This is a genomic window from Kocuria sp. WN036 (assembly GCF_002287015.1).
GTDB lineage: Bacteria > Actinomycetota > Actinomycetes > Actinomycetales > Micrococcaceae > Kocuria > Kocuria rosea.
In genome coordinates this window covers 1-40,728 of record NZ_NSKF01000029.1, presented here as the reverse complement: position 1 = coordinate 40,728, position 40,728 = coordinate 1, and the positions used below count along the sequence as shown (strand labels likewise).

Annotated in this window: 44 protein-coding genes; 22 read left to right on the top strand and 22 right to left on the bottom strand. The window is 74.2% G+C overall.

Annotation, left to right across the window (positions count from 1 at the left end):
- Positions 1–255 (top strand): O-methyltransferase (locus CK505_RS15315; protein ID WP_369680092.1); only part of this gene is annotated, 255 nt, incomplete at its 5' end.
- 53 nt (positions 256–308) lie between these two features.
- On the opposite strand, the gene CK505_RS15310 is transcribed toward CK505_RS15315, so the two are convergent.
- The 3 genes from CK505_RS15310 to CK505_RS15300 form a co-directional block, all read right to left on the bottom strand.
- Positions 309–476 (bottom strand): DUF3117 domain-containing protein, encoded by a 168-nt coding sequence (locus CK505_RS15310; RefSeq protein WP_017833415.1) that lies wholly within the window; start codon positions 474–476, stop codon positions 309–311.
- Positions 477–598: 122 nt separating this feature from the next.
- Entirely contained in the window at positions 599–1,822 is a 1,224-nt protein-coding gene (locus CK505_RS15305; RefSeq protein WP_095651619.1) for a hypothetical protein, read from the bottom strand.
- Positions 1,819–2,127, bottom strand: a complete 309-nt coding sequence (locus CK505_RS15300) for a DivIVA domain-containing protein (protein ID WP_035927412.1) — start codon at positions 2,125–2,127, stop codon at positions 1,819–1,821. Before CK505_RS15300 ends, CK505_RS15305 begins: the two co-directional genes overlap by 4 nt.
- A 188-nt stretch (positions 2,128–2,315) precedes the next feature.
- Here CK505_RS15300 and CK505_RS15295 point away from each other — a divergent pair, with 188 nt between their 5' ends.
- From CK505_RS15295 to CK505_RS15280, 4 genes are all read left to right on the top strand, one after another.
- Complete coding sequence (locus CK505_RS15295; protein WP_031282997.1) at positions 2,316–3,044, top strand: amino acid ABC transporter ATP-binding protein; 729 nt, start codon at positions 2,316–2,318, stop codon at positions 3,042–3,044.
- Positions 3,045–3,097: 53 nt separating this feature from the next.
- Complete coding sequence (locus CK505_RS15290; protein ID WP_017833411.1) at positions 3,098–3,952, top strand: glutamate ABC transporter substrate-binding protein; 855 nt, start codon at positions 3,098–3,100, stop codon at positions 3,950–3,952.
- Between the two features lie 134 nt (positions 3,953–4,086).
- A complete protein-coding gene (locus CK505_RS15285) occupies positions 4,087–4,773 on the top strand; it encodes an amino acid ABC transporter permease (protein WP_017833410.1) in 687 nt (228 codons plus the stop codon).
- On the top strand, positions 4,773–5,645 hold the full coding sequence (locus CK505_RS15280) for an amino acid ABC transporter permease (RefSeq protein ID WP_017833409.1): 873 nt from the start codon (positions 4,773–4,775) through the stop codon (positions 5,643–5,645). The genes CK505_RS15285 and CK505_RS15280 overlap by 1 nt, the downstream gene beginning before the upstream one ends.
- 6 nt (positions 5,646–5,651) lie before the next feature.
- On the opposite strand, the gene dapE is transcribed toward CK505_RS15280, so the two are convergent.
- Complete coding sequence (gene dapE / locus CK505_RS15275; RefSeq protein ID WP_095651618.1) at positions 5,652–6,761, bottom strand: succinyl-diaminopimelate desuccinylase; 1,110 nt, start codon at positions 6,759–6,761, stop codon at positions 5,652–5,654.
- 51 nt (positions 6,762–6,812) lie between these two features.
- Between dapE and dapD the strand changes: the two genes are divergently transcribed.
- The 3 genes from dapD (at position 6,813) to galE (ending at position 9,894) form a co-directional block, all read left to right on the top strand.
- Positions 6,813–7,778 (top strand): 2,3,4,5-tetrahydropyridine-2,6-dicarboxylate N-succinyltransferase, encoded by a 966-nt coding sequence (dapD, locus tag CK505_RS15270; protein WP_031282996.1) that lies wholly within the window; start codon positions 6,813–6,815, stop codon positions 7,776–7,778.
- 134 nt (positions 7,779–7,912) lie between these two features.
- On the top strand, positions 7,913–8,836 hold the full coding sequence (locus CK505_RS15265) for a hypothetical protein (RefSeq protein ID WP_017833406.1): 924 nt from the start codon (positions 7,913–7,915) through the stop codon (positions 8,834–8,836).
- A 35-nt stretch (positions 8,837–8,871) separates the two neighbouring features.
- On the top strand, positions 8,872–9,894 hold the full coding sequence (gene galE / locus CK505_RS15260; protein WP_095651617.1) for a UDP-glucose 4-epimerase GalE: 1,023 nt from the start codon (positions 8,872–8,874) through the stop codon (positions 9,892–9,894).
- 20 nt (positions 9,895–9,914) lie between these two features.
- Here galE and CK505_RS15255 read toward each other — a convergent pair whose 3' ends face one another.
- The 4 genes from CK505_RS15255 to fdxA form a co-directional block, all read right to left on the bottom strand.
- Positions 9,915–10,280 (bottom strand): hypothetical protein, encoded by a 366-nt coding sequence (locus CK505_RS15255; RefSeq protein WP_095651616.1) that lies wholly within the window; start codon positions 10,278–10,280, stop codon positions 9,915–9,917.
- 100 nt (positions 10,281–10,380) lie between these two features.
- A complete protein-coding gene (locus CK505_RS15250; protein ID WP_017833403.1) occupies positions 10,381–11,679 on the bottom strand; it encodes a citrate synthase in 1,299 nt (432 codons plus the stop codon).
- 164 nt (positions 11,680–11,843) lie between these two features.
- Complete coding sequence (gene dapC / locus CK505_RS15245; RefSeq protein ID WP_017833402.1) at positions 11,844–12,989, bottom strand: succinyldiaminopimelate transaminase; 1,146 nt, start codon at positions 12,987–12,989, stop codon at positions 11,844–11,846.
- Complete coding sequence (fdxA, locus tag CK505_RS18700) at positions 12,986–13,318, bottom strand: ferredoxin (protein WP_017833401.1); 333 nt, start codon at positions 13,316–13,318, stop codon at positions 12,986–12,988. The genes dapC and fdxA overlap by 4 nt, the downstream gene beginning before the upstream one ends.
- 71 nt (positions 13,319–13,389) lie before the next feature.
- Between fdxA and CK505_RS15235 the strand changes: the two genes are divergently transcribed.
- Complete coding sequence (locus tag CK505_RS15235; protein ID WP_229588650.1) at positions 13,390–13,680, top strand: hypothetical protein; 291 nt, start codon at positions 13,390–13,392, stop codon at positions 13,678–13,680.
- Positions 13,681–13,715: 35 nt separating this feature from the next.
- Here the strand turns inward: CK505_RS15235 and CK505_RS15230 are convergent, their stop codons facing one another.
- From CK505_RS15230 to CK505_RS15210, 5 genes are all read right to left on the bottom strand, one after another.
- Complete coding sequence (locus CK505_RS15230; RefSeq protein WP_255250975.1) at positions 13,716–15,071, bottom strand: PIG-L family deacetylase; 1,356 nt, start codon at positions 15,069–15,071, stop codon at positions 13,716–13,718.
- 37 nt (positions 15,072–15,108) lie between these two features.
- Positions 15,109–17,022 carry a translational GTPase TypA gene (gene typA, locus CK505_RS15225; RefSeq protein ID WP_017833398.1) on the bottom strand — a complete coding sequence of 638 codons (1,914 nt, stop codon included), beginning with the start codon at positions 17,020–17,022 and terminating at the stop codon, positions 15,109–15,111.
- A gap of 240 nt (positions 17,023–17,262) precedes the next feature.
- Positions 17,263–17,961: a maleylpyruvate isomerase family mycothiol-dependent enzyme gene (locus CK505_RS15220; protein ID WP_095651615.1), complete on the bottom strand. Its 699-nt coding sequence runs from the start codon at positions 17,959–17,961 to the stop codon at positions 17,263–17,265.
- Positions 17,962–18,036: 75 nt separating this feature from the next.
- On the bottom strand, positions 18,037–19,143 hold the full coding sequence (locus CK505_RS15215; protein ID WP_095651614.1) for a winged helix DNA-binding domain-containing protein: 1,107 nt from the start codon (positions 19,141–19,143) through the stop codon (positions 18,037–18,039).
- Positions 19,140–20,531 carry an MFS transporter gene (locus CK505_RS15210; RefSeq protein WP_095651613.1) on the bottom strand — a complete coding sequence of 464 codons (1,392 nt, stop codon included), beginning with the start codon at positions 20,529–20,531 and terminating at the stop codon, positions 19,140–19,142. The genes CK505_RS15215 and CK505_RS15210 overlap by 4 nt, the downstream gene beginning before the upstream one ends.
- 124 nt (positions 20,532–20,655) lie before the next feature.
- On the opposite strand from CK505_RS15210, the gene CK505_RS15205 reads away from it, so the two are divergent.
- Positions 20,656–22,239 (top strand): cation:proton antiporter family protein, encoded by a 1,584-nt coding sequence (locus CK505_RS15205; protein WP_095651612.1) that lies wholly within the window; start codon positions 20,656–20,658, stop codon positions 22,237–22,239.
- Between the two features lie 30 nt (positions 22,240–22,269).
- Here the strand turns inward: CK505_RS15205 and CK505_RS19040 are convergent, their stop codons facing one another.
- Together CK505_RS19040 and CK505_RS15200 are read right to left on the bottom strand one after the other, a co-directional pair.
- The gene (locus CK505_RS19040) at positions 22,270–23,181 is read right to left on the bottom strand and encodes an HAD-IC family P-type ATPase (RefSeq protein WP_303621210.1); all 912 of its coding nucleotides are present in this window, start codon (positions 23,179–23,181) and stop codon (positions 22,270–22,272) included.
- Complete coding sequence (locus CK505_RS15200; RefSeq protein WP_303621209.1) at positions 23,115–25,064, bottom strand: HAD-IC family P-type ATPase; 1,950 nt, start codon at positions 25,062–25,064, stop codon at positions 23,115–23,117. The genes CK505_RS19040 and CK505_RS15200 overlap by 67 nt, the downstream gene beginning before the upstream one ends.
- Positions 25,065–25,141: 77 nt before the next feature.
- Here CK505_RS15200 and CK505_RS15195 point away from each other — a divergent pair, with 77 nt between their 5' ends.
- Positions 25,142–25,894, top strand: coding sequence for a YoaK family protein (locus CK505_RS15195; protein WP_017833390.1), 753 nt, complete (start codon positions 25,142–25,144; stop codon positions 25,892–25,894).
- A gap of 22 nt (positions 25,895–25,916) precedes the next feature.
- Here CK505_RS15195 and CK505_RS15190 read toward each other — a convergent pair whose 3' ends face one another.
- Positions 25,917–26,804 (bottom strand): aminoglycoside phosphotransferase family protein, encoded by an 888-nt coding sequence (locus CK505_RS15190; RefSeq protein WP_176475379.1) that lies wholly within the window; start codon positions 26,802–26,804, stop codon positions 25,917–25,919.
- Positions 26,805–26,893: 89 nt separating this feature from the next.
- Here CK505_RS15190 and zupT point away from each other — a divergent pair, with 89 nt between their 5' ends.
- Complete coding sequence (zupT, locus tag CK505_RS15185; RefSeq protein WP_035927447.1) at positions 26,894–27,679, top strand: zinc transporter ZupT; 786 nt, start codon at positions 26,894–26,896, stop codon at positions 27,677–27,679.
- Between the two features lie 31 nt (positions 27,680–27,710).
- Here zupT and CK505_RS15180 read toward each other — a convergent pair whose 3' ends face one another.
- Positions 27,711–28,319 (bottom strand): mismatch-specific DNA-glycosylase, encoded by a 609-nt coding sequence (locus CK505_RS15180; RefSeq protein WP_095651610.1) that lies wholly within the window; start codon positions 28,317–28,319, stop codon positions 27,711–27,713.
- A gap of 78 nt (positions 28,320–28,397) precedes the next feature.
- Between CK505_RS15180 and CK505_RS15175 the strand changes: the two genes are divergently transcribed.
- From CK505_RS15175 to arfB, 5 genes are all read left to right on the top strand, one after another.
- Positions 28,398–29,066 (top strand): alpha/beta family hydrolase, encoded by a 669-nt coding sequence (locus tag CK505_RS15175; RefSeq protein ID WP_255250974.1) that lies wholly within the window; start codon positions 28,398–28,400, stop codon positions 29,064–29,066.
- Positions 29,067–29,158: 92 nt separating this feature from the next.
- Positions 29,159–29,602, top strand: a complete 444-nt coding sequence (locus CK505_RS15170) for a lipopolysaccharide assembly LapA domain-containing protein (RefSeq protein WP_095651608.1) — start codon at positions 29,159–29,161, stop codon at positions 29,600–29,602.
- Positions 29,603–29,733: 131 nt separating this feature from the next.
- The gene (locus tag CK505_RS15165; RefSeq protein ID WP_035927458.1) at positions 29,734–30,027 is read left to right on the top strand and encodes a hypothetical protein; all 294 of its coding nucleotides are present in this window, start codon (positions 29,734–29,736) and stop codon (positions 30,025–30,027) included.
- A gap of 194 nt (positions 30,028–30,221) precedes the next feature.
- Positions 30,222–30,653, top strand: coding sequence for a hypothetical protein (locus CK505_RS15160; protein ID WP_035927462.1), 432 nt, complete (start codon positions 30,222–30,224; stop codon positions 30,651–30,653).
- Between the two features lie 140 nt (positions 30,654–30,793).
- Complete coding sequence (gene arfB, locus CK505_RS15155; protein ID WP_035927467.1) at positions 30,794–31,234, top strand: alternative ribosome rescue aminoacyl-tRNA hydrolase ArfB; 441 nt, start codon at positions 30,794–30,796, stop codon at positions 31,232–31,234.
- Between the two features lie 29 nt (positions 31,235–31,263).
- On the opposite strand, the gene ychF is transcribed toward arfB, so the two are convergent.
- A complete protein-coding gene (gene ychF / locus CK505_RS15150; protein WP_095651607.1) occupies positions 31,264–32,349 on the bottom strand; it encodes a redox-regulated ATPase YchF in 1,086 nt (361 codons plus the stop codon).
- 126 nt (positions 32,350–32,475) lie between these two features.
- On the opposite strand from ychF, the gene CK505_RS15145 reads away from it, so the two are divergent.
- From CK505_RS15145 to CK505_RS15135, 3 genes are all read left to right on the top strand, one after another.
- Positions 32,476–33,417, top strand: coding sequence for an ABC transporter ATP-binding protein (locus CK505_RS15145; RefSeq protein ID WP_095651606.1), 942 nt, complete (start codon positions 32,476–32,478; stop codon positions 33,415–33,417).
- A 76-nt stretch (positions 33,418–33,493) separates the two neighbouring features.
- Positions 33,494–34,255: an ABC transporter permease gene (locus tag CK505_RS15140; protein ID WP_095651605.1), complete on the top strand. Its 762-nt coding sequence runs from the start codon at positions 33,494–33,496 to the stop codon at positions 34,253–34,255.
- Between the two features lie 77 nt (positions 34,256–34,332).
- The gene (locus tag CK505_RS15135; RefSeq protein ID WP_255250973.1) at positions 34,333–35,667 is read left to right on the top strand and encodes a DNA recombination protein RmuC; all 1,335 of its coding nucleotides are present in this window, start codon (positions 34,333–34,335) and stop codon (positions 35,665–35,667) included.
- A gap of 21 nt (positions 35,668–35,688) precedes the next feature.
- On the opposite strand, the gene CK505_RS15130 is transcribed toward CK505_RS15135, so the two are convergent.
- Both CK505_RS15130 and CK505_RS15125 read right to left on the bottom strand, forming a co-directional pair.
- Complete coding sequence (locus CK505_RS15130) at positions 35,689–36,771, bottom strand: 4-hydroxy-3-methylbut-2-enyl diphosphate reductase (protein WP_017833377.1); 1,083 nt, start codon at positions 36,769–36,771, stop codon at positions 35,689–35,691.
- Between the two features lie 10 nt (positions 36,772–36,781).
- Positions 36,782–37,750 (bottom strand): hypothetical protein, encoded by a 969-nt coding sequence (locus CK505_RS15125; RefSeq protein WP_095651603.1) that lies wholly within the window; start codon positions 37,748–37,750, stop codon positions 36,782–36,784.
- Between the two features lie 65 nt (positions 37,751–37,815).
- Here CK505_RS15125 and xseA point away from each other — a divergent pair, with 65 nt between their 5' ends.
- Entirely contained in the window at positions 37,816–39,117 is a 1,302-nt protein-coding gene (gene xseA, locus CK505_RS15120; protein WP_095651602.1) for an exodeoxyribonuclease VII large subunit, read from the top strand.
- Positions 39,118–39,176: 59 nt separating this feature from the next.
- Positions 39,177–39,452 (top strand): exodeoxyribonuclease VII small subunit, encoded by a 276-nt coding sequence (locus tag CK505_RS15115; RefSeq protein WP_035927490.1) that lies wholly within the window; start codon positions 39,177–39,179, stop codon positions 39,450–39,452.
- A gap of 26 nt (positions 39,453–39,478) precedes the next feature.
- Here the strand turns inward: CK505_RS15115 and CK505_RS15110 are convergent, their stop codons facing one another.
- Both CK505_RS15110 and CK505_RS15105 read right to left on the bottom strand, forming a co-directional pair.
- Entirely contained in the window at positions 39,479–40,348 is an 870-nt protein-coding gene (locus tag CK505_RS15110; RefSeq protein ID WP_095651601.1) for a PPK2 family polyphosphate kinase, read from the bottom strand.
- A gap of 49 nt (positions 40,349–40,397) precedes the next feature.
- Positions 40,398–40,728: aminotransferase class I/II-fold pyridoxal phosphate-dependent enzyme (locus CK505_RS15105; RefSeq protein WP_141246831.1), on the bottom strand; the 331-nt coding region annotated here is incomplete at its 5' end.

Here is a 40,728-nt window from a genome sequence, read left to right as displayed (position 1 = left end):
TACGACCTCGTGTTCCTCGACGCCGACCCCGAGGGGACCCTCGACTACGCCGAGGAGGCCGTCCGGCTGCTGCGCCCGGGCGGGATGCTCGTGGTCAACGACGCCCTGTCCCAGGACAAGGTGGCGCAGCCGGCCAACCGCGAGGAGAACACCCGGACGATGCGGGCCGTGCACCGGCTGTTCCGGGAGGACGAGCGCTTCAGCACCGCCCTGTTGACGACCGGCTCCGGGCTGCTGCTGGCCGTCCGCCGCTGACCGGACGGGTCCGGACGGCGGGGGGCCCGGCACCACGCCGTCCGCGCCGGTGGTCACTCGGTGACGCCGGCCAGGCACTCCTTGAGCTCCGCGGCCTCGGCCGGCTTCAGCTCGACCACCAGCCGTCCGCCGCCCTCGAGCGGCACCCGCATGATCAGGCTCCGCCCCTCCTTGGTGACCTCCATCGGTCCGTCACCGGTTCTCGGCTTCATGGCCGCCATGTGGGAACTCCTCTTCCTCGATTGGTGTGGCTCCCATCCTATCCGAGCCGCAACCGTGGACCCGGACCACCCCGGCGCCCGGGGGTCCGCGTCGGCGTGCCCGGCGCGGGGTGCGGACGGGATCAGGGCGGGTAGTCCCCGCCCCCGGGCAGCTGCTTCCAGTGCCACAGCCAGCCGACCCAGACGAGCTGGAGCAGCGCGCCGAACACCACGCAGGCCACCCGGTAGGCGCGCGAGTCCGAGACCGCGGCCAGCGGCAGGGCGAGGGGGAACAGAGGCAGCAGCAGCCGGAAGGTGCTGCTCTGGGGGTGCAGGAAGAGGAGCAGGTACACGGCGTAGCTCGCCAGCCACACACGCGTGAGCAGGTCCAGCCGCTCCCGCACCACGCGGGTGCCCAGCAGCACCGTCCCGCCCGCGACCAGCAGCACGGGCGCGGCGAGCCCGAGCACGGGGCCGAACAGCCCGGCGGCGGCGTCGAACCAGGGCACCACCGGCTCCAGCCCTCCCCCGCCCCGCCACGCCGTCTCGGTGTCGGTGTACGCGGTCGGCTCGCCCGTGACGGTCCACGCGATCGCCGGCCAGGCGAGGGCCGCGCCGCACGCCAGGACCGCGAGGCCGAACAGCCCGTCGACGGCTTCCGCCGCGCGGCGCAGCTCCCCGGCCCGGTGCCGGCGCACGGAGCGCACGAGCCACGTGATCCCCAGGGCCGCCGCGAAGGGGACCCCCGCCGGGCGCGTCAGGCACATCAGGAGCACCACGGGGGCGGCCGCCAGGTAGTTCCCCCGGGCCACCAGCAGCAGGGCGCCCGCGAGCAGCAGCAGGTGCAGCGACTCGGCGTAGGGGACCTGCAGCACCGGGGCGACCGGGCTGAACGCGACGAACGCGACACCCCACAGGGCGGTGGCCGGAGGGGCGAGCCGGAGGAACAGCCGGTGGACGAGCAGGACGGCGCCCAGGCTCGCGGCCAGGGACACGGCCGACGCGGCCGCGTCCCACCCCGCGCCGGTGACCGTCGAGACCGCCCGCACGACCATCGGGAAGACCGGGTAGAACGCCCAGGCGTTCTCCTGCACCTGCCCGGCCGCGTCCCGGGGCAGGGACGCGGGATAGCCCTCCCGGGCGATGCGCTCGTACCAGTCCGAGTCCCAGGTCCCGGTGAACTCGAGGTAGCCCAGGGCGCCGTCCCCCCACGGACCGGGGCCCTGCTGCCGGCCCACCGTGGTGAACACGGCCCAGGCCCAGAGCCGGGAGGCCGCCCAGACCAGCAGGGCCTGTGCCCACCAGGGAGCCCGGGTCCACCGGAGGGCCACGGCCGTCCGGAGGGCCACGGCCGTCCGGCCGCTCACGCCCCCGGCACCGGGCGGGACGGCGGGTCCTCCGGCGGCGGCAGCCGGTCCGCGAGGTGGGCCAGCACGGCGTGGACCTCCGCGGGGTCGTAGCCGCGGCGCCGGACGGAGAACGCGATCCGCTCCACGTCCTCCGCCGTCGGGTGCTCGGGCAGCACGAGCGGCGCCCCGGGGGCGCGCGCCACGGCGATCCCGTCCCGGGCGGGCACGACCCGCTCGGCGAGGCGGTCGCGGCCGAGGACCACGACGCCCACGACCGTGAGCAGCAGCACGAGCCCGGACAGCACCACGAGGATCTCGGTCATGCCCTCCAGGCTATGCGCCGCCGGGCGGGACGGGGCGCCGCAACATTTCTACGGACGGGTAAGCAATTAACACGATTGCAACGTGTTCGGCATCACACGGAACGAATCTGGGATATCTTTCCGGTATGTCACACGCCACTCCGCCGGCCGCCGCTCCGGCCTCCTCCACCGCGGGGACGGCCGAGGCCCTGGTCCGCATGACGCACGTCAACAAGCACTTCGGGGACCTGCACGTGCTCCGGGACATCAACCTGGAGGTGAAGCGCGGCGAGGTGGTGGTCGTGATCGGCCCCTCCGGCTCCGGCAAGTCCACCCTGTGCCGGGCCATCAACCGGCTCGAGAGCATCGACGACGGCGAGATCCTGATCGACGGGAAGCGGCTGCCCGAGGAGGGCAAGGCCCTCGCGAAGCTGCGCGCCGACGTCGGCATGGTCTTCCAGTCCTTCAACCTCTTCGCCCACAAGTCGGTCCTGCAGAACGTGACCCTGGGGCCCGTCAAGGTGCGGGGCAGGTCGGCGGCCGAGGCGAAGAAGCAGGCCATGGAGCTGCTGACCCGGGTGGGGGTCGACAACCAGGCCGAGAAGCTGCCCGCGCAGCTCTCCGGCGGCCAGCAGCAGCGCGTCGCCATCGCCCGCGCCCTGGCCATGGAGCCGAAGGTGATGCTCTTCGACGAGCCCACCTCCGCGCTGGACCCCGAGATGATCAACGAGGTCCTCGACACCATGGTCGCCCTCGCGAAGCAGGGCATGACGATGATCGTGGTCACCCACGAGATGGGCTTCGCCCGCAAGGCCGCCGACCGCGTGGTGTTCATGGCCGACGGCATGATCGTCGAGGAGAACACCCCCGAGGAGTTCTTCACGAACCCCCGCTCCGAGCGCGCCCAGGACTTCCTCGGCAAGATCCTCGGCCACTGACCGTCCCCCGACCCTCCGACCCACGCCACCACCTCCACAGCAAGGAGCACACCATGCGCAGCAGCAAGCCCCTCGGACTGGCCGCGATGGCCGCGGCCGCGGCCCTGACCCTCACCGCGTGCGGAGGTGGCGACGACGGCGGGTCCGGTGCAGGCGGCGAGGGCGGCGGCTCGGGCGAGTCCGTGCGGATCGGCATCAAGTTCGACCAGCCCGGCCTCGGCTACCGCGACGGCAGCGAGTACACCGGCTTCGACGTCGACGTCGCGAAGTACGTCGCCACCGAGCTCGGCTACTCCGAGGACCAGATAGAGTGGGTCGAGTCCCCCTCCGCCAACCGCGAGAACATGCTCTCCAACGACCAGGTGGACATGATCTTCGCGACCTACTCGATCACCGAGGAGCGCGACCAGACCGTGGACTTCGCCGGCCCCTACTTCGTGGCCGGCCAGGACCTGCTGGTGCGCACCGACGACTCCTCGATCGCCGGCCCCGACGACCTCGAGGGCAAGAACCTGTGCTCGGTGACCGGATCGACCTCCGCGCAGAAGGTCAAGGACGACCAGCCCGGCGCCAACCTCGTCGAGCAGCCCGGCTACGCCGACTGCCTCACGGCGCTCGAGTCCGGCCAGGTGGACGCCGTGACCACCGACGACATCATCCTCGCCGGCCTCGCCTCGACCGACGCCAACCAGGGCAAGTTCAAGGTGGTCGGCAACACCTTCTCCGAGGAGCGCTACGGCGTGGGCCTGCCGGACGGCTCCGACCAGTGCGAGGCCGTCAACGAGGCCATCACCAAGATGATCGACGAGGGCGCCTGGGAGGAGGCCGTCACGGCCAACACCGAGGGCGCCGACTACACCTACAACGCCGAGCTCAACCCGCCGGAGCCCGAGCCCTGCGGCGAGTGACCCCGGACGCGTGAGCACCCCGTGGCCGGCCGGCGACCGGCCGGCCACGGGACCGCGACCGCGCAGCACGCCGACCGATCCGCGACGAAGGGGCCTTCCGTGACCCAGGACCTGCCCGATCCCCGGGAGCTCCCGTGAACGACTATCTGACCGACTTCGCCAGTCTGTTCGCCCAGTACGACGTGCCGGGCGCGTTCTGGGTCAACCTGCAGCTGACCTTCTGGGCCGCGATCGGCTCGGCGGTCCTCGGCGCCCTGATCGCCCTGATGCGCATCTCCCCCATCGCGTCCCTGCGGCTGCTCGGCACCACGTACGTGAACCTGTTCCGCAACACGCCGCTGACGATCATCCTCGTGTTCCTGGTCCTGGGCGTGTGGAGCCAGCTCGGCATCAACCTCTCCTCGGACTTCAACCGGAACTTCTTCCTCTACGCCGTGATCGGCCTGAGCCTCTACCACGCGGCCTTCGTCTGCGAGGCCATCCGCTCCGGCGTCAACACGGTGCCGGCCGGGCAGGCCGAGGCGGCCCGGGCCATCGGGCTGAGCTTCCTGCCCGCGGCCCGGCTGATCGTCTTCCCGCAGGCGCTGCGCGGGGCGATCACCCCGCTCGGCAACACCCTGATCGCCCTGACGAAGAACACGACGGTGGCCGCGGCCGCGTCGGTCACCGAGATCTCCTCCCTCATGAAGACCATGATCGAGTTCCGCCCGGACGTGATCATCGCGATCTTCCTGGTGGTGGCGCTCGGCTTCGTCCTGATCGTCGTCCCGGTGGGCCTGCTGACCACCTGGGCCTCCCGGAAGCTGGCGGTGAAGCGCTGATGGCCAAGACCCAGAACGTCCTCTTCGACGTGCAGGGGCCGCGTGCCCGCCGGCTCACGCTGCTCTTCAACGTGGCGGGAGTCCTGCTGATCGCCGCGCTCGCCTGGGTGGTCCTCGGCGCGCTCGCCGAGCAGGGCCAGCTGGACGCCGACCGGTGGACCCCGCTGCTCACCGCCCGGGCCTGGGAGAACTTCCTGCTCCCGGGGCTGTGGGAGACCCTGCGGGCCGCGCTGCTGGCGGTGGCCCTCTCGATCGCCTTCGGCCTGGTCTTCGGTCTCGGCCGGCTCTCCCAGCTGGCCCCGGTGCGCTTCGTCTGCACCGTGGTGGTCGAGTTCTTCCGGGCCGTGCCCGTGCTGGTGATGATGATCTTCTTCTACCTGGGCATCGGCCGCGCCGGCCTGGTCGAGCCCGCCAACGTGCCGTTCTGGGCCGTGGTGCTGGGCCTGATGTTCTACAACGGGTCGGTCATCGCCGAGCTCATCCGCTCCGGCGTGCACCAGCTGCCCAAGGGCCAGCGCGAGGCGGGCCTGGTCATCGGGCTCACGCCCTCCCGGTCCCTGCGGATGATCGAGCTCCCCCAGGCCCTCACCGCGATGCTGCCCTCGATGGTCAGCCAGTTCGTGGTGATCCTCAAGGACACCGCGCTGGGCTACATCATCACCTACCCGGAGCTGCTCGCGAGCGCTCGGCGCCTGGGCTCCGGGGACGGCAACATCCTGCAGACGCTGTTCGTGGTGGCGCTGGTCTTCGTGCTCATCAACTACCTGCTGACCCTGCTGGCCGCGTGGCTGTCGCGGTTCCTCAGCTTCCGCACCGCGGGCCGGACCAAGCCGGCCGAGGGGCCCATGGCCGCCGAGGAGACGACCGTCTGACGCCGCTCAGGCCGTGAGCCACGCGGCCAGGGCCCGGCAGCACTCCCGGACCGCGTCGGCACTCACGTGCTCGTCGTCCGTGTGGGCCAGCAGGGCGTCGCCGGGGCCGAAGTTCACGGCGGGCACGCCCATCTGCGAGAAGCGGGCCACGTCCGTCCAGCCGTACTTGGGCTTGGGCTCCTGGCCCACCGCGGCCACGAACGCGGCGGCCGCGGGACGGTCCAGGCCGGGGCGCGCCGCCGGGGAGAGGTCCGTGAGCTCGATCTCGTAGCCGGCGAACACCTCCCGCACGTGCGCCACGGCGTCCTCGGAGCTCTTGTCCGGGGCGAAGCGGTAGTTGATCTCCACGTGGGCGGTGTCCGGGACCACGTTGCCGGCCACGCCGCCGCCGATCCGGATCGCGTTGAGCCCCTCGCGGTACTCGAGCCCCTCCACCGCCACGGTCCGCGGCTCGTAGGCCGCCAGACGGGCGAGGACGTCGGCCTGCTTGTGGATCGCGTTCTCCCCGATCCAGGACCGCCCCGAGTGGGCGGCACGGCCGGTGGTGGTGATGCGGAAGCGCATCGTGCCGTTGCACCCGCCCTCCACGGTCCCGTCGGTGGGCTCGAGCAGCACCGCGAAGTCCGCCTCGAGCAGCTCGGGGGCGTGGCGCTGGAGCCGGCCCAGCCCGCTCGCGTCGGCGTCGACCTCCTCGTGGTCGTAGAAGACGTAGGTGATGTCCCGGTTCGGCGCCGTCAGGGCCGCGGCCAGGACGAGCTGGACGGCCACGCCGCCCTTCATGTCGGTGGCACCCCGGCCGTAGAGCACCCGGTCGCCGTCGGCCCGCGTCCACGTGGCGGGCACGGTCCCCCGGGCGCCGGGCGTGGTCGGCAGGGGCACGGTGTCGAGGTGGCCGGCGAGCACCACCCGCTCGGCGCGGCCGAGGTCGGTGCGCGCCACCACGGCGTCCCCGTCCCGGTGCACGGTGAGGTGCGGGAGCCGGCGCAGCGCGGCCTCGACGGCGTCGGCCAGGGGGCCCTCCGAGCCCGAGACGGACGCGATGTCGATGAGGGCGGCCGTCAGGTCGGCGGGGTCCGCGGCGAGGTCCAGCTCCGGTGCGATCATGGCTGCCAGCATAACGGGGAGGCCGCAGCCGCCCGTCGGCCCCGTCCCGGCGTCCCCCGTAGGATGGAGGCCATGACTTCTTCCACCTCTCGTCCCGCCTCCGGACTCGGCCTGGCCACCGTCGTGGCCTCGGGCCCCAAGGAGGGCACCGTCCTCGACGTCTGGTACCCCGCCCCGTCCCTCTCCGACGCGGTCGACACCTCCCTCGACGCGGACCTGCGGCTCGCGGCCACCGCCGACCCCGACCGCAACGTCCGCAGCGAGATCGTCGAGACCTCGATCGACCTCGACGCCGCGCCCGCCGACGCCGCGGACGCCTACCTGCGCCTGCACCTGCTCTCCCACCGCCTCGTGCGGCCCAACACCCTGAACCTCGACGGCGTGTTCGGCCTGCTCGCCAACGTCGCCTGGACGGACCGCGGGCCCGTGCTCGCCGAGGAGCTGACCTTCGCGCTGCTCCGGATGAAGGCCTCCGGCGGGCACGTGACCGTGCACAGCGTGGACAAGTTCCCGCGGATGGTGGACTACGTGGTCCCCGCGGGCGTGCGGATCGGCGACGCCAGCCGGATCCGGCTCGGCGCCCACCTCGCCGAGGGCACCACGGTGATGCACGAGGGCTTCGTCAACTTCAACGCCGGCACCCTGGGCCAGTCCATGGTCGAGGGCAGGATCAGCGCCGGCGTGGTCGTGGGCGACGCCACGGACGTGGGCGGCGGCGCCTCCATCATGGGCACCCTCTCCGGCGGCGGCAAGGAGCGGATCACCGTGGGCGAGCGCGTGCTGCTCGGCGCCAACTCCGGTGTCGGCATCTCCCTCGGCGACGACTGCGTGGTCGAGGCCGGCCTCTACGTCACCGCCGGCACCCGGGTGAGCGTGCACTCCGACGGCGAGCGGTCCACGGCCAAGGCCTCGGAGCTCTCGGGCCTGTCCAACCTGCTGTTCCGCCGCAACTCCCTCACCGGCGCCGTCGAGGTGCTGCCCCGCGCCGGCGGGACCGTGGAGCTCAACGCGGCGCTGCACGCCAACTGAGCGCGTCGGGCCCCGCCCCGCCGCCCGACGCCGCGCAGGACGGGCCCGCCCCGCCCTGCGCGGCGTCGCCCGTCCACCCGTCCCTGCCCGCCCGTCGCCCCCCCGCCCGTCCTCCCGTCCGCCCAGGAGCGCCCGTGTCCTCCCCCGTCCCCGGCCGCCGCAGCAGGTCGCTGCGGCTGCCGCTGTTCGTGCTCCTGCTCGTCGGCGCCGTGCTCGCGGCGGGGGTCCTCGTGGCCGTGGAGCTGCGCGCGGGCCGGCCCTCTGCCGGGGAGCCCCGGTGCGTGGTCGCGAGCACGGACGGGGACGGGCAGCGGCAGCGGCACGCCCTGTCCGCGGAGCAGTCCGCCAACGCCGCCCTGATCACCGCGGAGTCCGTGGCGCGCGGCACCGACCCGTACGCGGCGGTCGTGGCCCTGGCGACCGCGATGCAGGAGTCGCAGCTGGTCAACATCGACTACGGGGACCGGGACTCCGTGGGGCTGTTCCAGCAGCGCCCCTCCCAGGGCTGGGGCACGGTCGAGCAGATCATGGACCCGGCCCACGCCACGGCCGCCTTCTACGACGGCCTCGCCGAGCTCGACTACCGGACGATGTCCGTCACCGACGCCGCGCAGGCGGTCCAGCGCTCCGGGCACCCCGAGGCGTACGCGCGGCACGAAGGCCTCGCCCGGGCCTTCGCCGGCAGCCTGACCGGCGCCACGGAGGGCTCGCTCAACTGCGTGCTCCACGACCCCGAGCACCCCGGGGACCCGCGCCGGGCGGCCGACGCCCTCCGCGACGCGTTCCGCACGGCGGTGCCCGCCCCGCGCACGGACGGCGACCGGGTGGTCGTGCCGGCGCCCGGGGAGCCGGCGGGCTGGGCCGCGGCGCACTGGGCGGTCGCGCAGGCGGACGCGCTGGGCGTCGCCGAGGTGTCCTTCGACGGGCGCAGCTGGGTCCGGGCGGACCAGCGCACCGCCCGCTTCGCGCCCGCCCCGGGGTGGGTGGACGCCGCCGAGGCGCACCCGGAGGGCGCTCCCCCGCCCGACGACGTCGTGGTGGTCCTCGCGAGCCGCTGACGGGACCGCCGCGGCCCGGCCGATACGCTGGGGCCATGAAGATTCTCGTCACCGGGGGAACCGGCTACATCGGCTCGCACACCGTCCTCGCCCTGCTGGGGGCCGGGCACGACGTCGTCGTGATGGACAACCTCGCGAACTCCTCGCGGACCTCGCTGGAGCGGGTCGAGGAGCTCGCGGGACGCGCCGTCGAGGCGTTCGCGGAGGTCGACCTCCTCGACCCCGCGGGACTCGACGCCCTGTTCGCGGAGCACCGCCCGGAGGCCGTGATCCACTTCGCCGGGCTCAAGGCCGTCGGCGAGTCGGCCGTGCTGCCCCTGTGGTACTACCGCACCAACGTGGCCGGCACCCTCAACCTGCTGGACGCCATGGGGGCCCACGGCTGCCGGTCCATCGTGTTCTCCTCCTCGGCCACGGTCTACGGCGCCCCCGAGGAGATGCCGCTGACCGAGAAGCAGCCCATGGACGCGCAGAACCCGTACGGGCGGACCAAGGAGCACATCGAGGACATGCTCGTGGACCTCGCCGCGTCGGACCCGTCCTGGAACGTCGCCCTGCTGCGCTACTTCAACCCGGTGGGCGCCCACGAGTCCGGGCGGATCGGCGAGGACCCCTCGGGCGTGCCGAACAACCTGCTGCCGTTCATCGCCCAGGTGGCCGTGGGCCGGCGCGAGAAGCTGAAGGTGTACGGCGCCGACTACCCGACCGCCGACGGGACGGGCGTGCGCGACTACATCCACGTGGTGGACCTCGCCGACGGGCACCTCAGGGCCCTGGACCACATCACCGAGCACGGCGGGGTGCGCACCTGGAACCTGGGCACGGGCAAGGGCTACTCGGTGCTCGAGGTGCACGCCGCCTTCGAGCGGGCCTCCGGGCGCAGCATCCCCTACGAGATCACGGACCGGCGGCCCGGCGACGCCGCGGTGTCCTACGCCGATCCGTCGACGGCCCTGGCCGAGCTGGGCTGGTCCGCCGACCGGGACCTCGACACGATGTGCCGGGACCACTGGAACTGGCAGCGGAGCAACCCCGAGGGCTACGCCGCGGGCGCCTGAGCGCCGGTCCGGCCCGGGGCTCACCAGCCCCGGGGCCGGACCACGTTCGGCGGGGCGTCGGCGAACAGGGCGGCCGCCCGCCGCTCGTCGTGGCCGGCGATGCCCGTGCCCACCCGGGTGAGCCAGAACGTCAGCTCGGGGTGCTCCCGGGCGAAGGCCACGAACGCGGCCGCCTCCCGCTCGAGCTCCGGGAGCCCGCTCATGCTGTCGATCGCGTACGAGCGCCCCTGCAGGCCGTGCCCCCGGCCCGGGACGGCGCCGAAGCGCTCGACGGCCGTGCGCGCCGCGCCCGCGAGGTGGGCGCCCCGGGCGTTGGAGCCGAAGACGAAGACGTCGTCCGGGCCGAGCTCGGTGATCCGGTCCGGGGTGTGCCGCTGCTCGCTCATGCGACCACGCTACCGGGGCGGGCGCCGGCGCGGAACGGCGGACGCCGGGCCCGCGCCCCGCGAAGGGGACGGGCCCGGCGTCCGCCGGTGCCGGGACTGCTCAGCGCTGCGGGTAGTGCCGCTCGCCCTCGCCCACGTAGAGCTGGCGCGGGCGGCCGATCTTGGTCTCCGGGTCCTCGATCATCTCCCGCCACTGGGCGATCCAGCCGGGCAGCCGGCCGATCGCGAAGAGGACGGTGAACATCTTCTCGGGGAAGCCCATCGCCTTGTAGATGAGGCCCGTGTAGAAGTCGACGTTCGGGTAGAGCTTGCGCTCCACGAAGTAGTCGTCGGCGAGGGCCTTCTCCTCGAGCCGCATGGCGATCTCGAGCTGCTGGTCGTTGCCGCCCAGCTTCTCGAGGATCTCGTGGGCGTAGTCCTTGACGATGCGGGCCCGGGGGTCGTAGTTCTTGTAGACCCGGTGGCCGAAGCCCATGAGCCGGGCGCCGGACTCCTTGTTCTTGACCTGCTCCATGAAGTCCTCGGGCGTCACGCCCTGCGTCTCGATCCGGTTGAGCATTGCGAGCACGGCCTCGTTCGCGCCGCCGTGCAGCGGGCCGTAGAGGGCGTTGATGCCCGCGGAGACCGAGGCGAACATGTTGGCGTGGGAGGAGCCCACGAGCCGGACGGTGGAGGTGGAGCAGTTCTGCTCGTGGTCCGCGTGCAGCATCAGCAGCACGTCCAGGGCCTTCGCCATGGCCGGGTCGATCTCGTAGTCCTCGGCGGGCACGCCGAAGCACATGCGCAGGAAGTTCTCCGTGTAGCTGAGGTCGTTCTGCGGGTAGAGCATCGGCTCGCCCTTGGACTTCTTGTAGGCGTAGGCGGCCAGGGTGGGCACCTTCGCGAGCAGCCGGATGGTGGAGATCTCCACCTGCTCCTGGTCGAACGGGTCGAGGGAGTCCCCGTAGAACGTGGACAGCGCCGAGACGGCCGAGGACAGCACGGGCATCGGGTGGGCGTTGCGCGGGAACCCGTTGAAGAAGCTCTTGAGGTCCTCGTGGACCATGGTGTGCCGGCGGATCCGGGTGTCGAAGTCCTCGAGCTCGGACGGCGAGGGCAGCTCGCCGTAGATGAGCAGGTAGGCGGTCTCGATGAAGCTGGAGTGCTGGGCGAGCTCCTCGATCGGGTAGCCCCGGTACCGGAGGATGCCGTTGTTGCCGTCGATGTAGGTGATGGCGGAGCGCGCGTTCGCCGTGTTCATGAACCCGGGGTCGAAGGCGACGTTGCCGGTCTCCTTGAGCATGTTCGTGATCGCGTAGCCGCGGTTGCCCTCGGTGGCGTCCTGGAGGGGCAGCTCGAGGGGGCTTCCGTTCCCGTAGTCGAGCCGGGCCGTCCCGGTCTTCTGTGCAGACTCAGTCATGTTCGTCCTCCGCGAGTGGATGTCGGTGTCCGGTGCCCGTGGTCGCCGCGCCGGGCGCCACCGTCGGCGCAGCACGGCCGTGTCCCGGGACACAGCGATCGTCAGGGTCCAACCTACCTGCTCCGTCCGCGCCGCGACCAATCCCGGCGGCGCCGGGGACCGTGTCAGGCGCGGCCGAGCCGCTCCACGGCGGCGTCGATGCGCTCGTCGGTGGCGGTCAGGGCGAGACGCACGTACCCCTCGCCGGCCGTGCCGTAGAACACCCCCGGGCCCACCACGACGCCCCGCTCCGCGAAGCGCTGCACCGTGGTCCAGGTGTCCTCCCCCGCCGTGCACCACAGGTAGAGCCCGGCCTCGGAGTGCTCGACCCGCAGCCCGAAGGCCTCGGCCGCGGGGACGAGCCGCTCGCGGCGGGACCGGTAGAGCGCCTTCTGGGCGGTGACGTGGGCGTCGTCGCCCAGGGCGGCCCGCATGGCCTCCTGGATCGGGGCGGGCACGATCATCCCGGCGTGCTTGCGGGAGTTGACGAGGCTCGCCATGAGCCGGGGGTCGCCGGCGAGGAACGCGGCCCGGTAGCCGGCGGCGTTGGACTGCTTCGACAGGGAGTACGCGGACAGCAGCAGGGAGTGGTCCCCGCCGCTGACCCGGGGGTCGAGCACCGACGGGACCGGGGCGCCGCCCTGCTGGACGTCCCAGGCGCCCCAGCCGAGCTCGGCGTAGCACTCGTCGGAGGCGACCACGGCCCCGAGGGCGCGGGCCTGGTCGACCACCCGCCGCAGCGACGCCGCGTCCCGGACGATGCCGGTGGGGTTGGCGGGCGAGTTCAGCCACACCATGCGCACGCGGGAGCGCACGTCGTCGTCGAGCTCGTCGAGGTCGTCCGCGGCCACGGCCTCGGCGCCCGCCAGCTGGGCCCCGATGTCGTAGGTCGGGTAGGCGACCGTGGGCCGCACGACGACGTCGCCGGGGCGCAGGCCGAGCAGCAGCGGCAGCCAGGCGACCAGCTCCTTGGAGCCGACCGTGGGCATGACCGCGGCGGGGTCCAGGCCGGTCACGCCGCGGCGCCGCGCGTACCAGGCGACGACGGCCTCGCGCAGGGCGGGGGTGCCGTGGGTGGTCGGGTAGCCGTGGGCGTCGGCGGCGGCGGCCAGCGCGTCCTGGACGACCAGGGGCGTGGGGTCCACGGGCGTGCCGATGGACAGGTCCACGACCCCACCGGGGTGCTCCGCGGCGACAGCCCGGTACGGGGCCATCGTGTCCCACGGGTAGTCGGGCAGGGCGAGGCCGAAGGAACGGTCCCCCTGCGTCACAGGGCGACGTCCTGGTTCTGCGGGGGCAGCGCCGCGATCATGGGGTGGTCCGTGTGCGTGTTGCCGAGCTTCGCGGCGCCACCGGGCGAGCCGAGGTCGTCGAAGAACTCGACGTTCGCCTTGTAGTAGTCGGCCCACTCCTCGGGGGTGTCGTCCTCGTAGTAGATGGCCTCGACGGGGCACACCGGTTCGCACGCACCGCAGTCCACGCACTCGTCGGGGTGGATGTAGAGCGAGCGCTCCCCCTCGTAGATGCAGTCGACGGGGCACTCCTCGACGCAGGCCTTGTCCTTCACGTCGACACAGGGCTGGGCGATGACGTAGGTCACGGCGGTTCGAACCTTTCTCCTGGGATTGCTCCGACCAGTCTAGCCACGGTGCCCTGGCTAGGATGACAGCCATGGAGCATCCGACATCCGGCTCAACATCGCCGTCCGGGACGTCATCTTCGGCGCTGGGCCTGCTCACCGGCCTGCCGGCTGGTACGCGCGTGAGCGTGCGCTACGCCCTGCCGGCCGACGACGCCTCCGGGCTGCCGCTCACCGACGCGCTGGGCGAGCTGCTGGCCGCCGACGAGGAGTCCGTCACGGTGCGGACCCGCCGGGGGGACGTGCTGATCGGCGCCGGCGGGATCCGGGCCGCCCGGGTGGTCCCGCCCGCGCCGCCGCGGCGCCGGCCCCGGGGGGCCTGAGCACCGGGCTCCGCCCAGGCGGGCGCCGGGGGGGCTCAGCCCGCGCCGGTCCTGCGCCGGCGGGCGCGCAGCCACCGGGCCGTGACGAGCACGGACAGCAGGGTCGTCGCGAAGACCAGCCCGAACCAGGCCAGCCCCAGGATCCCCACGGGCGTGCCGGGGTCCGTCACGACGATCACGGAACCGTCCCCGCCGTAGGCGAAGAGCCAGGAGACGAGGTAGCCGGTCAGCCCCGGCACGGCGGCGGCCCACACGCGGCGGGTCGCGGTGCCGACCCACAGGGACACGCTGAGCAGCAGGGCGGTCGCGAAGAGCAGCCCCCACGGGAGCCACCACCCGGCGGGCGCGTACCAGACGGCGCTGTGCAGCACCGTGGCCACGGACGCCGCCACGGCCCCGGCCGCGACGGACGTCACGAGGGCCGAGAGCACGGATGCCCGGGCGCGACCGGGCGTCTCCTCCTCCGCGGCGACCGCGTCCGGGTCCCCGGCGAGCAGCCGGTAGGTCTCGAGGGCGCTGAAGGGCTGCCACACCCCGTTCGAGAGGGCGAAGCGCGAGCCGTCCCCGGAGAGCACCAGCTGGGTGGCGTGGGCGGCCATGGCGGCCCGCTTGCGCCCGGCGGAGCCGTGCACCGCGGCCTGCGGCCGCGGGTCCTCGGACCGCGCCTCGCCCTCGACGGCCCACACGAGGGGGGTGCGCCAGGGGTCGACGGGCTCCCCGTCGGCGTCCGCGCCCGGACGGGCGGCCAGCTCGGCGCCGCGCACCGCGACGGCGGAGGTGCGGACGTGGTCGGGGTGGCCGTAGCCGCCGTCGTCGTCGTAGGTGACGAGCACGTGCGGGCGCACGGCCCGGACCGCCGCGGCGACGTGGGCGGCGGCCTCGTCGGCCGCGGCCGCGGTGAGGCTGTGCGGCGAGGAGTCCTCGGCGGGGGCGGCCCGCCCGTCCGGGCCCCAGGACATGCCGGAGTCGTGGTAGTGGCCCGTGCCGCCGGCGAAGCCCACGGCGGGGTCCAGGGCGGGGGGCTCCCCCGCGAAGAAGCGCTCGGCCACGCCCAGGCGGGCCGCGGCGGCGTCGAGCTCGCCGACCCGGTGGCGGCCCAGGGCCGTGCCGTCGTCGGTGCACCCCGGCCGGCCGACCTCGAGGGCGTGCAGCGGCTCGGGGATGACCTCGCCGCGCTCGCCGCGGGTCATGGTGAGCAGCACGACCCGTGCGCCGAGCTCCGCGTAGCGGCCCATGGTGGCGCCGGTGGCGATGGACTCGTCGTCGGGGTGGGCGTGCACGAACAGGAGCCGGGCGTCCTCCGGGCGCAGGCCCGGGGGCAGCAGCCCCGGCAGGGCGTCCTCGCGCACGAGGACGCCCTGCTCGGGGTAGTACGGGACGGGCTGGGTCACGGCCGGGCCTGCTGCGCGGTGCTGCTGCGGTCCGGGGTCAGGCGCGGGCCCGGGCCCGGTGCGCCTTCATCCGCTCGTTGGCGTCGAGGATCACCTTGCGGATGCGGATGGCGTCCGGGGTGACCTCCACGCACTCGTCCTCGCGGGCGAACTCGAGGGACTCCTCGAGGGTCAGCTTGCGCGGGGGCGTGAGGTTCTCGAAGGTGTCGGAGGAGGCCGCACGCATGTTGGTGAGCTTCTTCTCCTTCGTGATGTTCACGTCCATGTCGTCGGCACGGGAGTTCTCGCCCACGATCATGCCCTGGTAGACCTCGGAGGTGGGCTCCACGAAGAAGGACCCGCGCTCCTGCAGGTTGATCATGGCGAACGGGGTGACCACGCCGGCGCGGTCGGCGATCATCGAGCCGTTGGTGCGGTACTCGATGTCCCCGGCCCACGGCTCGTAGCCGTCGGCGTAGGAGGACGCGATGCCGGCGCCGCGGGTCTCGGTGAGGAACCGGGTGCGGAAGCCGATCAGCCCGCGGGCGGGGACCTTGAACTCCATCCGCACCCAGCCGGTGCCGTGGTTGGCCATGGCCTCCATGCGGCCCTTGCGCCCGGCCATCAGCTGGGTCACGGCGCCGAGGAACTCGTCGGGGACGTCGATCGTCATGTGCTCGTAGGGCTCGTGCACCTTGCCGTCGACGGTCTTGGTCACGACCTGGGGCTTGCCCGCGGTCAGCTCGAAGCCCTCGCGGCGCATCTGCTCCACCAGGATCGCCAGGGCCAGCTCGCCGCGGCCCTGGACCTCCCAGGCGTCGGGGCGCTGGGTGGGGAGCACCTTGAGCGAGACGTTGCCGACGAGCTCCTTGTCGAGGCGGTCCTTGACCTGGCGGGCCGTGACCTTGGTGCCCTTGGTGCGGCCGGCCAGCGGGGAGGTGTTGATGCCGATGGTCATGGAGATCGCGGGGTCGTCCACCGTGATCAGGGGCAGCGGCTGCGGGTTCTCCGGGTCGGTGAGGGTCTCGCCGATGGTGATGTCCTCGATCCCGGCCACGGCCACGATCTCGCCGGGGCCGGCGGAGTCGGCCGGGACGCGGTCCAGGCCCTTGGTGGCCAGCAGCTCGGAGATCCGCACGTTCTTGAGCTCGCCGTTGGCGCGCGCCCAGGCCACGGTCTGGCCCTTCTTGAGGGTGCCGTTGAAGATGCGCAGCAGGGCGAGACGGCCCAGGAACGGGGAGGCGTCCAGGTTGGTCACGTGCGCCTGGAGCACGCCCTCGGGGTCGTAGGAGGGCGCGGGGACGTGCTTGATGATGGTCGCGAACAGCGGCTCGAGGTCCTCGTTGTCCGGCAGGCCGCCGTTCTCGGGCTGCGTCAGGGAGGCCCGGCCGTCACGGCCCGCGGCGTAGACCACGGGCACGTCCAGGACGGCGTCCAGGTCCAGGTCCGGCTCGTCCTCGGAGATGTCCGAGGCCAGGCCCAGCAGCAGGTCCATGGACTCGTGCACGACCTCCTCGATCCGGGCGTCCGGGCGGTCGACCTTGTTGACCACGAGGATCACGGGGAGCTTGGCCTCGAGGGCCTTGCGCAGCACGAAGCGGGTCTGCGGCAGCGGGCCCTCGGAGGCGTCCACGAGCAGCACGACGCCGTCGACCATGGACAGGCCGCGCTCGACCTCGCCGCCGAAGTCGGCGTGGCCGGGGGTGTCGATGACGTTGATGGTGATGGTCTCCCCCTCGGCGGAGGGACCGTCGTAGAACACCGTGGTGTTCTTGGCGAGGATCGTGATCCCCTTCTCGCGCTCCAGGTCACCGGAGTCCATCACGCGCTCCTCGACCTCACCGTGGGCGGAGAACGCGTGCGTCTGCTGGAGCATCGCGTCCACGATGGTGGTCTTGCCGTGGTCGACGTGGGCCACGATGGCCACGTTGCGGAGGTCGGCGCGCTGGGCGGTGGTGGAGGTGACAGGCATACGCGTGGGTCTCTCTTCGGGTGGAGATGCGGGGGGAGGTGCAGCCCTCCCGATGGGTGCGGCCGGGGCGCCGCCGCGCACCCGGAGGGACCCGGGCGGGAGCGCCCGCTCAGCGGGCCGTAGACCATTCTACCCCGCGGCGCCGCCCCGGCGGCACCCCGGGCGGCTGTGACCCCGCCGACTCCCCCCGTCCGCCCGTCCGGCGCGGCGCCGGCTGCGCGCCGCGCACGGGGCGTCCGGTCACCAGGAGGGCAGCACCGGCAGCGGGCCGTCGGCCTCGACGTTCTCGCCGTCGCCGCGGGCCAGCCACTCGAGCAGGCCCTCCCGGTCGGACTCGACGCGCAGGGCGCCGTCGCCGATCACCCACTCGTCGCGCTCCTCCGTCACCAGCGTCATGCCGGGGGCGCCCTTGGCGCGCATGGTGCGCACGGCGGCCTCGAGGGCGTTGAGCAGCGAGTCGGGGTCGGCCTCCTCGATGGTCCAGGCGGTGTCGAGGTCGTGGTGGTGGACGACGACCTCGGCGATGCGCAGCGCCACGATCGAGGTCGCGGGGATCACCTTGCCGTGCAGGTGCACCTCCTCGACCGCGAGCTCCCCGGTCAGCCGCTGGGCCTGCTCGGCGAAGTAGGCGGCCGACTCGCGCGCCTTCTCGACCAGCTCCTGGCGGGGCAGGGCGGCCAGGTCGGCGATGTCCTGGTTCCGGGCCTCCATCGAGGCGTAGGGGGCCTGCTCCTGCCCGGTCACGGCCCAGTCGACGAGCTTGACGAGGGCGCGCCCGTTGGAGGCGAGGTGGGCGACGACGTCGGCGCGGCGCCATCCCTCGCACAGCGAGGGGGCGGCCAGCTCGTCGTCGGACAGGGACGCGGTGGTGGCCAGGAACATCTCGGTCTCGCGGCCGAGGCGGGAGAGGTCCGAGTGCAGGCGGGCGGGGTTGATCATGGCCTCACCCTATCGAGCGCCTGGTGAGCCGGACCACCTCCCGGGCCCCTGGACCCATACCGGCTTCGTCTCGGCTCAGAGCGCCGGCAGCCGCGCGAAGGCCCGCTCGGCGGCCGTGCGGCGGGCCGCCGAGAGCTCCTCGAACGGGTCGAGCACGAGCTCGGCTCCCCCGGCGCGGCGCACGCGCCCCCAGGTCCCCACGATCCGCCCGCCCGCCACGAGGGTGGGCTTGAAGACCCCGTTGCCGCCGGGGACGATCCGGGCCGCGTGGGCCGGGGCCAGCACGTGGGAGCGGTCCCCGTAGCCCAGGACGTACTCGTCGAAGGGCGGCAGCAGGAAGACCCCGGCGGCGCGGGACCCGCCGGGTGCGGGGCCCTCGAGCACCTCGGGGGCGCACCACAGCTCGCGGCCGGCGCGGTCGTGCACCGCCACGACACCGTCGGCCCGGGTCAGCGCGGCGCGCACCGCGGAGCGCGGCAGGGCCGCCCACCGGGCGGCGTCCGCGACTGAGGCCGGGCCGTGGCCGCGCAGGTACCGGCGCACCCAGCGGGCGACGACGGGCGGGGTGCCGCCGGCGGTTCCCCCGGGCACGGCCGCCTCCTCCCCCGCGGCGGGGACCCAGTCCGCGACGGGCACCACGAGCTGGTCCCGGCCGTCCGCGGTCAGCGGGCCCAGGCACAGGGTCGCGTCCAGGTGCAGGGCGAGCATCAGGTGGTAGGCCCGGCCCGGCTCGCCCAGCAGCCCGGCCTCCTCCCACGCGGCGTGCAGGCGTTCACGGGGCTGCGGGCCGCGGCGCAGCGCGGCGAGGGCGGTCTCCCTGGCCGCGTCGAGCCGCTCGTCGATGCCCAGGGCCCGGCGCCGGGCGGCCGTCGAGGCGACGGTGCGGGGACCCAGGACCGCCAGCCACGCGCGCAGGTCCTCGGCGGGCACCAGGTGCAGGGTCCCGCGCATGGGCCAGGTGCGCACGATCCGGCCGTCGTCGAAGGCCTGCCGCAGGCCGCCGGAGCCGCCGGCCCGCCGCAGGGCGACCGACACCAGGGCGCCGGGCAGGTCCTGGGCCTGGACGGCGCCAAGGGCGCGCACCACGTCCTCGGGCGCCACGTCCTCCGGGCGCACGAGCCCGTGGGCCGCGAGCCGGGCGAGGCCGATCTCGCGGTCCGTCAGGACGGCCGGGGAGCTCACTGCAGGGCCCGTCCCCGCTGCTCGGGCAGGGCGAACGCGGAGAGGGCGGCCACGAGGAAGGCGGCGCCGAAGACGGCGAAGACGGTGACGACGTCGTAGCGCTCCCCGCCGAGCGCGAGCAGCGCCGGCACGGCCAGCGGGGCGAGGATCGAGGCGACGCGGCCGAACGCCGCCGCCGCCCCGGTCCCCGTCCCGCGCAGCGCGGTGGGGTAGAGCTCGGGGCCGATCGCGTACAGGGCCCCCCACGCGCCCAGGTTGAAGAAGGACAGCGCCATGCCGGAGCCGATCACCTGCCACGGGAGCACGATGTCGCCCATCGAGACGATGCCGAAGAGCAGGGCGCTCACCGCGGAGCCTCCGAGGAACACGGCCAGGGTGATCCGGCGGCCCCAGACCTCGATGAGCCAGGCGGCCGCGGCGTAGCCGGGCAGCTGGGCGAGCGTGATGACCAGGACGTAGCCGAAGGAGGTCGTCAGCGTGAGGCCCTGCTGGAGCAGCAGGGTGGGCAGCCAGGTGAACGCCCCGTAGTAGGCGAAGTTGATGCAGAACCAGACGGTCCACAGCGCCGCCGTGCGCCGCCGCAGGGACGGGGCCCAGATCCCGCTCGCGTCCTCCGCCGGGCGCTGACCGGCCGCCTCGGCCGCCCGGGGCTGCTCGGGGGTCTCGGCCCGGGAGCGGCCCAGCGGCCGCGCCCGCTCGAACCGGCGCACCGCGGCCTCGGCCTCGTCCGTCCGGCCCCGGTGCTCGAGGAAGCGCACGGACTCCGGCAGGGCCCGGCGCACCACCACGGCGTAGAGGGCCGGCACGAGTCCGACGACGAGCGCCCATCGCCAGCCGTCCGGGGAGGACGGCACCACGAAGTAGCCCACGAGGGCGGCGAGGATCCAGCCGACGGCCCAGAAGGACTCGAGGACCACCACCACGCGGCCGCGGATCCGCCGGGGCGCGTACTCGGAGACGAGGGTGGAGGCGACGGGCAGCTCGGCGCCGAGGCCGAGGCCCACCACGAACCGCAGGACCACCAGCGCGGCGAGGGACCCGACGAGCGCGGACGCGCCCGTGGCCGTGCCGTAGACCAGCAGGGTCAGCGCGAAGACCTGGCGCCGGCCGAGCCGGTCGGCCAGCAGCCCGCCGAGGCTGGCGCCCACGGCCATCCCCACGAAGCCGATCGAGGCGAGCAGGGACAGCTCCCCGGAGCCCAGGCCCCACTCCTGGGCGAGCGCGGCCATCACGAACGAGATCAGGCCCACGTCCATGGCGTCCAGGGCCCAGCCGACGCCGGAGCCGACGAGGAGCTTCCGGTGCTCGGTGGTGAACGGCAGCCGGTCCAGCCGCTGGGAGCGCGTCGGGGCGGACGCGGCGGCGCCGGGCCGCTGGCTCTCGTGCATGCTCCGGTCCTTCCCTCGCTGCGCTGTGCTGCGACCACTGTAGGCGCTCGGGGCCGCGCCGGTCCCCGGGGGCGCCCGCCCTAGACTGGAGGGACCACACCACCGGCCGGCGAGGGAGCTGACTGTGTCCACGGTTGCCATCTATCTCGTCGTCGCCTTCGGGGCCGGTGCCCTGGCCGTCCTCGCGCGGCTGCCGCCCCTGATCGGGTTCCTCGCGGCCGGCTTCGTGCTCAACGGCCTGGGCGTGGAGCGGCTCCCCGCCCTCGACCAGCTGGCGGACGTCGGCGTGACCCTCATGCTGTTCGGCATCGGTCTCAAGCTCGACGCCCGGTCGCTGCTGCGCCGGGAGGTCTGGGGGACGGCCGGGATCCACCTGGTCCTGAGCACGGCGCTCGGGGCGGGGCTCCTGGGCCTGCTGATGCTGGTGGGGCTGCAGCTGCCGGGCGAGAACCTCAGCGCGCTGCTGCTGGCCGGGTTCGCCCTGTCCTTCTCGAGCACGGTCCTGGTGTTCAAGGTCCTCGAGGAGCGCAGCGAGACGACGTCGCTCTACGGGCGCGTGGCGATCGGCATCCTCATCATCCAGGACGTCGCCGCCGTAGCGTTCATCACCGTCACGAGCGAGCACCCGCCGAGCCCGTGGGCCCTGGCCCTGGTGCTGCTGCTGCCGGCGGCGTGGGTGTTCCGCCGGATCTGGGACGGCATCGGCCACGGGGAGCTGCAGGCCCTGTTCGGCGTCGCCATGGCCCTGGTCCCCGGCTACATCGCCTTCTCGGCCGTGGGCCTGAAGGGGGATCTCGGGGCGCTGCTCGTCGGCATGCTCCTGGCCTCGCACGCCAACGCGGGCGAGCTGTCCCGCACCCTGTTCACGCTCAAGGACCTCCTGCTGGTGGCGTTCTTCGTCTCGATCGGCTTCCACGGGATGCCGACCCTCGAGATGCTCGCCATGAGCGTGCTGCTCCTGGGCCTCCTGCCGGTCCAGGCGATGCTGTTCGTGCTGCTGCTGTGGCTGTTCGGGCTGCGCCGCCGCACGTCGCTGCGAACGGGCCTCGCGCTGGGCAACCACTCGGAGTTCGCCCTCATCGTGGGGGCCATCGGCGTCTCGGCCGGGATGTTCGACGACGACTGGCTGGTGATGCTCTCCGTGGCGGTCGCCCTGAGCTTCGTGATCTCGGCCCTGGTCAACCGGCGCGGCTCCTCCCTGACCAGCGCCCTCGCCCGGCGGCTCCCGGAGCACCCGGACGACCGGCTGCACCCGGAGGACCGTCCCATCGACATCAGCCACGCCACGGTGCTCGTGCTCGGCATGGGCCGGGTGGGGCAGGCGGCCTACCGGGAGCTCTCCGAGGAGCACGGCTTCTCCGTGGTGGGCATCGAGAACGCCACGGACCGCGTGGAGCGGCTGCGGGCGCAGGGGATCGACGTCCAGGAGGCCGACGCGACCGACCAGGAGTTCTGGGAGCGGGTGATCGCGACCGGCCACGTGCAGGTCGCCGTGCTGGCGATGCCCTTCCACGGCTCCAACCTCGTGGCCCTCCAGCAGCTGAGCGCCACGGGCTTCGACGGGGTCGTGGCCGCCGTGGCGCAGTACGACGACGAGGTGCAGGAGCTGCGCGGCCACGGGGTCCGGACGGTCTTCAACCTCTACAGCGGCGCCGGCATCGCCCTGGCCGCCGAGACCGTCGAGGCCCTCGGCCGCCGGCCCGACTGACCGCGCCCGTGCCGCCGGGTGCCCGAGCCGTCAGCCCCGGCGCACCAGGGACCGGCGGACGAGCTTGTGCAGCTCCTCGACCCACAGGACGAGGGACGCCATGCCCACCGCGACGGCCCAGTGGACGAGGTCCAGGGGTGCGGTGCCGAAGGCGACCTGGAGCACCGGGACGTGCACCACGAGCACCTGCAGGGCGGCGGCGAGGGCCAGGGCGCCCCACAGCCAGGGGTTGACGAACAGCCGGTGGAAGGCGCTCGCGAGCTCGGAGCGGGAGTTCAGGGCGTTGAACAGCTGGGCGAGCACGAGCGTGGTGAACCCGGCGGTGCGGGCCACGTCGAGGGAGTCCTGGCCGGGCACCAGACCCCCGGGGAGGAAGATGTCGATGGTCAGCAGGGTCGAGGCGCCCATCATCAGGCCGAGCAGCGCGATCCGCCCCCACATCGGCGCGTCGAGGATCCGTTCGTCGGGCCGGCGCGGCGGGCGGGCCATGACGTCGTCGATCTCGGGGTCCACGCCCATGGCCAGGGCCGGACCGGAGTCGGTGACGAGGTTGATCCACAGGATCTGGGTGGCCAGCAGCGGCACGGCGATCGCGCCGCCGGCCGCGTCCGTCAGCCCCAGGGCGCCCGCGAGGAGCACGCCGAAGAACACGGTGGCCACCTCCTCCAGGTTCGAGGACAGCAGGTAGCGCAGGAACTTCGTGATGTTCTCGAAGATGACCCGGCCCTGCCGGATCGCCACCACGATGGTGGTGAAGTCGTCGTCGCCGAGGATCATCCGCCCGGCCTCCTTGGTGACCTCCGTGCCCGTGATGCCCATGGCCACGCCGATGTCGGCGGCCTTGAGGGCCGGCGCGTCGTTGACGCCGTCCCCGGTCATGGCGACGACGTGGCCCTGGGCCTGCAGGGCGTCGACGATCCGCAGCTTGTGGCCCGGGGCCACCGGGCGAAGACCGAGACGTCCCGCACGGCGTCGAGGAAGCCCTCCCCGGTGAGCTCGTCCAGCTGCGCCCCGGTGAGCGCGGGCGAGCCCGGGGGCACGATCCCCAGGTCCGCGGCGATCCTGGCGGCCGTCATCGGGTGGTCGCCGGTGATCATGATCGTACGCACCCCGGCGGCCCGGGCCTGCGCCACGGCCGCCGCGGCCTCCTCCCGCGGCGGGTCGAGGACGCCCACCACGCCGAGCCAGACCAGGTCCCGCTCCGCCGCCTCCCCGAGCTCCGCGGCCTCGCGCTCCCGAACCCGCCGGCCGGCGACCGCCAGGGTGCGGAACGCCTGCCCGGACAGCTCCTGGACAGCCGCGGCGGCGTCCCGGCGTCGCGCGGCGTCGAACGGCTCGACGGCGTCCCCGACGCGCACCCCGGTGCAGCGGTCCAGGAGGACGTCCGGGGCGCCCTTGGTGAACAGGTACCGGTGCCCGGAGTCCGTCTCGATCTCGAGGGTGGACATCATCCGGCGCTCGGAGGTGAACGGCATCTCCTGGGCCCGGGAGAAGTCGTCCGCCCGGTCGGCGGCGCCGTAGAGCTTGTGCACGGCGGTGAGGAATGCCGCCTCGGTGGGGTCGCCCTGCACGGTCCACACGCCGGCGGCCTCGTCGAGCTGGGCGTTGTTGGCGCGCGCCCCGCCCACCAGCACGCCCCGCGCCTCCTGCAGGACCTGCGCGGCGGGCGCGCCCCCGGTCACGACCCTGGCCTCGCCCTCCGGGGAGTACCCCGTGCCGGAGAGCTCCACCGTGCCGGACGGGGTCACGAGCACCTTGCGGGTCATCTCGTTGCGGGTGAGCGTGCCGGTCTTGTCGGAGCAGATCACCGAGGCCGCGCCGAGCGTCTCCACGGAGTGCAGGTCCTTGACCACCGCCTGCCGGCGGGCCATCGCCCGCACCCCGATGGCCAGGACCAGGGACAGGATCGCGGGCAGGCCCTCCGGGACGGCCGCGACCGCGAGGGAGACGCCCAGCAGCAGGACCGTCACGAGGTCCTGCACGCCGCGCACCCCGCTGACCAGGACGACCGTGGCCATGACCACCACGGCGACGCCGACCACGATGAGGCCCAGCGACCGGGACACGGCCGTGATCTCGCGCTGCAGCGGCGAGGGCTCGGCCTCCGTGCGCTCCAGCATCTCGGCGATCGCGCCCACCTGGGTGTCCATGCCCGTGGCCACGACCACCGCGCGGCCCACCCCCGAGACCACGGCCGTGCCCTTGTAGACCATGTTCCGCCGGTCCCCGAGCGGGACCGGGGCGGGCAGCACGGCCGGGTCCTTGAGCTCCGCCTCCGACTCCCCGGTCAGGGACGCCTCCTGCACGCGCAGGGACGCGGCGGAGAGCAGGCGGGCGTCCGCCCCCACCGCGTCCCCCTCGGCGAGGGCCAGGACGTCGCCGGGCACCAGCTGGGCCGAGGGGAGCGTGGTCAGGCGCCCGTCCCGCACCACGGTCGAGTTCGCCGCCGTCAGCACGGCCAGCGCCGCGACCGCGTCCTCGGCCCGCCCCTCCTGGACGCGGCCCAGCACCGCGTTGGCCACCACGATCACGGCGATGACCACCGCGTCCACCGGCACCCCGCGGGCGCCCTCCGCGACCCAGGCGACCACGGACACGGCGATCGCGGTCAGGAGCAGGTAGATCAGCGGGTCCTGGAACTGGGCGAGGACCTTGCGCCACCGCGGCACCCGCGGGGCGGTGCGCAGCTCGTTGGGCCCGTACCGGGCCAGCCGGGCCCCGGCCTGCTCCGCGCTCAGCCCGAGGGCGGGCTCCACGTCCAGCTCGGCGAGGAGCTCGCCCGCCGCGCGGAGGGACGGGTCCTGGTGCACGCGCTCGGTGGCCACGCCCCCATTCTCGTCCCGCCGGCGGCGCCGCGGGCCCCGTGACGCCGCCGGTGGGCTCCCCGGACTAGGCTCGCGGCATGAGGGCCCGGATCGACCGCTACCTGCTCAACGTCGCGGGACCCCGCCGCACGCCCGCCCTCAACCGGCACCTCGCCTACCTGCTCGCCCTGGTGGCGGGGGTGCTCAACTCCGTGGGCTTCGTGGCCGTGGCCGTGTACACCTCCCACATGACGGGGCTCACCGCGATGGTCGCCGACCACCTCGTGCTGGGCGACCTGCGGCTCGTGGCGGTCGGCGTCCTGGCCGTCCTCGCCTTCACGGCCGGGGCCGCGTGCTGCGCGCTGATGTTCAACTGGGCGCGGCGCCGCGGGCTGCACAGCCGCTACGCCAACGTCCTGCTGCTCGAGGGCCTGCTCATGCTCGTCTTCGGCCTGCTGGCCGAGAGCCTGACCTGGGCGCACCGGGACCTGCTGTTCGTCCCGGTGCTCGCGTTCACCATGGGCCTGCAGAACGCGGTGATCACCAAGATCTCGGGCGCCCAGATCCGCACCACCCACGTGACGGGCATGGTCACGGACATCGGCATCGAGCTCGGCAAGTTCCTCTACCGCAACCGGCTCGCGGACGCGGACCCCGTGACCGGCGACGCCGGGAAGCTCAGGCTGCTGGCCGCGCTCGTGGGGCTGTTCTTCGCCGGCGGGGTGCTCGGCGCCCTGGGCTATCTGGCCGCGGGCTTCCCGGTCCTCGTGCCCACCGCGCTCACCCTGCTCGTGGCGGCGTGGCGCCCGCTCGCCGCGGACCTGGGCTTCCGCCGCTCCCCCACCTCCTGAGCCCGGGCGCGAGGACGGTGCCTCAGGCGCCCCGCTGCACGGCCTTGCACAGCTGGACCAGCCGGCCGACCTCGCGGTGCGGGGCGCCGGTGGGGCGGCGAGCCTCGTCCCGGGCCGCCACGGCGCACCGGACGAGCGTCCAGGCCCGGAGGCGCTCCTCGTCGGCGCCGGCCGCCAGGGCGAGGGCCTCCATCCGGTCCGCCAGGGCCGCGGCCAGGGCCCCGCCGTGCCCGGCCTCCTCCGTGCGGTGCCACAGGGCGGGGACCAGCGCGAACTCCGGGGTGCCGACCACCGCGTCGGCCCCGGCGGCCAGCCACGGGGCGCGCACCGACGCGCGGACCGCCCCGTGGTGCAGGTCCTGGTGCACGAGCGCCGCGTCCAGCTCGTCGCGCCGGAGCCGCTCGAGGCTCCTGACGGCCTGGAGCCGGAAGCGGCGCGGGAACCGGGCGTCCAGGTCCACGGCCCCCTCCAGCTCCGCCTGCCACCGCCGGGCCGTCTCCGACAGACGCGGGAACGGGGGCCGCAGCGGCCGGGCGAGGACCCGGGTCAGCTCGCCGAGCACGCGGCACGCCTCGAGCACCGGCAGCTCGTACAGGTCCCGGTCGGCGGTGCGCTCGAGCAGCAGCGCCCGGTCCGCCGGCTCCGCCCGGAGCAGCCGCACGGCCCCGCGCCCGGCCCACACGCGCAGGGCCAGGTGCTCGTGCTCGGCGCCGGGCCGCGGCGGGGAGAGCCGCAGCACGGCCGGCTCCCCGGCGCGGGTGCGCACCGGCAGGACCAGGGCCCCGCCGTCGTCCCGCGCCCGCCCGTCGGGCACCAGCTCCCACGCGGCGGTGTACCGGTCGGCGAGGCCGGCGGGGACACCCGCCGGGCGGCCGCCGGCACCCGGGGCACGCGCGGAGGAGGTCGTCACCGCACCATTCTGGCGCACCGCCGGGGCGTGACGGCCGTTCGCTAGACTGCGAGCGCCCACCCCCGCCCAGGAACGGAGCCGACCCGGTCGTGAACGAGCTGCTGTTCGCCTTCGGCCTGACGCTGTTCGCGGGGCTGGCCACGGGTGTGGGCGCCTTCCTGGCCCTGGTCACCCGGCGCACCGATGCCAAGTTCCTCGCGGTGAGCCTCGGCTTCTCGGCCGGCGTGATGATCTACGTGTCCATGATCGAGATCTTCGTCAAGGCCCGGGTGGCCCTGGTCGCGGAGCTCGGGGAGCGCTCGGGGGCGTGGGCCACCGCCGGCGGGTTCTTCGGGGGGATCCTGCTGATCGCGGTGATCGACCGGCTGGTGCCCACGCGCGTCAACCCCCACGAGTACCCGCACGACGACGCCGGGCGGCAGCGCCGGCTCCTGCGGATGGGGACGATGACCGCGGTGGCCATCGCGATCCACAACTTCCCCGAGGGCTTCGCGACCTTCGTGGCCGCGATGCAGGAGCCGTCCGTGGCGATCCCGGTGGTCGTGGCCATCGCGCTGCACAACATCCCGGAGGGGATCTCCGTGGCGGTGCCCATCCACCACGCCACGGGCAGCCGCCGGAGGGCGTTCCGCTGGGCGTTCCTCTCGGGCCTGGCGGAGCCTGTCGGCGGGGTGCTCGGCTACCTCGTCCTGCTCCCCTTCCTCGACGACGTCCTCTTCGGCGTCGTGTTCGCGGGCGTGGCCGGGATCATGGTCTTCATCTCCCTGGACAAGCTGCTGCCCACGGCCCAGGAGTACGGCGAGCACCACCTGTCCGTCTACGGGCTGGTCGCCGGGATGGCGGTCATGGCCGTGAGCCTGCTGCTGTTCGTCTGACGCGGACGCGGACGCGGCGCCCGTGACCGGGTCACGGCGGTGTCGGGGCGACCGGGAGGCCCGCCGCCCGCCCGGCCTCGGCGAACGCGGCGGCGAGGCTCGCCCGGGACGCGTGGGCGTTGAGCCCGCTCGGGCTCGGCAGCGCCCACAGCTGCGCCCCGGCCAGTTCCCGGTCCTGGCGCCCGAGCCGGGCCCCCGGGTCCGCGAACGCGTGCCGGTAGGCGGTGACCCCGGCGACCGCGACGACGGCGGGGCGCAGCCCGGCGACGAGCTCGGCCAGCCGCTCCCGGCCGGCCACGAACTCGGCGGGGTCCAGCTCGTCGGCCCGCGCGGTGGCCCGGGGCACCAGGTTCGTGATGCCGAGACCCCGGCCCAGGACGTGCTCCCGGTCCTCCGCGCTCATCCCGGCCGCGCAGTCCACGAGCCGGCCGGTGAGCCCGGCGTCGTGCAGGGCCGGCCAGAAACGGTTGCCGGGCCGGGCGAAGTGCGCCTGCGTGGCCGCGGCCCACAGGCTCGGGTTGATGCCGCAGATCAGCAGCCGCACGTGCGGGCCGAGCAGGTCGGGCAGGGTCGTGCCCCGGGCGGCCTCGAGGTCCGCCCGGCTCGGCCGGGCGCCGCCGGTCGCGTTCGGGGAGGCCATGACCACATGCTAGGCCGCGCCCCCGCCGCCGGGCACCACGGGCCGGCGGCGGGCGCCCGCCGGGCTACCGTGGTGGCCATGCCCCGACCGACCGAGCTCACCGTGCCCACCGAGAGCGGGCCGGGACGCCTGCTGGTCTCCCCCGCCGAGCACCCCGTCGCGCTGCTGTGGCTCGGGCACGGCGCGGGCGGGGGCGCCGGCGCCCCGGACCTCACCGCCCTCGCCGACGAGCTCCCCCTCCACGGCGTCACGGTCGTGCGCCACGAGCAGCCGTGGGTGCTCGCCGGCCGGAGGGTCGCTCCCCGTCCGGCCGCCCTCGACACCGGGTGGCTGGCCGCCGCGGCGGCCGTGACCGGCTTGGCGGACGGACTGCCCCTGGTCGTCGGGGGCCGCAGCGCCGGGGCCAGGGTGGCGTGCCGGACGGCCGCCGACGTGGGCGCGTCCGCCGTCGTCTGCCTGGCCTTCCCCCTGCACCCGCCGGGACGCCCGGAGCGCTCGCGCGCCGAGGAGCTGCTGCGGCCCACGGTCCCCGTGCTCGTGCTGCAGGGCACGCGGGACGTCTTCGGCTCCGCGGACGAGGTCGCGGCCGCCGCGGACGGCGCGCCGGCCGTCGACGTCGTCCCGGTGGAGGGCGCCGACCACGCCCTGGCGGTCCGCCGGTCCGGGCCCGTGAGCCAGGAGGACACGCTCGCGCTGGTCACCGCCGAGGTGCGCCGCTTCCTCCGGCGGACACGCACGACCCGCTGAGCACCGGCGGGACTTCAACGGCGCGCCGACCGGGACTACCGTGAGGAGCACAGGGTCACCGCGACCCGTCCGCGACCAGGGAGAGAACCGTCATGGCCCGCACCCCAGCATCCTCCGACCCGCTCCGGCCCGATCCCGCCCCCGGGGACGAGCCGCGGACCCCCGCCGCGGACGCGTCCGCCGCGGACCGGCCGGCGCCCGGCCGGGAGCCGGCCGTCCGGCCGCAGACGGCCACGGACCCCGCCCTGGACGGTCACCAGAAGCAGGGCGTCTCGGGCGCCGCGTGGACGGCCCTGATCCTCGGCCTGCTGATCCTGATCCTGCTGCTGGTCTTCATCCTGCAGAACAACGTCCCGGCGGACTTCAACTACCTGGGCTGGCAGTTCAGCCTCCCCCTCGGCGTCGCCATGCTGCTCGCGGCGGTCGCCGGCGCCCTCATCATGGGTCTCGTCGGCTCCGTCCGGCTCTTCAAGCTGGGCCACCGGGTGCGCAAGCTCGAGAAGGAGCGCGCCGACATCAAGCGCGCCCTGCGCTGACCCCCGCCGCCGCCTCGGCGGTCGCCGTCGGTCGCCGGCGGGTGTCTCATGACGTCAGTAACGGGTCGGCCCATTGTGCGGGCGGCAACAGGCAGTAGCCTGACAGCACCCCGAACGACAGGACGGTTCCCATGAGCTCCCCCGCACTCCCCGACGACCGCCCGGCCCCCGAGGACGTCGAGGTGGTCGCCCCCGCGACCGTCGTCGACCTCACCAGCGGCACCGCCCAGATCACGCCCGTGCTGGTCGACGGCGAGGCGCGCTACGCCGTGGACCTGCCCGACCAGCCCTTGGACGACGACGACGTGGCGAGTCTCGCCGTTGCGCTGCAGGCGGCGCAGGCCGGCCCCGCGGTGCTCGTGGACGTCGAGGACTACCTCGAGGCGGCGGCACCGCCGGAGGACGCCGCCGAGACCCCGCGGTAAGGGCCCGGTTCGGTCCGCCGGCACGACGAAGACCTCGGGCCGCGACGTCGAGAACGCCTCGACGTCGCGGCCCGAGATCTTTTCCGCGCCCGGAGGAATGATCTGCCGCACTGCGTGCGAGTCGCACGCGGGCTGACCGCCCCGCATTCCCTAAAGTGATGAGCGGATCCCCCGCCCCCACCGGAGAGACGGCCATGTCACCGAACCCCCCGCAGAACGTCCACCAGAAGCCGGCCTTCGGGCGACTGGGACTGGTCGCCCTGTCCCTGGCCCTGGTCACCGGGTGCACCACTCCCGACAGCGGCGGGATCGACGAGCCCGGCGCGTCTCCCAGCGCCTCGTCCTCCCCGACGTCCGGGGCCACCGGCAGCGCGGAGGCGACGCAGCCGGACCCATCGCCGACCCCGTCGACGACCCCCGGGGCCACCCCGCCGCCCATGCCCGGGGCGCTGCCGGACCAGGACTTCACCTACGACGAGGCCTACGCGGCCTGGCAGGACGGGATGCCCTACTACGACGCCTTCTGCATCCACTACGAACCCGTCACACCGGCCGGGGTGTCGCAGTGCGAGGGCATCGAGAACGGCACCGTCGACAGCATCACCGGTGAGCCCCTCGGGCAGTAGGCAGGACGTGCCGGGCCGCGCGCCGAACCGCCATTGCGGCTGATTGGCGCGCCCGGCCGCAGACCTCGCCCGAGCAGCCGAAGATCCCCCACCGAGACCGAACGGAATGTGTCGCGTCGCCGGTGCGGGACAATCGTCGCGTGGACGATCTGCACGTGCCCCCGGGCCCCGGCGCGCCCCGCGGCCTCAGGGTGCCGGCGGGTGAGCTGGTCGAGCAGTTCTCCCACGCCTCCGGCCCGGGCGGCCAGGGCGTCAACACCACGGACTCCCGGGTGCAGCTCTCTCTCGACCTGGCCACGACGACGGCGCTGAGCGACGCGCAGCGCGCACGTGCCCTCGATCAGCTCGCCGGCAGGCTCTCGGGCACCGTGCTCACCGTCAGCGCCGCCGAGCACCGCTCCCAGCGACAGAACCGCACCGCGGCGAGACAGCGTCTCGCCGCACTCCTGCGCGGCGCCGTGGTGCCGCCGGTGGTCCGGCGAGCGACCCGGCCCACCCACGGCTCGCGCCGTCGCCGTCTCGAAGGAAAACGCCGCCGCTCCGAGACCAAGCAGAACCGCCGGCGCCCCGGGCCGGAATGACCCGCGCCGGCGCGGAGGACCCGCCCGGCTCAGACGTTGAAGCGGAACTCCACGACGTCGCCGTCGCGCATGACGTAGTCCTTGCCCTCGATCCGGACCTTGCCGGCGGCCTTCGCGTCGGCCATGGAGCCGGCGGCGTCGAGGTCCTCGAAGGAGACGATCTCGGCCTTGATGAAGCCGCGCTCGAAGTCGGTGTGGATGACGCCGGCGGCCTGCGGGGCGGTGGCGCCCACGGGGATGGTCCAGGCGCGCGACTCCTTGGGCCCGGCGGTGAGATAGGTCTGCAGCCCGAGGGTGTGGAACCCCGTGCGGGCGAGCTTGTCGAGACCGGCCTCGTCCTGCCCGGACATCTCCAGCATCTCCTTGGCCTCCTCCTCGTCGAGCTCCACGAGCTCGGACTCGAGCTTCGCGTCGAGGAAGACGGCGTCGGCGGGCGCCACGAGCTCGCGCAGCTCCTGCTGCTTGGCCTCGTCGCCGAGCACCCCGTCGTCGGCGTTGAAGACGTAGATGAACGGCTTGGCGGTGAGCAGGCTGAGGTCGCGCAGCTGGTCGACGTCCAGCTTCTCCTTCTCGGCCGCCCCGAAGACGGTGTCCCCGCGCTCGAGGATCGTCTGCGCCTGCTGAATGGCGGCGAGCTTGGCGGGATCGGCCTTCTTGATCTTGACCTGCTTCTCGAGGCGCGGGATCGCGTTCTCGAGGGTCTGCAGGTCGGCGAGGATCAGCTCGGTGTTGATGGTCTCCATGTCCGAGGCGGGGTTGATCTCGCCGTCGACGTGGATGACGTCCGGGTCGTCGAAGGCGCGGACCACCTGGGCGATCGCGTGCGCCTCGCGGATGTTGGCGAGGAACTGGTTGCCCAGGCCCTCCCCCTCGGACGCGCCCTTGACGATGCCGGCGATGTCCACGAAGGACACGGTCGCGGGCAGGATCCGGTCCGAGCCGTGGATCTCCGCGAGCCGGTCCAGCCGCGGGTCCGGCAGGTTGACCACGCCGATGTTCGGCTCGATGGTCGCGAACGGGTAGTTCGCCGCCAGGACGGTGTTGCGGGTCAGCGCGTTGAACAGGGTGGACTTGCCGACGTTGGGCAGTCCGACGATTCCGATAGTAAGAGCCACGGGAGACCATCCTACCGGGCACGGGGCGGGCACGCCGTGCCGTCCCCGAGACCGGTGGCCGAGGTCGTGGGCGTGTCGTGGCCCGTGGGGCTTCCGGGACGGCGCGCGGTGGAGCAGAGTCGGAGCATGACGTCCTTCCCCGCCTCCCGCACTTCGCCGCATCCGAGCCCCGCCGGCCCGACGGCCGGTTCCCCGGCCGTCGACGTCTCCGGCGTCCACAAGGGCTTCGGGCGCGGCGAGCAGCGCGTCCGCGCCGTGGACGGCGTGAGCATGCGCATCGAGCGTGGCGAGGTCGTCGCGCTGCTCGGTCCCAATGGCGCCGGGAAGACCACCCTCCTCGACATGGTCCTGGGCTTCACCGACCCCGACGACGGCACCGTGCGCACCCTCGGCGCCGCCCCGCGCGAGAGCGTGCGGGCAGGGCGGATTGGCGCGGTCCTGCAGACCGGGGGGCTGCTCGACGACCTGTCCGTGCGCGAGACGGTCGCGATGGTCGCGACCCTGCACCGGGACCCGCTGCCCGTGGACGAGGCCCTGGGCCGGGCGGGGGCCGCCGGGTTCGCGCGGCGGAAGGTCTCCAAGTGCTCGGGCGGCGAGCAGCAGCGGCTGCGCTTCGCGCTGGCCCTGCTGCCCGAGCCGGACCTGCTGGTCCTCGACGAGCCGACCGCGGGCATGGACGTCGGCGCCCGGCGGGAGTTCTGGGCCGCGATGCACGCCGAGGCGGAGCGCGGCCGGACGGTCGTGTTCGCCACCCACTACCTCGACGAGGCCGAGGAGTTCGCCGCCCGCACCGTGGTGCTCAAGGGCGGGCGGGTGGTCGCCGATGCCGCCACCGCCGAGGTGCAGGCCCTGGCGGGCCACCGCGTGGTCAGCTTCCGCTGGGAGGGGCCCGGGCCCGTCGTCGTCCCGGGGGCGACCGCGCTGGAGCCCGCCGGCGGACGCCGGCGGCTCACGGGCCCCGACACGGACGCCATCGCCCGCCACCTGCTGACGACCACGGGCGCGAGCGAGCTCGAGATCACCCACGCCGGACTCGAGGAGGCCTTCCTGGGCCTCACCGCCGACTGACCGGCCCCGCTCGCCCCGTCCCGGCTCCCCGCCCCGACGCACCGTCCCTACTCCCCCGTCCCGGAGGACCAGCACCATGAGCATTGCCTACGCCGCCCACGACCTGCGCCGCAACGTGCGCATGGTCGAGAACACCTTCTTCATCGTGGTCCTGCCCGCCGTGCTCTACGTGATGTTCACGGCGCTGGGGGACTTCTCCGACCTCCCGGTGGGCCACGGCAACGCCGGCGGGTACAACATGATCTCGATGGCGGTCTACGGGGCGGTCACCGCGACCACCTCGATCGCCGGCTCCGCCGCCGTGGAGCAGGCACGCGGCTGGGGCCGGCAGATCGGGCTCACGCCGGCGCCGCGGCACGGGTACGTGCTGTCCAAGGTGGCCGTGGCCCTGGCCATGGCCGTGCTGCCCGTCCTCGTGGTCTACGCCGTGGGTGCCCTGACCGGTGCCGAGCTGGGCGGCTGGCGCTGGCCCGCCACGGCGGCGATCGTCGTGGCCGGCTCCTCGGTGTTCGCCCTCTACGGCCTGGCGGCCGGGCTGCTGTTCCGCTCCGAGTCCGCCGTGGGGGCGGCCTCCGGGATGCTCGTGGTGCTCAGCTTCTTCGGCAACCTGTTCGTCCCGCTCACCGGGGTGATGCTCGACATCGCGCGCTTCACCCCGCTCTACGGTCTGGCCGGGCTCGCCCGCTATCCGCTCGTGGAGGGCGACGTCGTGGCGACCAGCGGACCGCCGGTGGAGTCCGACCCTTTGTGGGCGCTGCTGCTGAACACCGGGCTCTGGACGGTGGTCTTCGCGGCCGTGGTGCTGCTGGCCGTGCGCCGGACCACGGTCCGGCGCTGACCGGGCGACGCTCCGGGGAGCGGGGCGGTGAGCGCCGCTGCCGTGGGGTGTCCGGGTGGCGTGCCACACTGCTGGGCATGACCGTCAGCCTCGTCGTCGTCCTCGTTCTGCTCGCCCTGCTGGTGGGCTCCCTCCTGGGCGCCGCCGTGGCGCGGGTCCGTGCCGCCCGGGAGGTTCGGGCGGCGGAGGAGGAGCGGGCCGGGCTGCAGGCCGAGCTCGCCGCCGTCCAGGACCGGCTCGTGGACCTGGCCTCCGAGCGGGCGGCGGCCGTCGAGGCGCGCGCCCAGCTCGAGGACCGTCTGCGGGACGCCGACGCCCGCTCCGTGCAGGACAACAACGTCCTGCGGGCCCTGGCGCCGGTGGCCCACCAGCTGCGCTCGGTCGAGGAGCACGTGACGGCGCTCGAGCGGGACCGGGCCGAGCAGTACGGGGGCATCACCCAGGCCCTCGCCCACACCCGCGAGGTCGGCGACCACCTGCGCACCGCGACCACCTCCCTGTCCTCCGCGCTGCGCTCGGGCTCCGCGCGCGGCCTGTGGGGCGAGGTGCAGCTGCGCCGCGTGGTCGAGTCCGCGGGGATGACCGCGCACGTCGACTTCCGGGAGCAGGTCGCCTCCAACGGCACCACCGCGGACGGCGAGCGCAGCGCGATCCGCCCGGACATGGTGGTGCACCTGCCGGGGGGCCGCGACATCGTCCTGGACGCCAAGGCGCCCATGACCGCCTACCTGCGGGCCCAGGACGCCGAGGACGACGCCGGGCGCCGGGCGCAGCTGGCCGGTCATGCGAAGGCCGTGCGCGGGCACGTGGACGCGCTGGCGTCGAAGAAGTACTGGGAGGCGCGGGACGCCTCCCCCGAGCTGGTGCTGTGCTTCCTGCCCGCCGAGTCCGCGCTCTCCGCGGCCCTGGACGCGGACCCGACCCTCCTGGACCACGCCGCGAGCCGCAACGTGGCGCTCGTGTCGCCGGTCTCGCTGCTCGCCTCGCTCAAGGCCGTGGCGTTCACGTGGCGGCAGAACGGGCTCACGGAGAACGCCAAGGAGCTCTTCGACCTCTCCCGCCAGCTCTACGAGCGGCTGGGCACGGTCGGCAAGCACCTCGACGACATGGGCCGGTCGCTGCAGAAGTCGGTGGAGACCTACAACCGGCTGACGGGCTCCGTGGAGACCCGGGTGTTCCCCACGGCCCGGCGGATCAACGACCTCGACCCCACGCTCGCGGAGGACGATCGGCTCACCACGCGTCCGCTCGTGGTGGCGCCGCGCCCGCTCACGGCGCCGGAGTTCACCGAGGCGGCGCAGCTGCCGCCGGCGCCGGAGGCGGTGCAGCTTCCGGAGCCGGCGGAGCGCCCGGGCCGCACCGAGCCGGGCGGGAGCGTGCCGGGGCAGCTCGACGAGCGCGCGGCGGGCTGAGCGGACGGGTCCGCCCGCGGCTCAGCGGGTGGGGCGGGCCCCGCGGCCGCCGAGCCGGTGGGAGGTGTCCCCGGCCGCGGTGAGCCGGGCGCGCAGCTCCTTGGGGAGGGAGAACAGCACGTCCTCCTCGGCGGTGACGACCTCCTCGACCTCGCCGTAGCCGTAGTCCGCGAGCAGGCGCAGCACGTCCTTGACGAGGACCTCCGGCACGGAGGCTCCGCTGGTGACGCCCACGGTGGCGACGCCCTCGAACCAGGACTCGTCCACCTGGTTCGCGAAGTCCACGCGCTCGGCGCGGCGGGCGCCGTACTCGAGGGCGACCTCCTTGAGCCGCACGGAGTTCGAGGAGTTCGCCGAGCCCACGACGATCACGAGGTCAGCGTCCGGGGCGATCTTCTTGATCGCGGTCTGCCGGTTGGAGGTGGCGTAGCAGATGTCGTCGCTGGGCGGGTCCTGCAGGGAGGGGAAGCGCTCGCGCAGCTTCTGCACGGTCTCCAGGGTCTCGTCCACGCTGAGGGTGGTCTGGGAGAGCCAGACGACCTTCTCCGGGTCGCGGACGACGACCTGGCCGACCTCGTCCGGGCTGTTCACCACCTGGATGTGCTCGGGGGCCTCGCCGGCGGTGCCCTCGACCTCCTCGTGGCCGTCGTGGCCGATCAGGAGGATGTCGTAGTCGCTCTTCGCGAAGCGCACGGCCTCGCGGTGGACCTTGGTGACCAGCGGGCACGTGGCGTCGATGGTGCGCAACTCGCGGGACTTCGCGGACTCCACCACGGCCGGGGAGACGCCGTGGGCGGAGAAGATCAGCAGGGACCCTTCGGGGACCTCGTCGGTCTCCTCGACGAACACGGCGCCCTGCTCCTCGAGGGTGCTCACCACGAACTTGTTGTGCACGATCTCCTTGCGCACGTACACGGGGGCGCCGTAGTGCTCGAGCGCCTTCTCCACGGCGATGACGGCGCGGTCGACGCCGGCGCAGTAGCCGCGGGGGGACGCGAGCAGGACCTTCTTCGGTCCGGCCACGGGAGCGGCGGCGGCCACGTCCTCCGGCGAGCGCCGGGAACGGGGGACGGTGGGCATGGAGAGCGCAACGGTGGTCGGCATGGCCTCCATGCTACGCGGTGGGGCGGGGCCCGCGCCGTGATCCGCCCGACACGAGGATGGCCCCGACGAGGCCCACGACGCCCGTGATCCCGGCAGCCCAGGCGGCCGTGACCATCTGCTCGCCGAGGGAGTCGGTGAGCAGGAGGACGGCCCGGTCGGCGGCGAGCCGGACCACGGGGTCGCCGCCGAGCATGCCGGAGGCCCGCTGCACGCCCTGCTCCACGAGCAACCACGCGACGCCCAGTCCGGCCAGGGTCCCCAGCCCCAGCACGGCGAGCACGGCGAAGCGGTGCCGGGTCACGAGCAGCGCGAGCACGGCGAGCACCACGGCGGTCCACGTGAGCGGGACGGCCAGGTCGGTGACCCGGGTGCCCGCCTCGATCAGGCGCCCGGTGTTCGACCCCGGGACGGTGATCCGGCTCTCGCGCTCCGCCAGCCCGACGTCCACTCCGACGGCCCGCTGCACGGCGGCGTCGACCTCCCGGAGGACGGGGGCGATGTCCAGCACGAGGTCCTTCGGCGGCTCCTCCACCGCGCCGTCCACGGGGACGTTGGCCTCGTGGGTGCGGGTGAGCGCCTCCGTCCACGCGCGCTGGTAGGCGGGGTCGGCGGTGAGGTCCGCGGCGACGTCGGCCGCACGGCGGGCGGCGTCCTCGAGCATCCGGTCGAGGAACCCGACGCCGGTGGCCCGCTCCCCCACGATCCGGTCGGCCACCTGCCCCACCGCGCTGCGGGCCAGCTCCTCCTGGAACGGCCGGTCCTCGGCGAGGGTGCCCACCACCCGGGTGAAGCCGTCGCGGGAGACCAGGGTGTCCTGGGCCCAGTGCAGGGGCACGAGCAGCGCCACGAGGGACGCGGCGGCGAGGCCCAGGACGGTGCCGAGGCCGGTGCGCAGGACGGTCGTGGCGCGTCGTCGGGGGCGGGGCGCGGAACGGGGCGCGGAGCGGTGTCCGGGGGCGGGGGGTGCTGAGAGGCTCACGGAACCACTGTACGCACGGGCGGAGCGCGTGCACGGGTGTCCCCGTCGGGTGGTAAGCATGAGGCATGACGTATCTGGAGCCGCAGCAGGACGCCCCGGCGGGCGGCGAGCGGGAGCTGCCGCAGCGGGCGGACCGGACCACCCCGGAGAACCCGTGGCCGCTGCGGATGCTCTCCGAGAACCTGCACGCCTACATCGCCCGCTGCGCGCCCACGTGGGTCGAGGGGCAGATCATCGAGCTCAACCGGCGCGCCCGCGTCACCTACGTGACCCTGCGGGACGTCGACGCCGAGATCTCCGTGCCCGTGACCCTCTTCGCCAACGAGACCGCCCACCTGGACCGTCCCCTGGAGAAGGGGATGCGGGTGGTCGCCCAGCTCAAACCGGACTTCTGGGCCAAGACCGGCCGGCTGTCCATGCTGGGCCGCGGCATCCGCCCGGTGGGCCTGGGCGACCTGCTGGAGCGGCTCGAGCGGCTGCGGCGCGCCCTCGCCGAGGAGGGGCTCTTCGACGCCGCCCGGAAGAAGCCCCTGCCCCTGCTCCCCCGCCGGGTCGGCCTCGTCACGGGGCGCAACTCGGACGCCGAGAAGGACGTCATCCGCAACGCGTCCCTGCGCTGGCCGGCCGTGGACTTCGAGGTGCGGGAGGTCGCGGTCCAGGGCTCCGGCGCGGTGCGCGCCGTGACCCAGGCGCTGCGCGAGCTCGACGCCATGGCCGAGGTGGACGTCATCGTGATCGCCCGCGGCGGCGGCTCCTTCGAGGACCTCCTGGCCTTCAGCGACGAGTCCCTGATCCGGGCCGTGGCGGCCGCCCGCACCCCGGTGGTCAGCGCCATCGGGCACGAGAACGACCAGCCGCTGCTCGACTGGGTGGCCGACCTGCGGGCCTCGACCCCCACGGACGCCGGCAAGCGGATCGTCCCCGACGTCGTCGAGGAGCGCGCCGGGGTGGCCCGGGCCCGGGCGGGCCTGGACCGCGCCGTGCGAGGCTTCCTGGACCGGGAGGCCGCCGGTCTGACCGCCGTGCGCACCCGGCCCGTCCTGGCCCAGCCGGAGGACATGATCCTGCTCCGGGAGGAGGACGTGGACCGGTGGCGCACCCGGGCGCTGTCCGCCGTGGACTCCCGGACCCTGCGGGAGCGGGACGCCGTGCGCTCCCTGCGCGCCCGGGTGCGGGCGCTGTCCCCCCAGGAGACCCTGCAGCGCGGCTACTCCGTGGTCCTGGACGCCTCCGGCGCCGTGGTCACCGACGCCGCCGCCGTGCGCGCCGGGGACCTGCTGGGGGTGCGCCTGGCCGCGGGCGAGCTCGGCGTGCGCACCGAGACCGTCTCCGCCCGGCGCCCGGGCGAGCACCCCGGCTCCCCCTGACCCACCGGGGCACCGGCACCACCGCCGTCCCCGACCGTTCCGAACGAGAGGCGCCACCCATGGCGAGCACCGACCACCCCGCAGCACCCGACCTGTCCGACATCGCCGGCCTGGGCTACGAGCAGGCCCGCGAGGAGCTCGTGCAGGTCGTCTCCCGGCTCGAGGCCGGGGGCACGTCCCTCGAGGAGTCCCTCGCGCTCTGGGAGCGCGGCGAGGCCCTCGCCACCCGCTGCGAGCAGTGGCTCGACGGCGCCCGCGAGCGGCTCGACGCGGCCCGGAGCCGGCGCGCGGACGCCGACGGGGGCGACGGCGAGGAGGGCGCCGGGCGCGGCTGAGCCGGCCCGGCCCGCCGTGGCGCGGGTCAGAGCTCGGAGAGGCGCCGGCGCGCGTCCTCGACGTCGTAGCCGGGGTCCGGCCAGTCGAGCCGCAGGCCCGCGAGCGCGGAGATCAGCAGGTCCTGGACCACGGCCCGGGCGTACCACTTCCGGTCGGTGGGCACCACGTACCAGGGCGCGTGGTCGGCGTCGGTCGCGTCGATGGCCCGTTCGTAGGCGGCCATGTAGGTCTCCCACCGGCTGCGCGCCTCGAGGTCCGAGGGATCGAACTTCCACTGCTTCGTCCGGTCGCTCATGCGGGCGAGGAGGTTCTCGCGCTGCTCGTCCAGGCCCAGGTGCAGGAAGACCTTGACGACCACCACCCCGTCGTCGGCGAGCTCCTGCTCGAAGTGCCGGATCTCGGTGTAGCGCCGCTCGAGCTGCCGGTCGTCGAGCACGTCGTGCACCACGGGCACCAGCACGTCCTCGTAGTGGGACCGGTCGAACGCGCCGATCACCCCGGGCCGGGGCAGCTGGCGCCGCACCCGCTGGAGGAAGTGCTGGGCGGCCTCCTCCTCGGTGGGCCGGCCGAAGCCGTGGGTGTGCACGCCGTGCGGGCTGAGCCCGCCCAGCACGTGCTGGATGACGCCGCCCTTCCCGGAGGTGTCCATGCCCTGCAGCACGAGCAGCACCCGGTGCCGGGCGCCCACCGTGGCGTTGGCGTAGATCTGGCGCTGCAGCCGGGACAGCTCGGCGTCCCGGGCGGCCCGCAGCGCGGTGCCCTGCTGCTTCTTCCCCCGGAACCCGGGGGTGGAGCGGGTGTCCACCGCGTCCAGGGACAGGCCCGGCCGGGCGCGCAGCAGAGGCCGTACGTCCTGCTCGAACCCGGTGCCGGGGCTCTGGTCGGCTGCGCTCATGCGGGACCTCCTGGGAGTGCGGGGCGGGCCGCGGGGCGCGGCCCGCCGGTCACTGGCGGTAGTTGCCGAGGAACTCCTCGATCCGGTCCAGCGCCGTGGCCAGCATCTCCACGGACGGCAGGGTGACGAGGCGGAAGTGGTCGGGCTCCGGCCAGTTGAACGCCCGGCCGTGGCTGACGAGGATCTTCTGCTCCTTGAGCAGGTCGAGGGCGAACTTCTCGTCGTCGACGATGTTGAACTTCTCCACGTCGAGCTTGGGGAACAGGTACAGGGCGCCGTCGGCCTGCCGGCAGGACACGCCGTCGATCTCGTTGAGCCGCCGGTGGGCGAGGTCGCGCTGGGCCTTGAGCCGCCCGCCCGGGAGGATGAGGTCGTTGATC

Bases quoted from the DNA above. Each gene is read 5' to 3' on its own strand.
- CK505_RS15300 (WP_035927412.1), bottom strand. From the start codon at position 2,127: ATGACCGAGATCCTCGTGGTGCTGTCCGGGCTCGTGCTGCTGCTCACG.
- CK505_RS15160 (WP_035927462.1), top strand. From the start codon at position 30,222: ATGTCACCGAACCCCCCGCAGAACGTCCACCAGAAGCCGGCCTTCGGG.
- CK505_RS15235 (WP_229588650.1), top strand. From the start codon at position 13,390: ATGGAGCATCCGACATCCGGCTCAACATCGCCGTCCGGGACGTCATCT.
- CK505_RS15145 (WP_095651606.1), top strand. From the start codon at position 32,476: ATGACGTCCTTCCCCGCCTCCCGCACTTCGCCGCATCCGAGCCCCGCC.
- CK505_RS15195 (WP_017833390.1), top strand. From the start codon at position 25,142: ATGAGGGCCCGGATCGACCGCTACCTGCTCAACGTCGCGGGACCCCGC.
- CK505_RS15250 (WP_017833403.1), bottom strand. From the start codon at position 11,679: ATGACTGAGTCTGCACAGAAGACCGGGACGGCCCGGCTCGACTACGGG.
- CK505_RS15130 (WP_017833377.1), bottom strand. From the start codon at position 36,771: ATGCCGACCACCGTTGCGCTCTCCATGCCCACCGTCCCCCGTTCCCGG.
- CK505_RS15135 (WP_255250973.1), top strand. From the start codon at position 34,333: ATGACCGTCAGCCTCGTCGTCGTCCTCGTTCTGCTCGCCCTGCTGGTG.
- CK505_RS15170 (WP_095651608.1), top strand. From the start codon at position 29,159: ATGGCCCGCACCCCAGCATCCTCCGACCCGCTCCGGCCCGATCCCGCC.
- CK505_RS15210 (WP_095651613.1), bottom strand. From the start codon at position 20,531: ATGCACGAGAGCCAGCGGCCCGGCGCCGCCGCGTCCGCCCCGACGCGC.
- CK505_RS15310 (WP_017833415.1), bottom strand. From the start codon at position 476: ATGGCGGCCATGAAGCCGAGAACCGGTGACGGACCGATGGAGGTCACC.
- CK505_RS15110 (WP_095651601.1), bottom strand. From the start codon at position 40,348: ATGAGCGCAGCCGACCAGAGCCCCGGCACCGGGTTCGAGCAGGACGTA.
- CK505_RS15280 (WP_017833409.1), top strand. From the start codon at position 4,773: ATGGCCAAGACCCAGAACGTCCTCTTCGACGTGCAGGGGCCGCGTGCC.
- typA (WP_017833398.1), bottom strand. From the start codon at position 17,022: ATGCCTGTCACCTCCACCACCGCCCAGCGCGCCGACCTCCGCAACGTG.
- CK505_RS15255 (WP_095651616.1), bottom strand. From the start codon at position 10,280: ATGAGCGAGCAGCGGCACACCCCGGACCGGATCACCGAGCTCGGCCCG.
- CK505_RS15115 (WP_035927490.1), top strand. From the start codon at position 39,177: ATGGCGAGCACCGACCACCCCGCAGCACCCGACCTGTCCGACATCGCC.
- CK505_RS15140 (WP_095651605.1), top strand. From the start codon at position 33,494: ATGAGCATTGCCTACGCCGCCCACGACCTGCGCCGCAACGTGCGCATG.
- dapE (WP_095651618.1), bottom strand. From the start codon at position 6,761: ATGCTGGCAGCCATGATCGCACCGGAGCTGGACCTCGCCGCGGACCCC.
- CK505_RS15220 (WP_095651615.1), bottom strand. From the start codon at position 17,961: ATGATCAACCCCGCCCGCCTGCACTCGGACCTCTCCCGCCTCGGCCGC.
- galE (WP_095651617.1), top strand. From the start codon at position 8,872: ATGAAGATTCTCGTCACCGGGGGAACCGGCTACATCGGCTCGCACACC.
- CK505_RS15290 (WP_017833411.1), top strand. From the start codon at position 3,098: ATGCGCAGCAGCAAGCCCCTCGGACTGGCCGCGATGGCCGCGGCCGCG.
- CK505_RS15180 (WP_095651610.1), bottom strand. From the start codon at position 28,319: ATGGCCTCCCCGAACGCGACCGGCGGCGCCCGGCCGAGCCGGGCGGAC.
- CK505_RS15165 (WP_035927458.1), top strand. From the start codon at position 29,734: ATGAGCTCCCCCGCACTCCCCGACGACCGCCCGGCCCCCGAGGACGTC.
- CK505_RS15175 (WP_255250974.1), top strand. From the start codon at position 28,398: ATGCCCCGACCGACCGAGCTCACCGTGCCCACCGAGAGCGGGCCGGGA.
- xseA (WP_095651602.1), top strand. From the start codon at position 37,816: ATGACGTATCTGGAGCCGCAGCAGGACGCCCCGGCGGGCGGCGAGCGG.
- dapD (WP_031282996.1), top strand. From the start codon at position 6,813: ATGGAGGCCATGACTTCTTCCACCTCTCGTCCCGCCTCCGGACTCGGC.